Annotated in this window: 53 protein-coding genes, 2 rRNA genes and 2 pseudogenes (2 of these 57 only partly in view); 42 read left to right on the forward strand and 15 right to left on the reverse strand. The window is 64.3% G+C overall.

Going from position 1 to position 57,190, the window contains the following annotated elements:
- Window positions 1-2,876 (forward strand): 23S ribosomal RNA (locus IPN92_14085) (it extends 14 nt beyond the left edge of the window).
- 100 nt (window positions 2,877-2,976) lie between these two features.
- Window positions 2,977-3,092 (forward strand): 5S ribosomal RNA (gene rrf / locus IPN92_14090).
- A gap of 163 nt (window positions 3,093-3,255) precedes the next feature.
- Here rrf and lon read toward each other — a convergent pair.
- Window positions 3,256-5,685, reverse strand: coding sequence for an endopeptidase La (gene lon, locus IPN92_14095; protein ID MBK8639336.1), 2,430 nt, complete (start codon window positions 5,683-5,685; stop codon window positions 3,256-3,258).
- Entirely contained in the window at window positions 5,678-6,550 is an 873-nt protein-coding gene (rsmA, locus tag IPN92_14100) for a 16S rRNA (adenine(1518)-N(6)/adenine(1519)-N(6))-dimethyltransferase RsmA (protein ID MBK8639337.1), read from the reverse strand. Before rsmA ends, lon begins: the two co-directional genes overlap by 8 nt.
- Window positions 6,551-6,747: 197 nt before the next feature.
- Between rsmA and IPN92_14105 the strand changes: the two genes are divergently transcribed.
- Together IPN92_14105 and IPN92_14110 are read left to right on the forward strand one after the other, a co-directional pair.
- Complete coding sequence (locus IPN92_14105) at window positions 6,748-8,331, forward strand: CHAD domain-containing protein (GenBank protein MBK8639338.1); 1,584 nt, start codon at window positions 6,748-6,750, stop codon at window positions 8,329-8,331.
- On the forward strand, window positions 8,328-9,104 hold the full coding sequence (locus tag IPN92_14110; protein MBK8639339.1) for an AAA family ATPase: 777 nt from the start codon (window positions 8,328-8,330) through the stop codon (window positions 9,102-9,104). Before IPN92_14105 ends, IPN92_14110 begins: the two co-directional genes overlap by 4 nt.
- A gap of 39 nt (window positions 9,105-9,143) precedes the next feature.
- On the opposite strand, the gene IPN92_14115 is transcribed toward IPN92_14110, so the two are convergent.
- Both IPN92_14115 and IPN92_14120 read right to left on the reverse strand, forming a co-directional pair.
- Complete coding sequence (locus tag IPN92_14115; protein MBK8639340.1) at window positions 9,144-9,980, reverse strand: metallophosphoesterase family protein; 837 nt, start codon at window positions 9,978-9,980, stop codon at window positions 9,144-9,146.
- Entirely contained in the window at window positions 9,977-10,291 is a 315-nt protein-coding gene (locus tag IPN92_14120) for an MTH1187 family thiamine-binding protein (GenBank protein MBK8639341.1), read from the reverse strand. The genes IPN92_14115 and IPN92_14120 overlap by 4 nt, the downstream gene beginning before the upstream one ends.
- A gap of 112 nt (window positions 10,292-10,403) precedes the next feature.
- On the opposite strand from IPN92_14120, the gene IPN92_14125 reads away from it, so the two are divergent.
- Window positions 10,404-10,868, forward strand: coding sequence for a hypothetical protein (locus tag IPN92_14125; protein MBK8639342.1), 465 nt, complete (start codon window positions 10,404-10,406; stop codon window positions 10,866-10,868).
- A 97-nt stretch (window positions 10,869-10,965) separates the two neighbouring features.
- Window positions 10,966-11,220 carry a hypothetical protein gene (locus IPN92_14130; GenBank protein MBK8639343.1) on the forward strand — a complete coding sequence of 85 codons (255 nt, stop codon included), beginning with the start codon at window positions 10,966-10,968 and terminating at the stop codon, window positions 11,218-11,220.
- A gap of 21 nt (window positions 11,221-11,241) precedes the next feature.
- On the opposite strand, the gene IPN92_14135 is transcribed toward IPN92_14130, so the two are convergent.
- From IPN92_14135 to purM, 3 genes are read right to left on the reverse strand one after another with little or no spacing between them, the layout of a single operon-like run.
- Entirely contained in the window at window positions 11,242-11,478 is a 237-nt protein-coding gene (locus IPN92_14135) for a hypothetical protein (protein MBK8639344.1), read from the reverse strand.
- A gap of 44 nt (window positions 11,479-11,522) precedes the next feature.
- Window positions 11,523-12,188 (reverse strand): phosphoribosylglycinamide formyltransferase, encoded by a 666-nt coding sequence (gene purN / locus IPN92_14140; protein ID MBK8639345.1) that lies wholly within the window; start codon window positions 12,186-12,188, stop codon window positions 11,523-11,525.
- On the reverse strand, window positions 12,185-13,255 hold the full coding sequence (gene purM / locus IPN92_14145; protein ID MBK8639346.1) for a phosphoribosylformylglycinamidine cyclo-ligase: 1,071 nt from the start codon (window positions 13,253-13,255) through the stop codon (window positions 12,185-12,187). Before purM ends, purN begins: the two co-directional genes overlap by 4 nt.
- Before the next feature lie 127 nt (window positions 13,256-13,382).
- Between purM and IPN92_14150 the strand changes: the two genes are divergently transcribed.
- Window positions 13,383-13,943 (forward strand): CDP-alcohol phosphatidyltransferase family protein, encoded by a 561-nt coding sequence (locus IPN92_14150; GenBank protein ID MBK8639347.1) that lies wholly within the window; start codon window positions 13,383-13,385, stop codon window positions 13,941-13,943.
- Between the two features lie 22 nt (window positions 13,944-13,965).
- On the opposite strand, the gene IPN92_14155 is transcribed toward IPN92_14150, so the two are convergent.
- Window positions 13,966-15,018 (reverse strand): glycosyltransferase, encoded by a 1,053-nt coding sequence (locus tag IPN92_14155; protein ID MBK8639348.1) that lies wholly within the window; start codon window positions 15,016-15,018, stop codon window positions 13,966-13,968.
- 172 nt (window positions 15,019-15,190) lie between these two features.
- On the opposite strand from IPN92_14155, the gene IPN92_14160 reads away from it, so the two are divergent.
- The 14 genes and pseudogenes from IPN92_14160 to IPN92_14225 all read left to right on the forward strand — a co-directional run bounded on the left by IPN92_14160 (window position 15,191) and on the right by IPN92_14225 (window position 30,632).
- Complete coding sequence (locus IPN92_14160) at window positions 15,191-15,937, forward strand: (Fe-S)-binding protein (GenBank protein ID MBK8639349.1); 747 nt, start codon at window positions 15,191-15,193, stop codon at window positions 15,935-15,937.
- Window positions 15,927-17,339, forward strand: coding sequence for an iron-sulfur cluster-binding protein (locus IPN92_14165; GenBank protein MBK8639350.1), 1,413 nt, complete (start codon window positions 15,927-15,929; stop codon window positions 17,337-17,339). The genes IPN92_14160 and IPN92_14165 overlap by 11 nt, the downstream gene beginning before the upstream one ends.
- Before the next feature lie 125 nt (window positions 17,340-17,464).
- Entirely contained in the window at window positions 17,465-18,154 is a 690-nt protein-coding gene (locus tag IPN92_14170) for a lactate utilization protein (protein MBK8639351.1), read from the forward strand.
- 63 nt (window positions 18,155-18,217) lie between these two features.
- Entirely contained in the window at window positions 18,218-19,216 is a 999-nt protein-coding gene (gene lipA, locus IPN92_14175; protein MBK8639352.1) for a lipoyl synthase, read from the forward strand.
- A gap of 238 nt (window positions 19,217-19,454) precedes the next feature.
- Complete coding sequence (locus IPN92_14180; GenBank protein MBK8639353.1) at window positions 19,455-20,960, forward strand: cytochrome C552; 1,506 nt, start codon at window positions 19,455-19,457, stop codon at window positions 20,958-20,960.
- A gap of 86 nt (window positions 20,961-21,046) precedes the next feature.
- On the forward strand, window positions 21,047-21,469 hold the full coding sequence (locus IPN92_14185; GenBank protein ID MBK8639354.1) for a tetratricopeptide repeat protein: 423 nt from the start codon (window positions 21,047-21,049) through the stop codon (window positions 21,467-21,469).
- Between the two features lie 233 nt (window positions 21,470-21,702).
- A complete protein-coding gene (locus IPN92_14190) occupies window positions 21,703-24,774 on the forward strand; it encodes a DEAD/DEAH box helicase family protein (GenBank protein ID MBK8639355.1) in 3,072 nt (1,023 codons plus the stop codon).
- A gap of 64 nt (window positions 24,775-24,838) precedes the next feature.
- A pseudogene (locus IPN92_14195) lies at window positions 24,839-24,961 on the forward strand (VapC toxin family PIN domain ribonuclease).
- Window positions 24,962-25,009: 48 nt separating this feature from the next.
- The gene (locus IPN92_14200; protein ID MBK8639356.1) at window positions 25,010-28,108 is read left to right on the forward strand and encodes a site-specific DNA-methyltransferase; all 3,099 of its coding nucleotides are present in this window, start codon (window positions 25,010-25,012) and stop codon (window positions 28,106-28,108) included.
- A complete protein-coding gene (locus IPN92_14205) occupies window positions 28,105-28,473 on the forward strand; it encodes a hypothetical protein (GenBank protein MBK8639357.1) in 369 nt (122 codons plus the stop codon). Before IPN92_14200 ends, IPN92_14205 begins: the two co-directional genes overlap by 4 nt.
- Window positions 28,473-29,225 (forward strand): nucleotidyltransferase domain-containing protein, encoded by a 753-nt coding sequence (locus IPN92_14210; GenBank protein ID MBK8639358.1) that lies wholly within the window; start codon window positions 28,473-28,475, stop codon window positions 29,223-29,225. Before IPN92_14205 ends, IPN92_14210 begins: the two co-directional genes overlap by 1 nt.
- Before the next feature lie 310 nt (window positions 29,226-29,535).
- Window positions 29,536-29,955 (forward strand): hypothetical protein, encoded by a 420-nt coding sequence (locus IPN92_14215; GenBank protein MBK8639359.1) that lies wholly within the window; start codon window positions 29,536-29,538, stop codon window positions 29,953-29,955.
- A gap of 226 nt (window positions 29,956-30,181) precedes the next feature.
- Window positions 30,182-30,421 (forward strand): hypothetical protein, encoded by a 240-nt coding sequence (locus tag IPN92_14220; GenBank protein ID MBK8639360.1) that lies wholly within the window; start codon window positions 30,182-30,184, stop codon window positions 30,419-30,421.
- Window positions 30,405-30,632: a DUF2283 domain-containing protein gene (locus IPN92_14225; protein MBK8639361.1), complete on the forward strand. Its 228-nt coding sequence runs from the start codon at window positions 30,405-30,407 to the stop codon at window positions 30,630-30,632. The genes IPN92_14220 and IPN92_14225 overlap by 17 nt, the downstream gene beginning before the upstream one ends.
- A gap of 289 nt (window positions 30,633-30,921) precedes the next feature.
- Here the strand turns inward: IPN92_14225 and IPN92_14230 are convergent, their stop codons facing one another.
- The 5 genes from IPN92_14230 to cysC form a co-directional block, all read right to left on the reverse strand.
- A complete protein-coding gene (locus IPN92_14230; GenBank protein MBK8639362.1) occupies window positions 30,922-32,151 on the reverse strand; it encodes a hypothetical protein in 1,230 nt (409 codons plus the stop codon).
- A 126-nt stretch (window positions 32,152-32,277) separates the two neighbouring features.
- Entirely contained in the window at window positions 32,278-35,757 is a 3,480-nt protein-coding gene (locus tag IPN92_14235; protein ID MBK8639363.1) for a hypothetical protein, read from the reverse strand.
- Window positions 35,754-36,479, reverse strand: a complete 726-nt coding sequence (locus IPN92_14240; protein MBK8639364.1) for a DUF4194 domain-containing protein — start codon at window positions 36,477-36,479, stop codon at window positions 35,754-35,756. Before IPN92_14240 ends, IPN92_14235 begins: the two co-directional genes overlap by 4 nt.
- Complete coding sequence (locus IPN92_14245) at window positions 36,469-37,944, reverse strand: hypothetical protein (GenBank protein ID MBK8639365.1); 1,476 nt, start codon at window positions 37,942-37,944, stop codon at window positions 36,469-36,471. Before IPN92_14245 ends, IPN92_14240 begins: the two co-directional genes overlap by 11 nt.
- Window positions 37,945-37,983: 39 nt before the next feature.
- Window positions 37,984-38,649, reverse strand: coding sequence for an adenylyl-sulfate kinase (gene cysC, locus IPN92_14250; protein MBK8639366.1), 666 nt, complete (start codon window positions 38,647-38,649; stop codon window positions 37,984-37,986).
- Between the two features lie 345 nt (window positions 38,650-38,994).
- On the opposite strand from cysC, the gene IPN92_14255 reads away from it, so the two are divergent.
- The 10 genes from IPN92_14255 (at window position 38,995) to IPN92_14300 (ending at window position 46,803) form a co-directional block, all read left to right on the forward strand.
- A complete protein-coding gene (locus IPN92_14255; GenBank protein ID MBK8639367.1) occupies window positions 38,995-39,444 on the forward strand; it encodes an SUF system Fe-S cluster assembly regulator in 450 nt (149 codons plus the stop codon).
- 13 nt (window positions 39,445-39,457) lie between these two features.
- Window positions 39,458-40,897, forward strand: a complete 1,440-nt coding sequence (gene sufB / locus IPN92_14260) for a Fe-S cluster assembly protein SufB (GenBank protein MBK8639368.1) — start codon at window positions 39,458-39,460, stop codon at window positions 40,895-40,897.
- A gap of 20 nt (window positions 40,898-40,917) precedes the next feature.
- Window positions 40,918-41,688, forward strand: a complete 771-nt coding sequence (gene sufC / locus IPN92_14265) for a Fe-S cluster assembly ATPase SufC (GenBank protein MBK8639369.1) — start codon at window positions 40,918-40,920, stop codon at window positions 41,686-41,688.
- Complete coding sequence (gene sufD, locus IPN92_14270; protein ID MBK8639370.1) at window positions 41,685-42,953, forward strand: Fe-S cluster assembly protein SufD; 1,269 nt, start codon at window positions 41,685-41,687, stop codon at window positions 42,951-42,953. The genes sufC and sufD overlap by 4 nt, the downstream gene beginning before the upstream one ends.
- Window positions 42,950-43,441, forward strand: a complete 492-nt coding sequence (locus IPN92_14275; GenBank protein MBK8639371.1) for an SUF system NifU family Fe-S cluster assembly protein — start codon at window positions 42,950-42,952, stop codon at window positions 43,439-43,441. Before sufD ends, IPN92_14275 begins: the two co-directional genes overlap by 4 nt.
- On the forward strand, window positions 43,438-43,782 hold the full coding sequence (locus tag IPN92_14280) for an SUF system Fe-S cluster assembly protein (GenBank protein ID MBK8639372.1): 345 nt from the start codon (window positions 43,438-43,440) through the stop codon (window positions 43,780-43,782). The genes IPN92_14275 and IPN92_14280 overlap by 4 nt, the downstream gene beginning before the upstream one ends.
- The gene (locus IPN92_14285; protein MBK8639373.1) at window positions 43,779-44,099 is read left to right on the forward strand and encodes a non-heme iron oxygenase ferredoxin subunit; all 321 of its coding nucleotides are present in this window, start codon (window positions 43,779-43,781) and stop codon (window positions 44,097-44,099) included. The genes IPN92_14280 and IPN92_14285 overlap by 4 nt, the downstream gene beginning before the upstream one ends.
- A gap of 40 nt (window positions 44,100-44,139) precedes the next feature.
- Window positions 44,140-45,543 carry a class II fumarate hydratase gene (fumC, locus tag IPN92_14290; protein ID MBK8639374.1) on the forward strand — a complete coding sequence of 468 codons (1,404 nt, stop codon included), beginning with the start codon at window positions 44,140-44,142 and terminating at the stop codon, window positions 45,541-45,543.
- 436 nt (window positions 45,544-45,979) lie between these two features.
- Window positions 45,980-46,165: a hypothetical protein gene (locus IPN92_14295; GenBank protein MBK8639375.1), complete on the forward strand. Its 186-nt coding sequence runs from the start codon at window positions 45,980-45,982 to the stop codon at window positions 46,163-46,165.
- 11 nt (window positions 46,166-46,176) lie between these two features.
- Window positions 46,177-46,803 (forward strand): bifunctional (p)ppGpp synthetase/guanosine-3',5'-bis(diphosphate) 3'-pyrophosphohydrolase, encoded by a 627-nt coding sequence (locus IPN92_14300; GenBank protein MBK8639376.1) that lies wholly within the window; start codon window positions 46,177-46,179, stop codon window positions 46,801-46,803.
- A 98-nt stretch (window positions 46,804-46,901) separates the two neighbouring features.
- Here the strand turns inward: IPN92_14300 and IPN92_14305 are convergent, their stop codons facing one another.
- Window positions 46,902-47,417, reverse strand: coding sequence for a CIA30 family protein (locus IPN92_14305; GenBank protein MBK8639377.1), 516 nt, complete (start codon window positions 47,415-47,417; stop codon window positions 46,902-46,904).
- Between the two features lie 116 nt (window positions 47,418-47,533).
- The gene (locus tag IPN92_14310; protein ID MBK8639378.1) at window positions 47,534-48,112 is read right to left on the reverse strand and encodes an NnrU family protein; all 579 of its coding nucleotides are present in this window, start codon (window positions 48,110-48,112) and stop codon (window positions 47,534-47,536) included.
- A gap of 154 nt (window positions 48,113-48,266) precedes the next feature.
- On the opposite strand from IPN92_14310, the gene IPN92_14315 reads away from it, so the two are divergent.
- The 11 genes and pseudogenes from IPN92_14315 to IPN92_14365 form a co-directional block, all read left to right on the forward strand.
- The gene (locus IPN92_14315; protein ID MBK8639379.1) at window positions 48,267-49,148 is read left to right on the forward strand and encodes an ABC transporter ATP-binding protein; all 882 of its coding nucleotides are present in this window, start codon (window positions 48,267-48,269) and stop codon (window positions 49,146-49,148) included.
- A gap of 55 nt (window positions 49,149-49,203) precedes the next feature.
- Complete coding sequence (locus IPN92_14320; GenBank protein MBK8639380.1) at window positions 49,204-50,247, forward strand: ABC transporter permease; 1,044 nt, start codon at window positions 49,204-49,206, stop codon at window positions 50,245-50,247.
- Complete coding sequence (locus IPN92_14325) at window positions 50,244-50,738, forward strand: L,D-transpeptidase (GenBank protein MBK8639381.1); 495 nt, start codon at window positions 50,244-50,246, stop codon at window positions 50,736-50,738. Before IPN92_14320 ends, IPN92_14325 begins: the two co-directional genes overlap by 4 nt.
- Window positions 50,739-50,802: 64 nt before the next feature.
- Complete coding sequence (locus IPN92_14330; protein MBK8639382.1) at window positions 50,803-51,729, forward strand: ABC transporter permease; 927 nt, start codon at window positions 50,803-50,805, stop codon at window positions 51,727-51,729.
- A gap of 38 nt (window positions 51,730-51,767) precedes the next feature.
- On the forward strand, window positions 51,768-52,553 hold the full coding sequence (locus IPN92_14335) for an ABC transporter permease (GenBank protein ID MBK8639383.1): 786 nt from the start codon (window positions 51,768-51,770) through the stop codon (window positions 52,551-52,553).
- A 148-nt stretch (window positions 52,554-52,701) separates the two neighbouring features.
- Window positions 52,702-53,748: a beta-N-acetylhexosaminidase gene (gene nagZ / locus IPN92_14340; protein ID MBK8639384.1), complete on the forward strand. Its 1,047-nt coding sequence runs from the start codon at window positions 52,702-52,704 to the stop codon at window positions 53,746-53,748.
- A gap of 42 nt (window positions 53,749-53,790) precedes the next feature.
- Window positions 53,791-54,348: a hypoxanthine-guanine phosphoribosyltransferase gene (locus IPN92_14345; protein MBK8639385.1), complete on the forward strand. Its 558-nt coding sequence runs from the start codon at window positions 53,791-53,793 to the stop codon at window positions 54,346-54,348.
- A 229-nt stretch (window positions 54,349-54,577) separates the two neighbouring features.
- Window positions 54,578-55,021 carry a hemerythrin domain-containing protein gene (locus IPN92_14350; protein MBK8639386.1) on the forward strand — a complete coding sequence of 148 codons (444 nt, stop codon included), beginning with the start codon at window positions 54,578-54,580 and terminating at the stop codon, window positions 55,019-55,021.
- A 147-nt stretch (window positions 55,022-55,168) separates the two neighbouring features.
- Window positions 55,169-55,912, forward strand: coding sequence for an S-methyl-5'-thioinosine phosphorylase (locus IPN92_14355; protein MBK8639387.1), 744 nt, complete (start codon window positions 55,169-55,171; stop codon window positions 55,910-55,912).
- 84 nt (window positions 55,913-55,996) lie between these two features.
- Window positions 55,997-56,833 (forward strand): annotated as a pseudogene (locus tag IPN92_14360) (ATPase).
- Window positions 56,834-56,885: 52 nt separating this feature from the next.
- On the forward strand, window positions 56,886-57,190 hold the 5' end (the start) of the coding sequence (locus tag IPN92_14365; GenBank protein MBK8639388.1) for a homoserine O-succinyltransferase. It continues 769 nt past the right edge of the window; only the first 305 of its 1,074 coding nucleotides appear in the window; the start codon lies at window positions 56,886-56,888; its stop codon lies beyond the right edge, outside the window.

Here is a 57,190-nt window from a genome sequence, read left to right on the forward strand (position 1 = left end):
GCGCATACGGTGGATGCCTAGGCGGTAGGAGGCGATGAAGGACGTCGTAGCCTGCGAAAAGCCTCGGGGAGCTGGCAAACAAGCATTGATCCGAGGATGTCCGAATGGGAAACCCACCGGCCGCAAGGCCGGTATCGTTCGCTGAATCCATAGGCGAACGAAGCAAACCCGGGGAACTGAAACATCTAAGTACCCGGAGGAACAGAAATCAACCGAGATTCCCTGAGTAGCGGCGAGCGAAAGGGGACTAGCCCTTAAGCCCGATCACCCATAGCAGAAGCTTCTGGAAAGGAGCGCCATAGCGAGTGATAGCCTCGTACGCGACATGGCTGGTCAGGTGAAAACGAGTAGGGCGGGGCACGAGAAACCCTGTCTGAACATGGGGGGACCATCCTCCAAGGCTAAATACTCCCTACCGACCGATAGTGAACCAGTACCGTGAGGGAAAGGCGAAAAGAACCCCGTAGAGGGGAGTGAAATAGATCCTGAAACCGTATGCGTACAAGCAGTCGGAGCCCGTGAGGGTGACGGCGTACCTTTTGTATAATGGGTCAGCGACTTACATCTCAGCGGCAAGCTTAACCGAAGAGGGGAGGCGTAGCGAAAGCGAGTCTTAAATGGGCGTTTCAGTCGTTGGGAGTAGACCCGAAACCGGGCGATCTACCCATGGCCAGGGTGAAGGTGCGGTAACACGCGCTGGAGGCCCGAACCCACGTCTGTTGAAAAAGACGGGGATGAGCTGTGGGTCGGAGTGAAAGGCTAATCAAGCCCGGAGATAGCTGGTTCTCCCCGAAAGCTATTTAGGTAGCGCCTCATGTCTCACTCCTGGGGGTAGAGCACTGTTTCGGCTAGGGGGTCATCCCGACTTACCAAACCGATGCAAACTCCGAATACCGAGAAGTGCAATCGCGGGAGACAGACGGCGGGTGCTAACGTCCGTCGTCAAGAGGGAAACAACCCAGACCGCCAGCTAAGGTCCCTAAATCATGGCTCAGTGGGAAACGATGTGGGAAGGCCCAGACAGCCAGGAGGTTGGCTTAGAAGCAGCCACCCTTTAAAGAAAGCGTAATAGCTCACTGGTCGAGTCGGCCTGCGCGGAAGATTCAACGGGGCTTAAGCCATGTACCGAAGCTGCGGAAGCACGTTTACGTGCTTGGTAGGGGAGCGTTCCGTAAGCCTGTGAAGGTGTGCTGTAAGGCATGCTGGAGGTATCGGAAGTGCGAATGCTGACATGAGTAACGATCAAGGGGGGTGAGAGTCCCCCCTCGCCGAAAGTCCAAGGTTTCCTGCGTAAAGTTCATCGGCGCAGGGTTAGTCGGCCCCTAAGGCGAGGCCGAAAGGCGTAGTCGATGGGAAGCGGGTTAATATTCCCGCACCTGCTGTTACTGCGATGGGGGGACGGAGAAGGCTAGGTCATCCGGGCGACGGTAGTCCCGGTTCAAGCGTGTAGACAGGTGGCTCAGGCAAATCCGGGCCGCTAATGTCGAGGCGTGACGACGAGCCTCCACGGAGGCGAAGTGATTGATGCCCAGCTCCCAAGAAAAGCCTCTAAGCTTCAGGTAACAGGGGACCGTACCCCAAACCGACACAGGTGGGCAGGGTGAGAATCCCCAGGCGCTTGAGAGAACTCTGGTGAAGGAACTAGGCAAAATAGTACCGTAACTTCGGGAGAAGGTACGCCCCTAGTACGTGACGGCCCTGCGGCCGAAGCGGATGGGGGTTGCAGTGACCAGGTGGCTGCGACTGTTTACTAAAAACACAGCACTCTGCAAACGCGTAAGCGGACGTATAGGGTGTGACGCCTGCCCGGTGCCGGAAGGTTAAGTGATGGGGTTAGCCGCAAGGCGAAGCTCTTGATCGAAGCCCCGGTAAACGGCGGCCGTAACTATAACGGTCCTAAGGTAGCGAAATTCCTTGTCGGGTAAGTTCCGACCTGCACGAATGGCGTAACGATGGCCACGCTGTCTCCACCAGAGACTCAGTGAAATTGAAATCTCGGTTAAGATGCCGAGTACCCGCGGCTAGACGGAAAGACCCCGTGAACCTTTACTATAGCTTCACACGGGACTTTGAATCGACTTGTGTAGGATAGGTGGGAGGCTGTGAAGCCCGGACGCCAGTTCGGGTGGAGCCACCCTTGAAATACCACCCTGGTCGATTTGGAGTTCTAACCTCGGTCCGTGATCCGGATCAGGGACAGTGTGTGGTGGGTAGTTTGACTGGGGCGGTCTCCTCCCAAAGCGTAACGGAGGAGCACGAAGGTACCCTCAGCGCGGTCGGAAATCGCGCATTGAGTGCAAAGGCATAAGGGTGCTTGACTGCGAGACAGACACGTCGAGCAGGTACGAAAGTAGGTCTTAGTGATCCGGTGGTTCTGTATGGAAGGGCCATCGCTCAACGGATAAAAGGTACTCCGGGGATAACAGGCTGATACCGCCCAAGAGTTCATATCGACGGCGGTGTTTGGCACCTCGATGTCGGCTCATCACATCCTGGGGCTGAAGTCGGTCCCAAGGGTATGGCTGTTCGCCATTTAAAGTGGTACGCGAGCTGGGTTTAGAACGTCGTGAGACAGTTCGGTCCCTATCTGCCGTGGGCGTTGGAGATTTGCGGGAAGCTGCTCCTAGTACGAGAGGACCGGAGTGGACGTACCCCTGGTGTTCCGGTTGTCACGCCAGTGGCATTGCCGGGTAGCTATGTACGGACGGGATAACCGCTGAAAGCATCTAAGCGGGAAGCCCCTCCCAAGATGAGATCTCCCTGGACCCTTGAGGTCCCTAAAGGTCCGTCACAGACTATGACGTGGATAGGCGGGATGTGGAAGCGCGGTAACGCGTGCAGCTAACCCGTACTAATTGACCGTGCGGCTTGACCCTCTAACACCCAAGCGCTTTGCGCGGGGCTGGGTACGTGCCTGATACACCAACGATCTCTCTCACCCGGGGGCGGGCCGTCCGCCCGCCCCCGACCCTTTTCCCTGGCGGCCATGGAGCACTGGCACCACCTGATCCCATCCCGAACTCAGCAGTGAAACGGTGTATCGCCGATGATAGTGTGGGGTCTCCCCATGTGAAAGTAGGTCACCGCCAGGACCTTTTCTCAACCCCGCCTTGTTACTCAGGGCGGGGTTTTTCGTTGTAGGGGGTTGGGGGGGAAGGGAATTCAGCTTAAGTCTAGACTGCGAGATGTTCCAATTAACCAAAAGCAACCGCCCAGCCTGGTTCCTGTTGGCTGGGCCTGCTGCTTGGTTTAAATCTAAAACAGGAAGGGAACTACATCCTCGAAGCGGGTTGCGAAATGGATGGTCAGTCCCTGACGTACATATTCTGGCACTTCTTCGAACTCCCCTTGGTTATCGGCCGGCAGGATTATTTCCTTGATTCCGGCCCTGCGCGCGGCGATAAGCTTTTCGCGTATGCCTCCGACGGGGAAGACGGCGCCCGTTAGGGTTATCTCACCGGTCATGGCCAGGCGACGGATGGGTTTGTTTCGCGCCAAGGAAAGCAGTGCGCTGACTAAGGTGATCCCCGCCGAAGGGCCGTCTTTGGGTGTGGCGCCAGCGGGGACGTGAATGTGAATAAAAGCCTTCTCGAAATACGCCTGATCGATGCCAAATTGGACCGCATGGCTGACGAGGTATCCGTAGGCGATTTCGGCTGACTCCTTCATGACATCACCCAGTTGGCCCGTGAGTTTGAAACCTCGCGTAAAACCATGCGTCCTCACCGCCTCGATGGAGAGGGTGGCGCCGCCCATGGCTGTCCACGCCAGCCCCGTGACGACCCCAGGACCCATCAGTTTGCGCTCGTCGCGAAACATGGGGCTGCCCAGATATTCCTTGAGCCGATCCCGACCTATTTGGATGGGTTGTTCCACGCCTTCAAGCAACTTCACCGCGCACTTCCGCACGATTTTGCCGATCTGCTTGTCGAGGCGGCGTACACCCGCGTCTCGCGCGTAGCCCACGATCACCGCGCGCAGGGTGGCGGCATCGAGGCGTATCGACCGCACGGGTAGGCCAGCCTTATCGATCTGACGGGGAAGGAGGAATTTCTTGGCGATGGCCAGCTTTTCCTCAACGATGTAACCCGACAAGGGAATGATCTCCATGCGATCCGCCAGGGGCCCGGGGATGCTGTCCAACTGATTAGCGGTACATACGAATAGCACCTTGGAGAGGTCAAAGCGCAGATCCAGGTAGTGATCAAGAAAGTCCGAATTCTGCTCTGGATCGAGAACCTCAAGCAGAGCCGAGGCGGGATCGCCGTGATAGGAGGCGCCAATCTTGTCAATCTCGTCGAGCATGATGACGGGGTTAGCGGTGCCCGCATCCTTGATCGCCTGCAGGAATTTGCCCGGCATGGCGCCAATATAGGTACGGCGGTGGCCCTTGATCTCGGCCTCGTCGCGAATACCCCCGACGGAGAAGCGGTAGAAACGGCGGCCTAGGGCATCGGCGATGGAGCGTCCCACGGAGGTTTTGCCCACCCCGGGTGGGCCCACCAGCATAACGATGGAGCCAGCGATCTGGCCCTTGTGAATGCCAACCGCCAGAAATTCCAGGATGCGGGTCTTGACGTCCTCAAGACCGTAGTGATCCCGATCCAGGATGCGCCGTGCGCGTTTCAGGTCTAATTTATCCTTGGAATAGCAGCCCCAGGGCAGTGTCGTGATCCAATCCAGATAATTCCGGGTGACGGAATATTCCGGTGATCCCGTCTCAAGGATGGCCATCTTCTCCAGTTCCTCATCGACGCGCTTTTGGGCCTCATCGGTGAGGGTCAGGGACTTGAGGCGCTCCTTGAATTTGTCCAGTTCCGCCGTGCGGTCGTCCTTGGCTAGCCCCAGTTCCTTTTGAATGACCTTAAGTTGTTCCTTGAGAAAAAAATCGCGCTGCTGCTTCTGCATCCGCTCCTCGACCGATTCACGGATTTTTTGCTGGGCTCGGGCCAGGTCCAGTTCGTTATTGAGCAGGATCAGCACCTTTTCCATGCGTTTGAGCAGATCGACGGCTTCCAGGACCTCCTGAAGTTGTTCCTTGGTAGAGGTTGTCAGACTGGCGGCAAAGTCGGATAGATGGGAAGGGTCATCCGGTCCGAAGCGATCCAGGAAGACTCGCAACTCCTCGACATAAAGGGGGTTGAGGGGGAGCAGTTCCTTGATGGTATTGATAACGGCCATGGCATAGGCCTTGATCTCATCCTGACCGCGCGTGCTGGGCTCCGGCAAGTATTCGACGCGCGCGGAAAAAGGTGCCCGCCGGGAGATCCAGTTTTCGATACGGAAGCGATGAACGCACTCCACCAACACCTGGAGGTATCCATCCTGTTCATGAACCCGATGGACCCGGCAGGCCGTGCCGACGACATGAAACTGCTCGGTGGTGGCCTCCTCGGCCGTATCGTTGGTAACCAGGACCACGCCAAGGATCTTGTTATCCGAATCGACTACCGCACGAATGGTCTTGGCCCAATGCTTGCCAGACATGAGCAGGGGTACGGCCTGGCCCGGGAAGAAGGGGCGGGCCGCCACGGGCAATAGATGAATGATGCCGGGCAGAACATCCTTGACGCGGGCCGGCATGGTCGGCTCCCCCGCCGACGCATCGGTATCCTGCGGCGATATCTCGCTCGGCGCATCCTCGGCTGCCGTTAGGTAATCCTCTTGATCCGCTGGGTCACTCATCTTTTTCGCCTGATGAAATTTGATTCAAGATTTGGGTAAGGGCTGAAGAGCTGGAGTTTATAAGCGTACAATTTTCGGGCGAAGGCGCCCCTTTGCAAGTCAGATTGGCCAGGCAGGCAAAGGTGGAGACCGAGAGTTCCTCGGCGCGCTGACCGGGATCAATCCCCAGGGTCGCGAAATCCCCGGCCGTTGCCAAGCCTTTGAGGGTGTTGCGCAAGGTCTTGCGGCGCTGGGCAAAGGCCTGGGTCACCAGGCGCTGATGATGACCTGGATCCTGGAGTGGGAAGGGCGGGGGATCGAGTGGCGTCAGGCGCAGAAAGGCTGAATCGACCCTGGGCGCCGGGAAGAAGGCCTGGGGCGGAATTTCAAACAGGGCCTCGGCCCGGCACCAGGTCTGGATCATGACCGAGAGCCGGCCGTAGGTACGGGAGCCCGGAGGGGCGACAATGCGGTCCACCACCTCCTTCTGCAACATGACATGCATGTCCAGGATCCAGGCCTTTTGTTCCAGGAAGCGGAACAGGAGCGGAGTGGAAATGTTGTAGGGCAAATTGCCGGTCAGGCGCAGCTTGTCCCCAGGCGCTACCAATTGGCTCAGATCAAAGACCAGGGCGTCGGCCTGATGGATGGTCAGTTGCCCTAGGGGGGCACAGGTACGGGCCAGGGGCTCGATGAGGTCCCGATCCAGTTCCACCGCATCAAGTTGGCCGGCCGCGCCCAGCAAGGCCCGAGTGATGGCGCCGCGCCCTGGACCTATCTCCACCAGCCTCTCCCCGGGGCTGGGTGAGATGGCGGCGATGATGCGGTCGATGACGCCTTGATCCTGGAGAAAGTTCTGGCCGAATCTTTTGCGGGGGTGGGGCATGAGCGGCGTTGGGAACAGGGCTGGGATATCATCCAGTCTGCGCCTAAGTTCGACCGGGGGTCCAGTCGATTAGCTCCCGGGTGGCCTGGTCGTCCGCTGGTCGTGGCGGGAAAAGTCGCGTACTATCTGGATAATGAAAGTGATGCTTCATGGTATTCGATTCACTACAACAACAAACGAGGACGACATATCCATCGATGAATGAATTCGATCAGGCCTATCTGGTCCCGGACGGGACCGATCTTCAGGGGATCAAGGACGCCCTCGAGGCGAGATGCCGGATTGGCGAGGATGAACCCCGACACCTGCTGCGGCGTTTTCACGACACCTTCGACTGGAGTCTGTACCTGGCGGGCGGGGTTCTGGAGGAGCGGATCGACGGTCATCAACGCGTCATGATGTGGCGCGATCTCAATGACGAGGTCCCTATCTTGGCGTGCGAACTCGAGGGGGACTTGGGTTTCGCCGCTGATCTGCCGGCTGGCCCCGACACCGAGCGCTTGGGGCGACTCTTGGGCATTCGTCGCCTGCTGCCCCTCTTGGATGTCCATTCCCGCATACTGACCTGGCGCCTCCTTAACGAGGATGACAAGACCATCGCTCGTCTGGAACTCGAGCAGAATCGTTACGACGATAAGGCGCGGGAACGTCAGGGCCCCATCTCCACCCGCCTGCGGCTTCACGCCGTCAAGGGCTATGAGGCCGATTTTCGCGACACGGCGCTGATGCTCAACGAAGGGCTTGGCCTGTCCCTGGTCCGCACCGAGCTCCTGCTGGAGGCCCTGGCATCCGCGGGACGCAAGCCAGGTGACTACAGTTCCCAACTCAATTTTCGCCTCGATCCCGATCGTCGCGCGGACGATACGACCAAGGAAATCCTGCTCCATCTGCTCAATACCATCGAGGTCAATATACCTGGCACACGTGACAACCTGGACTCGGAATTTCTCCATGATTTCCGCGTGGCCGTGCGCCGCACCCGTTCAGCCCTCACCCAGATCAAGGATGTTTTTGCCCCGGATGTAGTCGAGCAATATAAGGATGTCTTCGGCTGGATTGGCGAGTTTACGGGCCCCGTGCGCGACCTGGACGTCTATCTGCTCGATTTCAACGCCTATCAGGTGTGCCTGCCGGAACCCCTGCGGCCCCATCTGGAACCCCTGCGCGACTTCATCCACGCCCATTATGGCGAGGAACAGAAGGCCTTGGTGGAGCACCTGGATTCCAAGCGTTTCCGGAATCTGCTGCGCGATTGGCGGGCCTTCCTGGAGGCCCCGGTCCCCGAAAGCTCCGTGGTGCCGAACGCCATGCGTCCGGTCTTGGCGGTAGCGAATGACCGCATCTGGACCATGTACCGGCGGGTACGCAAGGAGGGGCGGGCCATGACCCCCGCCTCCCCGGCGGAGGACATGCATGAGCTACGGAAAAGCTGCAAAAAGCTGCGCTACCTGATCGAGTTCTTCGACAGCCTCTATTCGAAACAGGAGGTGCGTCAACTGGTGAAACTCCTCAAGGTACTGCTGGATAATCTTGGCAAGTTCCAGGACCTGGCGGTCCAGGCCGACCACCTGCGCGAGATGGCCCAGCGCATGCGCGACGAGGATGGGGCCAGTACCGATACCCTGCTTACCATGGGCATCCTGGTGGGGGACTTGCTGGAACATCAGCACCGGGCTCGGGAGGATTTTGCCCAGATCTTCGCCAGTTTCGATAGCGAAGACCACCAGGGTCTGTTTAAGTCCCTGTTTGAGGACCAGAAGCGGCAGGGGAAGGGCGCATGAAGATCATCGCTTCATACAATATCAAGGGGGGTGTTGGCAAGACGGCGACGGCGGTCAATCTGGCCTATCTGTCGGCCAGGGAGGGTTATCGCACCCTGATCTGGGACCTGGACCCCCAGGGGGCCGCCACCTATTACTTTCGTGTCAAGCCCAAGGTCAAGGGCGGTACCAAGGCCCTGGTGAGCGGCCACCAGGATCTTGACGACCTGGTGAAGGGCACGGATTTCGAGCGACTGGACCTCTTGCCCGCGGATTTCTCTTACCGCAACATGGACTTGTTGCTGGAAGACAATAAGCGTCCGACCAAGCAGTTACAAAAATTACTCGCCCCCATGGCGATCGCCTACGACTATGTCTTCCTGGATTGTCCGCCGAGCATCTCGCTGGTCTCTGAGAATGTCTTTCGCGCCAGTCACGCCCTTTTGGTGCCCATGATCCCCACCACTTTGTCGGCACGCACCCTGGCGCAATTGCAGGACTTCCTGGAGGGTCACGATGGCCTTGGCAAGACTAACCTTATGCCTTTTTTCTCCATGGTGGATCGGCGCAAGCATTTGCATTTACACCTGATGGAGAGCCTGCCTCAAAGCTTCCCCAGCTTCCTCAAGACGAGCATTCCCTATGCCACCGAGGTGGAGCGCATGGGCATCACCCGCATGCCTCTGCCGGCCTATGCCCCGTCGACCAATCCCGTAACCCGGGCTTACGAGGCCCTGTGGCAGGAGGTGAAGGCGGGGATCAAGGGCTCGGCGATTTGGGCAACGGCAGGCTAGGGCGCGAGGCCCTAACCGGCACCGATGGCACCCAAGCCATCAACTCAGGGACCCTAAATACTCGTCCACCGCGTGGTCGGGACAGATCTGGCCTTGGCGCACGGCCTCCCCGTAGCGCTGATGCCAGCCGTTGATCAGGGGCCTGGCCCTCAGCCATTCGGCGTGGACGATGCGGGCCAGGGGGCCGCCCTGGTCAAGGAAGCCGCTGTCCGCGAAGGCTCGCCCGGCGGCGGCGCGATCATAGTCCAGGCGGATGATGCGGGTATGCCAACGGCCATGGCGCCATTCCAGTTGGCCATAGCTTGCCCGCGGGTCGCCGTCGAAGGGAGAGCCGACGGAGCCCACGTTGAGGATGTCGATACCCTGAAATTGGCGGGTCAAGGGCCTGTGGGTGTGGCCCGTCACGAAGAGGTTCACGTCAAGGGGCACCTTGGCCGGGAGATCGGCGTCCTGGGTTCGCGCCGAGATGCCGTCGCGGTTACCGAGGAGGGTGCCGTGGGTGACATGGACCCAGCCCCGCCCCGGTTCGGCTTCGAAGCAGAGATGGTCTGGCCAATCGGCCAGCCAATGCTCGGTTCCCGCGATCTGGGTACAGGTGAAATCGGCCAGGGCACGCAGGCGGGCGTCGAGGGCGTCTAGGGGTGGTTCGCGTCCACAGCGCAAGACCCAGACCTCGTGGTTACCCAGAATTGGTAGCCAGCCCTGATCCTGACGCAATTCCTGGAAGCGCCTCAGGCAGGTGTCGCTGGTCGGGCCGCGATTGATGAGATCACCGGCCATGACGACCAGGTCCGGATTCCAGCCCTGGATATGGGCGACACAGGTCTCCAGGGCTGGGAGGTTGGCCTGAACGTCGGAAAATACCGCGACCCTCATGAGGTTAGGTCCCCCATGAGGGCGTTAACCCGCGCCACCTTGGCGTCGAGCCGCCCCAAGGGGCCTTCCCGCATATCCAGCTTGGCCGTGGCATAGACCCGCCTGCAGCCTTGTGCCGCCAATACCTGGTGGGCGCGGGCGATCAGGACCAAGGCGGACTCCAGATCCTCGGTCTCGACGAGGGTGCCCATGGCGCCGAGCTGGTAGGGGTGACCGCTAGCCCGGATCATGGCGACCACGGGGGCGACGAAGGCCCCGACGCTTGCGCCCTGGTCCATGGGGAAGATGCCGAGGTCGAGAAGGACCGACATGGGTTTTACCTCTGGAGACGGATGGTTCATCATTAGTCGTGGGCAATGGCGGTAATCCCGCCGGTCCTTTTCACGCGCCCCTAGAGGCCCCATTTCATTGCCGAGTTCCTGGATGCTGCAAGAACAAGAAGTTACCGAGCCGGACTGGGAAAGCCCGCTAACCCTCAAGCTGACCCCGGCCCTGCTGATGCATTCTCTCATGGCCACCGCCACCGCCGTCCACACGGGTTATGCGAGTTGCGTTGACGACAAGCTGGTAGTCAATGACCTGGTGTCCCTGGATGGTGCCGTAGGCAACTATGTGCGCCTGGTTGAGCAGGATTTCTACGAGGACGAGGACCCGGATACCGTCTGGCACGACTGGACCCTGGAAATTTCCATAGGCAAGATCCTGACCACGGCCCATTGGCAGATCCCCACCAATGCCTCCCCCATGGAGTGGGAGTGGACCGCCCGTGAGGCGGAGAAGGCCTTCGGCAGCGCCTGTATCCTCATCGGGCGGCGGGTCCGGCAGGGCCTGGTGGTCGATGAACCCGTTCCTATCGAACAACCTCATCCGCGCATGAGCCGACATTGAGCCCTGCGCTGGCTTTCCCTCTGTTAACCCGCTTGTGGTTGGTTTCGACCTCAGGCTAGCGAGTTCCCCTCTTCTCAATCTCAGCGAGGCCCAGCCCATGAACTTCAAGATCGATATCGACATGACCCCGGAAGAGATGCGCAAGCTGCTCGGTCTGCCCGATGTGGAGGCCTTTCAGCGGCAGATACTGGATGACATCCGCCAGCGCATGGTAGAGGGCGTCGAGGGCTATGATCCCCTTAAGCTCTTCCAGCCCTACGTGGCCGGGTCCATGGCCTCTTGGGACATGATGCAAAAGATGTTCTCGGCGGCGGTTGGCTCAAGCCAGATCGGCGGTAAGACCGCGGATTAGGTTGTTCCCGACGGGCACTGCTCAGCCCAGCCGTTCCAGTTCCCGCTTAGCCTGGGCTCGGATGCTCTCCAGTTCCGCGATCAGCCGATTGATCGTGTTATCGATATCGGCCTCGCTGTGCATCATGGGGCCGACGATGATGGAGCCGTCGATGGCATAGCCGTGCTGGCCGAGACGGATGCCCACCCCGGGCTCCGCCAGAATGTCGAACAGGGCCCAGCCGGTATTGGGGAGATGGAGTTGGAAGACATGTGGCATGGGTTTGTCCGTGCGTCTGGTTCTGGCCGGGAGCCTTAGGTCGTCTATTCAGTCGTCAGGTTGTCGAGGCGTAAGGGTTGTTGAAGGGGTTCGCCGTCCAGGCGGGGTAAGCCGTCCGCGCCCAGCAGCAAACGGCCCTGGGCGAACCATCGCACCACTTGCGGATAGATGCGGTGCTCCTGAATCAGCACCCGGGCCGCCAACCGGGTGGCATCATCGTCGGGCTCCACCTTGACCACCGCCTGAAGCACCGCCGGGCCGCCATCCAGCTCCTCCGTGACAAAGTGCACCGTCGCCCCGTGTTCGCGTTCACCGACCTCCAGGGCCCGTTCGTGGGTGTGCAGGCCGCGAAACTTGGGCAGTAGGGAGGGGTGGATGTTGAGCATCCGGCCTCGGTAATGGGTCACGAAGCCCGGGGTCAGGATGCGCATGAAACCGGCCAGGGCTACCAGCCCGGGCTGAAAGCCGTCGATGAGGTCCATGAGGGCCGCGTCGAAGGCGGGGCGGTCGGGGTAATCCCGATGGCTCAGCACCCGCCCCTCGATAGCGGCCTGCCGCGCCCGTTCCAGCCCGAAGGCATCCGCCTCGTTGGCAATGACGGCGCGGAGGTGAATGGGCAGTGTCCCGTTCTGGACCGCATCAATCAGGGCCTGCAGGTTGCTCCCGCTGCCCGAGATCAGCACTACCACGGACAGGGGGCTACTGCTCACGCCGCCGCCCTCTGGGCGAAAATCACTGCGGGCGGTCCCGAGCAGGCCTCGATACGGCCTAGAATCCAGGCGGACTCACCCAATTCCCCCAGCCGCTGGCAGGCCAGCTCGGCCATGGCCACCGGGACGCAGAGCACGAGGCCGACGCCACAGTTGAAGGTGCGCCGCATCTCCGCCTCCGCGACCCCGCCCTGGGCTTGCAGCCAGGCGAAGACGGGCGGCAGTCCCCAGGAGTCCAGGTCGATGACCGCCTGGGTACCTTTGGGCAGGACGCGCGGCAGATTCTCCGGCAGGCCGCCGCCGGTGATGTGGGCCATGGCATGGACCGGCACTTCCTTCATCAATTCCAGCACCGGTTTGACATAGATGCGGGTAGGGGCCAGCAGGCGCTCCCCCAGGGTCATGCCCTCCAGATCCTGCTGGAGTTGGGCGCCACTGACCTCGAGGATCTTGCGGATTAGCGAATAGCCGTTTGAATGGGGGCCGGAGGAGGCTAGGCCGACCAGGACGTCCCCGGGCTGGACGCGATCGGGCGTCAGGAGTTGGTCCTTCTCGGCGATGCCAACGCAAAAGCCCGCCAGGTCGTAGTCACCGGGGGCGTACAGCCCCGGCATCTCCGCCGTCTCACCGCCGGTGAGGGCGCAGCCCGCCAGTTCGCAGCCCTTGGCAATACCTGCCACCACGGCGGTGGCGACCTCGAGGTCGAGCCGTCCGGTGGCGTAGTAGTCAAGAAAAAAGAGGGGCTCGGCCCCGGCCACCAGGATGTCGTTGGCGCACATGGCCACCAGGTCGATCCCAATGGTGTCGTGGCGACCCAGTTCCAGGGCCAATTTTAGCTTGGTGCCCACCCCATCCGTGCCCGATACCAGCACCGGCTGGCGGTATTTATCCAGGGGTAATTCGAAGAGGGCGCCAAAGCCCCCCAACCCCGTCATGACGCCGGGCCGGGAGGTGGCGGCGGCCAAGGGCTTGATACGCTCCACCAATGCATTGCCAGCGTCGATATCGACCCCGGCGTCGCGGTAACTCAGCCCGGGTTTGTTAGGGGTAGGGAGGTCCTGGGGCATGACGGGCTCCAATAATGAATCAGTCCGTATTCTAGCAGTTGGCCCTGACCGCCGGTACTTGGACAAAGCCGGGTCCGGGGGAATAAAATCCTCGCCACTGCTCGTTTACCCAGGGGATGTCACGGCCTTGAAACTCAGGGATCTGCCCAACATCATCAGCTTTCTACGCTTGCTGGCGGTGATGCCCGTGGTGCTACTCCTCCTGGAGGGGGCCTTTGGCTGGGCGCTCCTGCTGTTCGTCTTGGCAGGCCTGTCCGATGGACTCGATGGCTTTCTCGCCAAGCAATTCCACTGGCAGAGCCAGTTGGGCGGCATCCTGGACCCCTTAGCCGATAAGACCCTGCTGGTCGCCTGCTTTCTGGTCCTGGGGGCCCTTAAGCTGATCCCCATCTGGCTCGTGGTGGCCGCCATCAGTCGCGACCTTATCATTGTCGGTGGCGCTACCCTCTATCACTTCCGGGTCGCGGAAATCCGGCCGGCGCCAACCTGGGCGAGTAAGCTCAATACCCTGCTGCAGATCGCCCTGGTGGTGGCCGTCATCGCCAATGCCGGCCCCTTGCCCCTGCCTGCCCTCCTGGTGGCGGCCCTGACCTGGGCCTGTCTCGCCACCATCCTCATCAGCGGTCTTCAGTATGTCTGGGTCTGGTCGCGCAAGGCGCGGGCCATGGGCCTGCACGAGGATTCATGAGCCACCCCGGTTGTCCCGGGCATCAGCTAACCGGGTTCTGTTCCAACTCCTCCAGGTAGTGGCGGGCGCTGCGCCCCTGGTCATAGTCCGCCACCGCCGCCTTCAGGACCTCGCGGGGCGGCGGCCGATCCAGGGTCGCGCGCATGGCCTCGGCCAGGGCCGCTATATCTCCGACCGGCACCAGGGGGCCAAGGCGCCCGGCGTCCAGCACCTCCGCCGGGCCGCTGGGACAATCCGTCGCGACCACTGGCGTGCCCAGGGCCATGGCCTCGGTCAGGACGTTGGGCGAGCCCTCCCAGGCGGAGGAGAGGACGAAGAGGTCGGCCGCGGCCAGGAAGGGCAGGGGATTGGCCTGGAAACCGGGGAGATCCACCTGGTGTTGAATACCCAGTTGCCTGACCAGGTCTGTCAGGGCCTGGCGGTCACTGCCCTCGCCGATGATGACCAGCCGGCAGGGGCGGTCCTGGCTCACCCGCGCGAAGGCGCGGATCAGGGTGGGGAAGTCTTTCTGACGTTGCAGCCGGCCGGCCCCCAGGATGACCGGCGGCCCCTCCTTCTGGAACCAGGGATGGGGACAGGGCTCCGCGGCCAGCAGTCCCTGATCGGGGGTGATGACCGGATTGCGGATGACGCGGATAGACTCCAGCGGCAGCCGGGCCAGGGCAGCGGTGTCCGCCGCCACGCCCTGGGAGACCGCCACGATGCGATCCATGCGCGGATACAGCCAGCGCAGGGGCCAGGCGCGCCACTGGCGCGCCAGGGCCGAGCGTCCGGCCAGGGCGGCGGATAGGTTAGTCCCCAGCCGCAGCACCAGGCGGGTGTCGGTACCCGCCAGCCCCCGCGCCAGCACCGCCGCCCGCCCCGCCCGCTCCTTGACCACCAGCAGCGCCGGGGGCCGTTGCCGCCGCAGATAGCGCGCCAGGGCCGGAATGGCCAGCAGACTATGGTCGGTGCCGAGCGGCAGGCGATTGATCTCCGCCGGCAGCTCACGCAGATGGGGGCTCTGATCGCGAATCAGCAGCAGATCGACCCGCCGGCCCGCCGCCACGAAGCCGCCCAGCAGATTGACCAGCATGCGCTCCACCCCGCCGCTTCCGGAAAAGGAGGCCAGGACGGCGAGGGGGGGACGGTCGGACGGGGCGGGGTGATCAGGCATGGGGCGGCTCGCGGCAGGGACGGGTGGGCATCGGGCTATGCTATATTCCAATCCTATTCACGGTTGCCAACAAGCGCGCTTTTCAACCCCCATGCCCAAACCTGACAGCGTTTACTTCTTTGGCACCTGCCTCATCGACCTGGTCATGCCCCTGGCCGGCCTGGCGGCCATGCGGCTGCTCCAGCGGGAGGGCATTGAAGTCATCTATCCCCAGGGCCAGACCTGTTGCGGCCAACCGGCCTACAACTCGGGTTACGACGCCGAGGCCCGGGCGGTGGCGCGCTGTCAGCTCGATGCCTTGAGTCGCGATATTCCGGTGGTGGTGCCTTCCGCCTCCTGCGCCGGCATGCTGAAGGTCCAGTATCCCAAGCTGTTCGCGGGCACCCCGGACCAGGCGCGTGCCGAGCGGCTGGCGGCGCGGGTTTATGAGCTGACGGATTTCCTGGCGCGGGTGCTGGATTGGCGACCGGTCGACCGGGGCGAGCCCCTCAAGGTCGTGCTGCACCATTCCTGCTCGGCGCGCCGCGAGATGGGGGTAGCCGAAGCCGCGACCGACCTGCTGTCGCGGCTGGCCCACCTGGAGACAGTGGAACCCGATCACGCCCACGAATGCTGTGGCTTCGGCGGCACCTTCGCCGTGAAGCAGCCGGAGATCTCGGCGGCCATGGCGGCGGACAAGGCCGACGCCCTCGCGGCCACGGGTGCCCAGGTCCTGGTCAGCCAGGATTGCGGCTGTCTGCTCAATTTGGGCGGCACCCTGGCGCGCCGGTTCCCGGACGCGGGGCCCCGCGTCCAGCACATCGCCGAATTGCTGTGGGAGCGCACCCATGAGTCCTGAGTTTCCCGTCCGCGTCAGCCAGGCCCTCGGCAATGACCGGGTGCGCCGCAATATCCGGCGCACCATGGATGGGCTGGTCCTCAAACGCCACAAGGCCTTTCCCGATGAGCATGAACTGGCGGTTCTGCGTCGGCGCGGCAAACTGATCCGCGGCCATGCCCTGGCCCATCTGCCGGATCTGCTGGAGGAACTGGAGCGCAATTGCCAGCGCAACGGCATCCAGGTGCATTGGGCAGAGACCGCGGCGGAGGGTAATGCCCTGGTCCGCGACATCCTGCGCCGGCATGGAGCCGATCGGGTCATCAAGGGCAAGTCCATGGTCTCGGAGGAGATGGGCCTCAACCACTATCTGGAGGCCCAGGGCATCCGCGCCGTGGAGACGGACCTGGGGGAGTTCATCCTCCAGTTGGGGGACGAAAGGCCCTCCCACATCATCGCCCCGGCGATCCACAAGGACCGGGTGGAGATCGCCCAACGCTTTGCCGCTCACTTTCCCGAGTACCCCTACACCGAGGATATCGAGGGTCTGACCGCCATCGCCCGCCGCATCATGCGGGAGCACTTTGGCCAGGCCATCGCCGGCCTCTCCGGGGTCAATTTTGCCGTCGCCGAGACCGGCACCCTCTGCCTGGTCGAGAACGAGGGCAATGGTCGCCTCTGCACCACCGCGCCCCAGGTGCATATCGCGGTCTGTGGCATCGAGAAGGTCATCGCCCGCCTGGATCAATTACCGCCCCTCCTGACCCTGCTGACGCGCTCCGCCACCGGCCAACCCATCACTACCTACGTCAATATGATCAGCGGTCCCCGGCGGGAAGGCGAGCTAGACGGTCCCCGCGAGGTCCATCTGGTCCTGCTGGACAATGGCCGTTCCCGCATCCATGGCGACCCCCAACTGAGTTCCACCCTGCGGTGTATTCGCTGCGGCGCCTGCATGAACCACTGCCCGGTCTATTCCCGCCTGGGCGGCCATGCCTATGGCACCGTCTATCCCGGCCCCATTGGCAGCGTCCTCGAACCCCAACTCCAGGGCCTCGATCGTCTGGGCGAGTTGGCGGATGCCTCCAGTCTCTGCGGCGCCTGTGGCGAGGTCTGCCCGGTGCGCATCCCCCTGCCGGCCCTGCTGCGCCGCTTGCGCGCCGAGGGAGTGCGCGGTCGCAAGGGCTCCCAGGTGGTAGGTCGGGGCAGCCGCCGCAAGCCCCTGCACCGGCTGATCTGGACCCTATGGCGCTGGGTCAACGCCTCCCCGACCCTCTATCGAGGTCTGACGGGTCTGGGCACCCGGCTGCGCTGGCTGGTGCCCAAGCACTTGGGTCCTTGGACCCGGACCCGGTCCGCGCCCGCCATTGCCCCCCGGAGTCTCCATGAGTTGGCACGGCTGGAGGGCTTTCAGGGTGAATGAATGCGAAATGGCGGCTAATGATCGCGGGCTCGGCACCCTGTTCCCTCCTGGTCCCTACCAACTGCTGGCATCCGACCCGGGCCATCGGGCTCTGACACCCATATTGCTGGCTGCTGATTCTCGCCATGAGTGACCCCCGCATCGCCATCCTGTCTCGTTTGCGCGCCCGGCACCCGGCCGCGCGCCCCCTGCCCGAAAATCCGGTGCGCCGCTTCGATTGGTCCCCCCAGGAGCGGCTGAGCCGCTTCCGGGAGGCCCTGGAGGCGGTGCGCGGCGAGGTGGTCCTGGTCGGCGCGGACTGGCCGCTCCGCCTGTTCGCCTGGCTGCGCGCCAGGGACGCCAGCAATCTGCGCTATGCCCCCGCGACCGAGCTGGGCCAGGCACTGGAGAAGGGTTGGCCGGACGGCGAGGCCATTCGCCTGATTCCTCATCGCGAGCCGGTGGAGACCTGCCGACAGGATCTCTTTGCCAACACGGATGCGGGTCTGACCGGCTGCTTCGGTGGCATCGCCGAGACGGGCTCCCTGGTCCTCTGGCCCAGCATCCAGGAGCCCCGGCTGCTGTCGCTGGTGCCGCCTATCCATGTCGTGGTGCTGGACGCCCGCCGCATCCGCTCGACCTTTCATGAATTCCTGGTGGAGGAGGACTGGGTGGGGCAGGGCCTGCCCACCAACGCCCTGCTGATCAGCGGCCCCTCCAAGTCGGCGGATATCGAGCAGACCCTGGCCTATGGGGTGCATGGGCCCAAGGAACTGCTGGTTTTGGTGCGGGAGGATCCAGACCCTGCGGGCGACCCCTCGGCGGCGGCATCGTAGGAGCCGAGCCCCCTGCGCGACCCCTCGTTCACCCCCGCCCCCTCACTCCCCCGGAATAACCCCATGACCGACACCCCGTCCCTCGCTGCCCCGTCCCGCGCCACCCCCGAGACCCACCAACGGGGCTTGGATAAGGTGGCGCGCATCCCGGTCAAGGTGGAGCCGGTCGGCGAACCCCTGCGTAAGCCCGCCTGGATTCGCGCCCGCGCGCCTATCGGGCCGGGGGTGACCCGCATCAAGCGTTTGCTGCGCGAGGCCAAGCTGACGACCGTCTGCGAGGAGGCACAGTGTCCTAATCTCGGCGAATGCTTTAATCACGGCACCGCCACCTTCATGATCCTGGGGGATGTCTGCACCCGCCGCTGCCCCTTCTGTGACGTGGCCCATGGTCGCCCAGTCGCCCCCGATCCGGATGAGCCGGAGCACCTGGCCCAGTCCATCGCCGTCCTGGGCCTGGGTTATGTGGTCATCACCTCCGTCGATCGCGACGACCTGCGGGATGGTGGCGCCGGCCACTTCGCTGCCTGTCTGCGCGCCATCCGCCACCGCGCCCCGCGGACGCGCCTGGAGATCCTGGTGCCGGACTTCCGCGGCCGGGAGTCCCTGGCCCTCGATCAATTCATGGGCGATGGTCTGCCGGACCTTTTCAATCACAATCTGGAGACGGTGCCCCGCCTCTACCCCCGGGCCCGCCCCGGTGCCGAATATGCCGGCTCCCTGGCCTTGCTCGGCGCCTTCAAGGCGCGCCACCCCGCTATTCCCACCAAGTCCGGCCTCATGCTCGGCCTGGGCGAGGAGGAGGGCGAGGTGCTGGCGGTCATGGCCGACCTGCGCGCCCAGGGCTGCGATATGCTCACCCTGGGCCAGTACCTGGCCCCCAGCCGCTCCCACCTGCCGGTGGTCCGCTACTGGACCCCGGATGAATTCGCGGGCCTGCGCCGCGCGGGCGAGGCCCTGGGTTTTGTCAATGTCGCCAGCGGCGCCATGGTGCGCTCGTCCTACCATGCGGATCGCCAGGCCACCGAGGCCCTGGCGGAGTTCAACACCGCGTCCGCGGCCTGATCCTGGGCAAATTTGATCTGGATCAAGGCGAGTTCCCCGGGTCTGTATAAATTTCCGCCTGGGGAAGTGCGAAGCGCGCCAGAAGAAAAACACAGCGATAGGGGCGCAGGGGACAGGGAGCGGTAAATCAAGGATGTGAACAGCGGGTGCCGCCGTGCTTTCCCAAGGGTCCGAGTATCGCATCTAACCCGGTTCGAACCGGCCGGGAGAGCCTGTTCCACCTCAAAGGAGAGCATCAATGAAAATCAGCCGCCAAGGCCGCAAGGTCGCTTGGCTTTCCAGTAGCCTGGCCGGCATGGCCCTGCTGTTGGCTTACGGGCCTGCCCAAGCGGAACGTCCGCCCGGCCAGGTCGGAGTCGATTGGGGTACGCCCGCGGGCCAGGAGTGCGTCGATTGCCACATGACCGAGAACCCTGGCCTCTACTGGGAATGGAACAAAAGCCAGCATGGCCAGAATGGCGTCAACTGCCTGGATTGTCATGAGGCCAAGGAGGGGGATAAGGATGCCTTCAGCCACGAGGGCGCCCTTATCTCCATCGTGGTGACCCCCAAGGATTGCTCGAAATGCCATGCCGGTGAGTACGAGCAGATGGAGGGTTCCCATCACTCCAAGGCCGGCGATATCCTCGCCTCCCTGGACAACCTGATGGGCGAGGTGGTCGGCGGACCCGCCGCGGTCAACGCCGGTTGCCGCCAGTGTCATGGCGGTCTCCTTGAGTTCGAAACCGAGGGCAAGAACAAGGGTCGGCCCCTCCCGGGTAGTTGGCCCAACACCGGCATAGGCCGCTTGAACCCGGACGGCTCCAAGGGCTCCTGCACCGCCTGCCATGGTCGCCATCGCTTCTCCCGCGAACAGGCCCGTACCCCGGATACCTGCGGCAAATGCCATGTGGGACCCGATCATCCCCAGATCGAGGTCTATAACGAGTCCAAGCACGGCATTATCTACCGGGCTCAGATTGATGAGATGAATCTCAAGTCCGACAAGTGGATCGCCGGAGTGGATTACTCCGCCGCCCCCACCTGCGCCACCTGCCACATGAGCGCCGGCCTCAATCAGCCCAAGACTCACAATGTCGGCGAGCGTATCTCCTGGACCCTGAGGCCCCCCATCTCCACCAAGATGAATCTGGTGAAGCTGGAGGATGGCAATGAGTTCGACGTCCCCGAGGGTAAGGAACTGCCCAAGGTCGGCGACGAGGCCAAGGGTTCCAAGGTGGTCGAGGTCATCACTTGGAAGGACCGCCGCGCCAAGATGGAGAGCGTCTGCTTCGGTTGCCACTCCACCAGCGTGGTCGAGGGCCACTACAAGCAGTTTGACGACGTGGTCGAACTTTATAACGAGAAGTTCGCCAAGCCAATCGCCGCCGTCATGGCCGAACTCAAGGAGAAGGGCTACATCACCCCCGCCCCCTTCGACGAGAACATCGAGTGGACCTGGTGGGAGATCTGGCACCACGAGGGCCGTCGCGCCCGCCATGGCGCCGCCATGATGGGCCCGGACTACACCTGGTGGCACGGCATCTACGAGGTGGCCAAGCACACCTATTTCGAGTGGATCCCCGAACTCAAGGAAGTGGTTCGCGCCAAGGATAAGAACGATAAGGCCGCCGTGGCCCTGCTGGAGAAGCACTTCAAGCCCATCGAGGGCCATGACTGGTACTTCAACGGCATGAACAAGGAATCGCTGGAAAAGGTGCGGGCTGGTTTCGAGGCTCGTTACGGCAAGGGGTCGCTGAAATAGACCGGTCCTAGATCACGACCCAACGAGATCCCGCGCGGGGCCTGGTGCCCCCCGCGGGATTTTTCATTTCTGGAGGAGATAGTGTCATGAAAATCCGTTTATTACTCGCTGCGGTGTTTCTATGCTTGGCCCTGCCCCTGGCCGCCGAGGAGCCCAGCCTGCTCCAGCAAGGCGAAACCCTGCTCAACGAAGGCAAGCTCCCGGAGGCCCTCGCCGCCCTGCAACAGGCAGTGGTTGCCGAGCCGAATTCCTCCCGGGCCTTCCAACGCCTGGGCGGCGCCCAACTCATGAGTCAGGACTATGCCGGCAGCATCCAGAGCTTCCAGCGCGCCATCAGCCTGGATGCCAATAATGCCGACGCCTTCGTCGGCATGGCTATGGCCTATATTCACGGGGGCCGTTATGGCCAGGCCCGCTCCGCCCTGGAAGAGGCCAAGCGCATCGCCCCGGCCAAAGGGCCCAAGATCGACGAGGTCATCTCCTGGATTGATCAGCGGCCCGCCCTGTAAGAGCGAATGTAGTCCACCAGGCAATTGGGATCGGAGTAGCGGCCAGCGTCGAAGGGACTGGTTCTCAAGCTCATTGGTTTGTCATGCCCGCCCGGATGCTCTAGCCTTATGGCCTCCTGAGCCATCCAGGAAGCGCATTGGCGGGAATGGTAGGGTGCGGGACCAAGGTGGCGATTGGCTCGCGGTACCGCCGATCGCTGCCGTGTCCCAGATCCGATTGTCAGGAGACATCCGTGGGCAACCCCTTCTTTGACAGACCGATTCTCAATTCCCCCTATGCCTGTCCCAAGCGGCATTGGGAACTGGACGCCACCGGTCAACCGACTCAAAAAATTCTTGAAACCCGGCGTCGCGCGGAGTTCATCACCCCGATCCCCAAGCCCAAGAAACAAAGCGGCCCTGGTAAGCAGAGCGAGATAGCGTTCGATGAAGGCATGGGGCTGAGTACCGAGGATCAGCGCTACGACCACACCGCCATCATCAACGCCCTTCGTCAGGAGGTGGATCGTTGGCGCCAGGACCCCGACCCGAATCATTGGCGGGTCACCCCCGAGACGGCCCGTCTCCTCCAGCATTGGCGCCATCACCCCTTCAGCGGCATCCGCCCTTTCTTTTGCCAGGTCGAGGCCGTCGAGACCGCCATCTGGCTGACCGAGGTCGCGCCTCAGATCGGCAAGGCCGGCGAACGCTTCCTGAGGCATCTGACCGACGCGAACCACGACGCCAATCCGGAGCTGATGCGCCTGGCCCTCAAGCTCGCCACCGGGGCTGGCAAGACCACCGTCATGGCTATGCTGATCGCCTGGCAGACCGTCAATGCCGTTCGCCGCCGGGGCACCAAGAAGTTTACGCGCGGCTTTCTCGTCGTCACCCCCGGGATCACCATCCGGGACCGCCTGCGGGTCCTCCAACCCAGCGACCCCGACAGCTATTTCGCCAGCCGCGAGCTGGTCCCCAGCGACCTGCTCGATGAGGTCAAGCGCGCCAAGATCGTCATCACCAACTACCACGCCTTCCGGCGACGCGAGCGCCTGGAAATCTCCAAGGGCGGTCGCCTCCTGCTGCAAGGCCGAAGCGGCGAGGCCCTGGACACCCAGGAGACCGAGGGCCAAATGCTCCAGCGTGTCATGCCCGACCTGATGGGCCTGAAGAACATCCTGGCCATCAACGACGAGGCCCACCACTGCTACCGCGAGAAGCCGAATCAGGGTCAGGAGGTCAATTTGACGGGAGACGAGAAGAAGGAGGCCGAGAAAAATAGCGCCGCCGCCCGACTCTGGATCTCCGGCCTGGAGGCCGTCAATCGCCACCAGGGCCTGGCTCGCGTCTTCGATCTTTCCGCCACCCCTTTCTTCCTGCGCGGTTCCGGTTATGCCGAGGGCACCCTCTTTCCTTGGACCCTGAGCGACTTCTCGCTGATGGATGCCATCGAGAGCGGCATCGTTAAGTTGCCGCGGGTGCCCATCGCCGACAACATCCCTGGCGGCGAAATGCCCATGTTCCGCAACCTCTGGGAGCATATCGGCAAGAAAATGCCCAAAAAGGGCCGGGGCAAGGCGGCGTCACTGAATCCGCTCGATCTGCCGCCCCCGCTTCAGACGGCCCTGGAGGCCCTGTACGGCCACTACGAGAAGACTCACCTCCTGTGGAATCAGGCGGGAGTACCGGTCCCGCCCTGTTTCATCGTCGTCTGCAATAACACCGCCACCTCCAAGTTGGTTTACGACTACATCTCCGGCTTCCAGCGCCACCAGGACGACGGCACCCGCAAACTGGAGGCCGGCCGCCTGCCCCTGTTCCGCAACCACAACGAGGATGGCGATCCCCTGCCACGCCCCCGGACCCTCCTGATCGATAGCGAACAACTGGAATCCGGCGAGGCCCTGGACGAGAACTTCCGAGCCATAGCCGCCGATGAAATCGAACGCTTCCGGCGCGAGATCATCGAGCGTACCGGCGACCCGCGCCAGGCCGAAAACCTCACCGATCAAGACCTCCTGCGCGAAGTTATGAACACGGTTGGCAAGCCTGGCCGGCTCGGGGCCGACATTCGCTGCGTGGTCTCGGTCTCCATGCTCACCGAGGGCTGGGATGCCAATACCGTTACCCACGTCCTGGGTGTCCGCGCCTTCGGCACCCAGCTCCTGTGCGAGCGGGTTATCGGCCGGGCGCTGCGCCGCCAGTCCTATGACCTCAACGAAGAGGGGCTCTTTAACGTCGAATATGCCGATGTCCTGGGTATCCCTTTCGACTTCAATGCCACCCCCACGGTGGCACCGCCGCAGCCCCCGCGACAGGCCATTCAGGTCAAGGCGGTCCGCCCCGAGCGCGATGCCCTGGAGATCCGCTTTCCCCGCGTGGCGGGCTATCGCACCGAACTGCCCGAGGATCGGCTGGCGTCCCAATTCGACGCGGACTCGGTCCTGGAATTGACGCCGGACCTGGTCGGTGCCGCTGAAACGCTCAATGCCGGCATCATCGGCGCGACCGTGGATCTCAACCTTGTCCATACGGGGGAAGTGCGCCAGGCTCAGGTGCTCTACGAACTGACATCCCACCTCTTGCTCAGCCGCTACCGCGATGCCAACGGTGAGCCCCAGCTCCATCTCTTCGGCCAACTCAAGCGCATTACCCGCCAGTGGCTCGATGGCTATCTCCACTGCCAGGGCGGTGTTTACCCGGCGCAACTCAAATACAAGACCCTGGCGGATATGGCCTGTGAGCGAATTAACGCCGGCATCACCCGCGCCTTCATCGGCCAGCGCCCCGTCAAGGCCCTGCTCGACCCCTACAACCCGGTCGGCTCCACCGTTCATGTCAACTTCACGACCTCCAAGATCGACCGCTGGGAGACGTCCGCCGACCGCTGTCACCTCAACTGGGCCATCCTCGATAGCGACTGGGAGGCGGAGTTCTGCCGCGTGGTGGAGGCCCATCCCCAGGTGTGCGCCTATGTGAAGAACCACAATCTGGGCTTCGAGGTGCCTTACCGGTACGGTTCCGAGATGCGCCGCTACCTGCCCGACTTCATCGTCCTGGTGGATGATGGCCATGGCGACGACGACCCTCTGCACCTCATTGTCGAGATCAAGGGCTTTCGGGGCGAGGATGCCAAGGACAAGAAGGCCACGATGGACAGCTACTGGGTCCCCGGCGTGAACAACCTCGGCACCTACGGCCGCTGGGCCTTCGCCGAATTCGGCGATGTCTACCAGATCGAATCCGCCTTCAAGGTCAAGGTCGAAGGGGAGTTCAACAAGATGATCGGTGCCGTCGTCGCGGCACCAACGGCCGTGGAGGCCTAGCCTTCTCGTTCCCATATGACTAAAGAAATCACGAATGAGCGGTAATTTTCTCGACTCCAATTGCTACCGGCGCGGCATCGCGGTTCAGGGACGTTATGGCTTCCATTTCTATGACTCCCTGATTGTGGCGGCTGCCCTGGAGGCCGGTTGCACGCGGCTGTTGAGTGAAGACCTGCAACACGGCTAAAGGATCGAGACTCTGACCGTGGAAAACCCCTTCCTGTAAGGTACAACGATGCCCCCAAAGCAAAAAGGCCCCGCGGTCACGGTCGCCACACTGACCCACGGCGACGCCACCCGCAAGAACATCCCGACGGCCGAATACCAGCCGGTGATGCAGAAGGCCGAGCAGGACCCGGTGCCCGTAACCTATGAGCGCGGCGGGGCCGGATGCGATAAGGAAAAGGACCAGCGCAACCGCGATCTCGATCCCCAACTCGTCTGGCGCGGCAAGGACCAGCAGGACTGGAGCGATCTCGTCGTAAATGCTCCGCCCCTTTACATCCAGGAGAAGGTCCACCCCAAGGTCCTGATCGACGACCTGCTGCGCCAATCCCAGAACCCCTTGCTCCGCGAGAGAGGGGCCGGGGGTGAGGGTGAGCAGATCGACATGTTCTCCGATTTCAACGGCCTCCCCAAGGACGCCGACAAGACCGAGTTCTACCGCCACGACCAAAACTGGTCCAACCGCATGATCCTCGGCGACTCTCTGCAAGTCATGGCCAGCCTGGCCGAACGCGAGGGGCTGCGCGGCAAGGTGCAGTGCATCTACCTCGATCCGCCTTACGGCATCAAGTTCAACAGCAACTTTCAGTGGTCCACCACCAGCCGCGACGTGAAGGATGGCAACGCCGCCCACATCACCCGCGAGCCCGAGCAGGTCAAAGCCTTCCGCGACACCTGGCGCGACGGCATCCACAGCTACCTCACCTACCTGCGGGATCGGCTCACCGTCGCCCGCGATCTGCTCACCGACTCTGGCTCCATCTTCGTGCAAATCGGCGATGAAAATGTCCACCGCGTCCGGGCGTTGCTCGATGAAGTGTTCGGCCCTGAAAACTGCGTCAGCTCCATCGTCTTCGTCAAAACATCAAGCTCGACTAGTGACTTCCTCGGTCCGACGTTTGATACGCTGCTCTGGTATGCAAAAAGGAAAGAGGCTGTGAAATACCGTAAGTCTTTGCTGAAGAAAGCCCCCGGTCAAAAGGGAGGAACTGGCTACAAGAGCGTCCAACTTGCGAATCTGGAGCGAAGGACGCTAACCAAGGCTGAGATTGATGAACCTGGCTCGCTACCGAGCGGATCGAAGATTTACTTTCGCGACAATCTCACGAGTCAAAGTGTAGGCCGGGACAAAGGTGAGGGAGCAGCTTCTTGGTTCGGCGTAAACTTCGAGGGCCAAGTGATCAAACCGTCGCTCTCAGTCCGATGGAAAACCAATGAGCTAGGATTTGATCGGCTCATTAAAGGAAGCCGAGTGGAGGCCAGTTCCGGGAATAATCTCGGCTACATTCGGCTGCTGGATGACTACCCAGTTTATGAGCTAACAGACGTTTGGACGGATACACTCGGGCAGAACCAATTTGGAGGCTCGAAAACCTATGTTGTCCAAACCGCGCTCACTGCCGTCGAACGCTGCCTCCTGATGACCACCGACCCCGGCGACCTCGTGCTCGACCCAACCTGCGGGTCCGGCACCACTGTGACTGTCGCCGAGCAATGGGGACGTCGCTGGATCACGATTGACACCTCGCGCGTGGCGCTGGCACTGGCCCGCGCCCGCGTCATGGGCGCGCGTTACCCCTTTTACCTGCTGGCCGATTCCCGCGAAGGCCAGGTCAAGGAAGCCGAAGTCACCCGCACCACGCCGAGTTCGCGGCCCGTCCACGGCAACATCCGCCACGGCTTCGTCTATGAGCGCGTGCCGCACATCACCCTCAAGTCGATCGCTAATAACACCGAGATCGACGTCATCTGGGAGAAGTGGCAGGCGACATTAGAGCCGCTGAGCGAGGGCCTGAATGCCGCGATGGGGCAGCAGTGGCAGGAATGGGAGATGCCTCGCGCGGCCGAAGACCCCTGGCCGACCGAGCCCCGGCGGCAATTCGATGCATTGAAGGCCGAGCAAGCCAAAAGCGCGAACGCCAGACAGAGCAAGATCGAAGACAGCCTGCTCGCGCTCAACAAGGCCCTCAAGCGGGATTACACCCTGGAGACCCTGCCGGACCGCCCCGTCGATCCCTGGCCTGAACCGGTTAGCAAGCTGCATGGGGATTGGTGGCAGGCCCGCATCGCCCGCCAGCGGGAGATCGACGCCTCCATCGCCGCTAAGGCTGATTTCGAGTACCTCTACGACAGGCCCTATGTCGACAGGAAGACGGTCCGTGTCGCTGGCCCCTTCACCGTGGAGAGCCTGTCCCCCCACCGGGTGCTGGGCGTTGACGAGAACGATGAACTGATCGACCCGACGGATCGCATTGCCCATCCCGATGCCGGCTACGGGGAGAAGCAGACCTTCCCCCAGATGATCCTGGAGAACCTGAAGGTGGCCGGGGTACAGCAGGCCCACAAGGAGGGCCGGATCAGCTTCACCTCCCTGCTACCCTGGCCTGGCGATCTGGTCTGCGCGATCGGCCGCTATCGCGAAGGTGACCCGGAAACCGGGACCGAAAAGCGCGCCGCCATCTTCATCGGCCCCGAGTTCGGTACCGTCAGCCGCCCCGATCTGGTCAGTGCCGCCCGCGAGGCCGGCGATGCCGATTTCGATGTCCTGATCGCCTGCGCCTTCAACTACGAGGCCCATGCCACCGACTTCAATAAGCTTGGCCGCATCCCGGTGCTCAAGGCGCGGATGAACGCCGACCTGCACATGGCCCAGGACCTGAAAATCACCAGCAAGGGCAACCTGTTCGTGATCTTCGGCGAGCCGGACATCGAGATTCTGCCCGCCGGGAATGGCCAGATGCGGATCAAGATCAAGGGCGTGGACGTCTTCCACCCCAGTACCGGGGAGGTCCGCAGCGACGGGGCTGCGGGCATCGCCTGCTGGTTCATCGACACCGATTACAACGAGGAGAGTTTCTTCGTCCGCCATGCCTACTTCCTGGGCGCCGAGGACCCTTACAAGGCGCTGAAGACGACCCTCAAGGCCGAGATCAACGAGGAAGCCTGGGCCTCCTTGCATAGCGATACCTCCCGCCCCTTCCTCAAACCCGCCTCCGGACGCATTGCCGTCAAGGTTATCAATCATCTGGGGGACGAGGTGATGAAGGTCTTCAGAGTGCCTCAGGCTCTCAACGGCCAGTTGAAAACCGGCGAGCAGGCTCTTGGGTGAACGACCCTGCCGAAAGCGGACGAGGCGACTGGCAGCCACCTGCCTTGGAGTTGCCTGGCGCCATCGGCTGGCGTGCGCAGTACACGGAGATCATCTTCGCAGATCCTCCCTATCTGGTGCTGCAGGCAACCCCGGTTTTTCCCGGTGGCCAGGGGCGGTTAGCGGCCCGAGGCATAGTCTGGGATCCCTTGGCCCTGTCGGAATCCATCGTCAGACCTGGGGCTCACTACTTGTTGACGTCCGATTGCGGCTACGCGCCGGATGCAGGGATTGAAGAGGCGGTCTTGGTTAGCCATCCCGACGCCCTGACCGTTGTGGCGGCGGATTTGGACGGCAGCGTCAGCGCCAACCCGGGGGGCGGCTGATGGATACCCTGATCGCGCACCCCGTCGACCCCTGGTTTCGCTCCGAGATCGATCGGCACCTGGCGATGATCGAGGCAGACCACGGCGTTCGGGTGCTGTTCGCCTGCGAGTCGGGCAGCCGGGGCTGGGGTTTTGCCTCGCCGGACAGCGACTACGACGTGCGCTTTATTTACGTCCACCCGCTCGACTGGTACCTGCGGGTCAGTCCGCAACGGGACGTGATAGAAGTACCCATCTCCGGGGACTTGGACATCAACGGCTGGGAGTTGCGCAAGGCCTTGGGGTTGTTGAAAAAGGGCAATGCTACCCTGATCGAATGGCTGGATTCTCCGATCGTCTATCGCGCCGAAGCCGCATTCCTCGACGCTCTACGCCGCGCTGTCCAGCTCACGCACTGGCCGGAGCGGTCTTTCTATCACTACATCCACATGGCGCGGGGGCATCACCGGCAATATCTCGGGGGCGAGCAGGTGCGCCTGAAGAAGTACCTGTACGTCCTGCGCCCCGTGCTGGTCGCCACCTGGATCGAGCAGGGCCGGGGCCTTGTCCCAATGCGATTTCAGGACCTCGTTGACGCCTTGATCGAAGAGCCGGGGCTGCGTATCGCCATTGCCGACCTGTTGGCCTGGAAACGCAGCGCGTTGGAGTTGGCGTATGGCCCCCGGATCCAAGTCATCGACGACTACTTGACCTCTGAGCTGTCGCGGCTCGAACGCGCCTCGATCCCGCCGGCGCACGACATCGACTTCTAGGTACTTGACCGGCTGCTGTTCGACACCGTGACTCAGCGGGACAGGACAGACTGATGAAGTTCCGCATCGCCGGACTTAAATTGAGGCGGCGGGCCGAAGGGCCGCAGATTGGGATTTTCTGGGTGGCCCAAATCATAATTGTTATCGTAGTTGTGGCTCGGCCAGTCCCCGCTTCAACCAAAACCGATCCAGGTACCGGGTGTCCGAGCTTGGGAGGCGCCAAGCAGGCCGTTACCTCCAATCAACAACCACGGGAGATTTTCCGATGCGCATGACAACCGCGCCAACTTGCCATCGACCGAAGCCTTTTGTGCAAAAAATAATCCTGACGCTCTTGCCCCTATTACTGCTGCCAGGCTGCGCCACGCAGGATGAAGCGGGCACCGTGCTGGGCAGCGCCGCCGTGGGGGCGGCTATCGGCGCCCTAGGCGGAGCGGCCTTGGGTTCCACCTCTCACCGTGGCTATTACTACGGGTATCCCAGCCGTTCGGATATGGCCGCCAGTGGCGCTCTGGCGGGAGCGGCGGTAGGTGGAGCCATTGGCGTGGCCAACGTCGCCCAGCAACGGGAATACCAACGCCGGGAGGACTATTACCGAGCCCAGGAGGCCGCCAGGCAATACGGCGATACCCAATGCACCAGTACCCGGACGGTGGATGACTATGGCCATGTCCGGACCACGGAAACCTGCACCTCGAATGTCCAACGACCTGGCTATCAAAGTTACTGAATGGGGTAAATGGGGTAGTCACGTTTTCGGGACAATATTTATTTTTCCCCGGGCAGGGGTTTTGATTCATGATGCAGTCCCCGTAATCAGGTGGTCCGAGCGACCACGAGGTATTGCTCCGCGTGGCGTTCGGGAGATATCCGAGATCGTGTTGCCTGACGGGCGGGGGTCTGTGGGGCTAATCGGTATCCCATCGAAAAGGTGACGGGTTAGGAAGGAGTTTTCAATGGAAATAAGGTTTTCAAGACACGCGAGGCGACGTGCGAAGCTTTACGGCATTCCTGAATCTACTGTCGAACAAACAATAGCGAATGCGAATCTTACCGATGGCGAGAACAAGATAATAGAGCTTGCTCCAGGCTTTAAGTTTCCACTGAAAATCATTGCGGTTCTTGAAGGCCAAATTGTTACGGTAATCAAGACCTACCCACTCAAGAAAGGGCTTCGATATGAAAGTTCACTATGACGATGAAGTAGATGCCTTATATTTGGGTCTTGGTGACCAGGAACCGGACGGGGTAATCGAAATCGCGGAGGGCGTCAACCTCGACACGACAGAAGATGGAAAAATAACAGGAATAGAAATACTTAGGGCTTCAGACAGGCTTAATATTGATACTATCTTGTCTTATACCCTTGATCTAGATAAAAGTATAATTAAAAAGAAGGCAGCCTAACCATCATGCTGTGCTTGATCCCACACCCAAACCACGACTTCGCGACCTGCAAGCTGAGTCCGAGGCGAGGAGGGGCTATGCGTTCCTTGGCGACGCGTTATGGGCAGGTCAAGCGCCCCCCTAAAAACGCTCCAGCGGACATCCTGGAAAGCCGCGCAGGTTGGTGAATTCAGTCGTTAGAAAATAGGAGTCATCTTGGTATCCCCACGATTGGTCGCGAAAATTGAAGCCGAAGAGCCAACTCTTCGTTTAGCGGTTCTCATTGACGACGACAATGCACAAGGGGCTGTCATTGATGGGCTTCTGGCTCCTCGGGTTGCTCCCGGCTCGGGGGGCATTCCGGATCCATGGCCTCTTGCTCCAGCTTGGCCAGATTCCTCTGGACCCACTCCGCGGCCAGACCTCCCACCGAACCGCCCTTGGCGATGATTTGTGCCAGGGCGCGGCCTTCCTCCCGGGTCCAGCGGCTGGGGCCTGAAACGGGCCCCGGGTCCGGGACGCACATGAGGTGGGGCGAAACCTCGTGCCGGGGACAGGCCGCCACCACCCTGGCCAGGATGCGCAGGCCGCCAATGTCCCGATCACCCCAGTGATAAAAGGGGCGGTCGGCTGGCAGGCACTGGTCCAATTGTCCCAGCACCCGCACCAGGGCCGGGGCGGGATAGCCGGCGGTATAGAGGACGACAGCGGCGTCCTGAATCTCCCGGACCTGGCGCTGGAAGCTGGCCAGGTTCTCGATGGTCAGCAGATAGGGGACGGGGGCGCTGGTCTGGATCTGGGTGACGGCATCCGGCGACAGGCCGACAAAGGGCCGCAGGGGCGTCAGGTCCCAGTCCGTGCCGCCATAGTCCAGGACCAGGGGCCCCTTGATGAAGAGGGCCGGCGGAAATTTCTCCAGTCCCAGCGCCCGGAAGAGGTCGGCGTCCTCTGACCAGGGGGCCCAGTCGGGATTGCGGCGCAGTAGTCCGCCCAGCCGGCCCAGCAGGGACTCGATGGCCTTGGAATCGCCCAGCAGGCGGACGCTGAAGCGGCGCAGATCCAGCCCCTCCTGTTCCCCCGCCGCGACGGCGCGGGCGATCCGAAACAGCCTGATGGCGGCGGTGGTTTCGGCGGGCGGGATGCGAAAGGGGCTATGGCCCAGCCGCCATTGGGTCAGGGCCTCGGCAAAGACGTCCCGGAGCCAGCCGGGGGCAGTGGCCATATCTTCGGTCAGTCCTTGCGAGATGGTTCGTGCCTGGACGGCGGTCCGGGAGACGCCCAGCCAGGCCGCCAGCAGATCCGGGTCCTTGATGCGGATGCGTCGCAGATCCTGGGCGGCGGTGCGGCGGCCCCATTCCAGGGTCACGCCGCCGGCGGCCTCGGCATTGCCCAGGTAGGCATGGAGGGCGTCGCGCTCCTCCAGATCGGTGACCTCGAAGTAGGCGTGGGCGGAGCGGTCGCCAATGGGGACCGAGTCACGCCCACCCCGGTCCACCTGGGCCAGCAGCTTGAGCAGGAGGGCACGGGCGACCTGACTCATGGGTAAAACAATTCCTTGAAGCCCCCTGTCCCGACTGGGAAGGGGGGATGAGGGTAGATATGATCCCGATGGGTACGGGCTAAAGGTGCTGTCTGGCTCATGAGGATGGGGGGCGGAATGAGCAGCTTAGAGGGAGGCTTGCGCGCCTAGATCCAACTCCGGGCCCAGCGTCGGGTTGTCGGCGGCCAGGGCGCGGCGGGCCTCGGGTTGGATGTACTCGGCGTCGATGTGGACGCTGCCGCCGTCCCGATAGACGTTGACGATGGTGTCCACGTGCTCGGCGATCTGGCCGTATTTCTCGTCGGGGGCGGCCAGCAGCACCTGGAGCCCCAGTTCGTCGAGGAAACCGAGGGCGCTGACCGTATTCTGCAGGTCCAGCTTGGAGAAGGCCTCGTCGAAGACGGCCAGGGCCATGCCGCCGCGCAATTGGCCCTCCTGATCGCGCTCGATGCGATAGGCGGCGGCCAGGGCGGCGCCGATGGCCACGTAGAAGGGCGACTGGTGCTCGCCCCCGGAGCCCTTGCCGAGGCGCCGGGAGAGGAGTTCGGGATTGCCGCCGCCCTCCCGGTCGTCGCTCATGCGCACGTCGAAGTGGTAGTACTGGCGGTAGTCCGCCAGGCGCTCGTCCCAGCCCCCGGTATGACCCTCGCCCCCCGCGGCCTCCATGAGCAGGTTGCGGACCCGGGCGATGGCCGCGCGATGGGGGTGGTTGGGGTCGGCGGCGGCGTCGAATAGGCCGCCGACGTCACCGCCCTGTTCGGGGGTCCAGGCCAGCACCCAGTCCAGGATCTCCTTGAGGTCCGGCTCGGGCTGCTTGATAAAGCTGTAATACTGGCCGTGAAAGGGGCGGCTGCGCAGGCTGCGGTTGAGCTCCTTGCGGCTCTCTTCCAGCAATTGCAGGTTTTCCTGGAGCTTGCCGACGAAATCGCTGCGGAAGGCGTGCTCGGCCTCGCGCAAGGCGTTGTCGGCCTCCGTAACGTAGCGGGCCAATTGGGTCTCGCGTACCTGGGTCAACTCGCGCGCCACCCAGGCGGCCAGGGTCTGGGGGTCGTCGGCGGCGCCGCTGGCGGGTTTGTGGTCGGGTGACCAGGCGGCCCAGTAACTCGTCAGGCCCTCCCGGGCATTGGCCCGCTGCTTGATCGCCGTCTTTTCCTGGCCAAGGGCCCGGCGTTCCGCCTCCGTGGCCAGGGCCCGCCAGGCCGCGGGGTTCTCCTCGGCGCAGGGCTCCTGGGACTGGAGCTCGTCGAGGCGCTCGGACGCCAGGGCGGCATCGAAGCCGGCGGTCTGCTGGAGGTTGCGGCGGCGTTCGGCGACGGTCTGGGATGCCCGTTCCAGGGTGGTGAGGCTGGCCTCTTCCACCTGGCGCCTCAGTATCCGGTCCCCCTGGTCCCGGGTCGTCTGCTCCCGGGCGACCGCCAGGGCATCGCGCTCGGCGGCCCACCGCTTGACCTCCTCCTGGAGCCGCTGGAAATGAGTGTCATCCCGGAGGGCCCGTTCCTGGGTTTGGAGACGATCAAGTTCGGCCTGGGTCTCCCGCCGGGTGGCCGTCAGTCCCACCAGGTCAGGGAAGCTCCGCAGGCGGTCGTTGAGCGGCATGAGTTGCCGCTCGCGCAGGTCCTGGATGGCCTGCTTCTCGGCCTGTTTGCGGTAATGGTCCGCCTGGTCCCGGTCGAACTGGGCCTTCAGCGCTTGTAATCGCAGTCGGCGGGCCTCTCGCCCCAGCATGGGCTCCACCGGGGCCAGGCGGACCACGGCGCCCCCCGAGGCGAGCATGCCGTCGGCGGTGATGGCCCGATCGTGGCGCAGCAGCTCATCCTCGGTTTCCACCCGCTGGAGGTTGCCGGCGCGATGGATGAGATAGGCCCTGGCGTGGGGGTCGTCGCTGATCGCCATTTCCGCCAGGCTGCCGGGGCTGGCTGGGCCCCGCCACTGGGCGGTCTTGAGGGTGTTGATCACCCGGCTACCGTGAATAGCGAGCCGCTTGCCCTCGCGGCGATAGATGCCGATGGCCTCGCGCACTTGGGCTGGCTCTACCAGCAGGGCCTCGCGATGGCCACCCAGGAAGGCCTCCAGGGCCTCGCGCCAGGCCTCGTCCGCCAGGTCCACCCGGTCGCAGAGAGGCACGGCGGGGATGCCGTGATCCGCGAGCAGGGCGATGAGGCGCCGGGTGGCGGGCTTGAGGTCGCTCTCGCCCTGTTCCAGGCGGGCGATGCGTTCGCGCAAGGCCTGGAGGGCCCGGGCCATTTCGCCTTCCTCGCGGACCAGTTGTTCAAAGCGCCCCAGCATGCGCTCCACCGCTGCCGCGACTTGCGGGGCGATGCGGTCCACCGCCGTCATGATCTCCCCCGGGGCCTGGGGCCAGGTCGCGGCCAGCAGGCCCTCGTCCCGGTGCAGCAAGGGCGGCAGGCCTTGCAGGGCCTGGATCAGGGTGGGGTCGTCGAGTTGATCGGCGTTGTCGAGCAGCCGGTGCACGGCCCCCAGGCCTAGCCGCGCCTGGTCGATGCCTAGGCTGGCCTCGTCCAGGGTCTTGCGGGCCGCCCGCATCTCGGCCTGGAGGCGCTCGCGCTGCTGTTCCAGGTCGGTGGCGGCCAGGCGGCGGTTGGCCTCGGTCAGGGCGGCGTCGGCGCCCTGCCATTGCTGGTCCAGGTCCGCGATCCGTGAACCGAGCTGGGCGATCTCGGCGGCGAGGCGCTCCAGGGTCAGGCGCAGGGGCTCCTGCTCCGCCTCCAGGGCGTTGAAGGCCGCCTCCTGCTCCACCCAGCGCCAGGCCAGGCCCAGCCGGTCGGCCCCCTCGGCGCGCTGGTAGCCGCGATCGATGAGGGCCAGGGCCTCCTCGCGCTGGCGGGCCTCGCGGGTGCGGGTCTGGATGTCCCGGTAGTGGTGCAGGGCCTGCTGCAGGGAGCGCACCTGGATGGACCTTGCCTCCAGGATGTGGCCGCGCACGAAGTCCGAGACATTGCGAATGGGGGCGAAGGTGATGGCGTTGCGGAAGGCGCGCAGGAAATGGGGCGCGTCCAGGGGGCGCCGGGCATCGGCGAGCAGGAAGCAGAGGTGGCGCTGGTACTCGCCCACCAGGGCGTGGACCCGGAAGGGCTCGCCGAGGCGCCTGCGCAATTCCTCCCGCAGCCGCTTCCAGGGCTTGGGTACGGGGCCCGCGGGGGTCCGGTCCACCAGGTCCGACAGCACCAGATCCAGGCCGGGGGCGATGAAGCGCCCGTCGATCACCTCTTGGGGCTCGTCCAGCCGGGCGTGCAGCGCCAGGCCGATGCTGGTGGTATCACCCGTCTGATCGTCGCGGAACACCAGGGCCAGGTAGCTGATGGCCTGGTCCCGGGGGCGGAACTCCTGGGACAGGTCCGGATTGCTGGGATCGCGCACCACGCCGAGGCAGTAGTCGCGCAGGCTGCGGGTGCTCTTTTCCCCGGCGCTGGCGTTGGGGTTCCACCAGCGCTTGTCGCCGCCCACCAGCACCGCCTGGATGGCATCCAGCAGGGACGACTTGCCCGAGGCATTGGGGCCTATGACCGCCGTGTGGCCGACGATGTCGATGCGCGCCTGCTCCAGGCGATACCAATTGATCATGAGGAGGCGGACCAGGCGCTTCATGGGGTGGGCTCCCCGGTGGCCCCGCCATCCGGGGTCTCTTCGCGGCCGGCCCACGCCTGGCCCGCGGCGTTCAGCCTCTCATCGGTTTCCGGGTCCTCGCCGTCCGTCGCGAGGTCACCCCCGTCCGGGATGTCTGGGGCCTCGTCGAGGGCGCCGATGAAGGCCGCGAGGCGCGTCTGGACCTGGTCGCCGGTCACCAGGCGAATGGTGGGCAGGATGCGGATGACGGGCAGGCCGTCCTCGGCCTCTTCCCGGGTCTCGATCAGGGAATAACGGCGCAGCCGGCGCAGGATGTCCCGAAAATCCGAGAGGAGGGGCCGCTTGCGCTTGAGCAGGGTCTCGTAACGGCCGAGCAGGGCCTCCGCGGGGGCGTAAACGCTGCCCTCCCGGGCCTCGAAGCGCGCCATCCCTTCCTCGTAGAGCAGCCGCAGACAGAGCAGCATCAGGCTGTCCACCAGGCGGAGGTGCTTGAAGCCCTCCGCGTCTCCGGGCAGGAGGCCGATGATGCCAAAGGTATCGTCGCGGTGCAGGGTCCAGCCCAGGGCATCGAAGAGATTGCCGAAGTAATCGAAGTGGTTGACGAGGAGCCGGTAGGCGTCCCGGTCCACCGGCCGCTCCAGGAGCAGGAACTGGCGCTTGAGCACGGCCCCGGCGGCGGTGCGGAAGTCATGGGGCTCGGCGCCCCCGGCATGTTCGCAGACCTGGCGCAAGTCACGCAGCATGGGTGTCTCCCCTGGTCAGGGCCGCGGCGGGGGCCTGGCGACGCCAGACGGCGAAGTCGGGACAGCGCAGCCAATCGTTAATGATGAGGCCCTCGCGGGTCTCGATTCGGTAGGCCTGCCGCAGGCGCCCGGCCCCGGGGAGGTAATTCAGATGGCGCGCATGGGTGAAGGCGATGAAGTCCTCCACGCTGGCGATGGTCATGGCGGCCCCCTCGATCTGCCCCCGGCCCGCCAACTGGCGCTCCAGATAAAGGGCGATGCGTTTGGGGTCGATGCGGCGGCGATCCAGGTAGGCGCGCAGGGCCTGTTGCCGGGCCTGCGCGGCGGGGTCCACGGCGCGATTGACGAGAAGACGGGGCTCCGGCGGGCGACGGTGACGGGGAGCCTCCTTCAAACTCCGGGGTCCCACCGGGAACGCGTCGATGAGGGGTAGGGGCAAGGGGCTGACCGCCTCGTCCTCCCAACCCGCCAGGCGGGGGCCCAGATCCCGGAGGAGGGCGGCGATGCGGGCCGCCATGCCGGGCTGGGTGCGATCCAGGTAACGGACCGTGTCGGCGACGCGCCGCTCCACCCGGGCGCGAAAATGGTCCACCCGCTCCAGGTGGCCATCCAGCCGTTCGAAGACCTCGCGCAGTTGGCGGATATCGTCGTTGATGGCCCGCCCGGCGGAGGCGGCATCGGCCTCCCCGGTCTGCTCCAGATAGCCCGCCACCAGGGCCTGTTGCCGTTCCAGGTCATATTCCAGCTCCCGCACCCGTTGCAGGATGTGCTGGCGGTAGCGGAAGGGATTATTGCGGGTCTTGAGACGCTTGTAATCCTGGACCAGGATGCGCTCCACGAAGTCCTCGAAGAAGCGGCTCAGGATGCGGCGATGGTCGTCACAGTCGCTGATGTCCCCCAACAGCCCCTTGAGCCCGTAGATCATGGTGTTCAGGTGCTGGATAAAGCGGCGCGCCTCCCGGGCCGCCTGGCGCAGGGCCAGCACCTGGGCCTGGGGTTCTTCCCAGGCCTTTTGCACATTATTGAAGATGGACAGGACCATGCCGCCGTAGAAGACCCGGTCCGGGCGCGCCACCTCCATCAGGCTGGCCCAGAGGGTCCCCACCGCCGGGGGCACCGTGACCCGCACCCGATAGCCCTCCCGCTCTTCCTCGATCCAGCCGGAGGCCAGCAGGCGGCGATAGGCCAGGGCCGCCGGGGTGACCTCATGCTCGCTAGCGGGGGTCGGGGTCGCGGGCAGGGCCTCCGCGTCCGGGTCCTGCTCCTCCTGCCAGGCCACCGCCATGACCGCCAGCCGTTCCTCGATCTCGTGGCGCACCGTCTCCCGGGAGGGGAAGACGTCCGCGTGGATCTGATCGAAGAACAGCGGGTAAAGGTCCAGCAGCAGGGCCCCATAGGTCCGCCGGTTTGCGCTGGCCAGGGGCGAGAAGAGCCGATCGGGGACGCGGTCGAAGAGTTGGGTCATGAGGCATCCCCGACCAGGTCAGGCGCACGGGCCTGACGCTCAGGCGCTCCGCGGCGGAATGATTTCCTTGAGGATGAGGTGATCGATGACGATCTCGGCGAGCTGGTCCGGGGTCTGTTCGCCACCGGCCAGCACCAGCTCGGGGGCTTGCGGGGCCTCGTAAGGGTCATCGATGCCGGTGAAACCCTTTAGCTCGCCGGCCCGGGCCTTTTTGTAGAGCCCCTTGGGGTCGCGCTGTTCGCAGATCTCGATAGGGGTATCGACAAAGATCTCGATAAATTCACCCGGGCGCAGGGTGCCGCGAATGCGGTCGCGATCGATGCGGTAGGGGCTGATGAAGGCGGTCAGGGCGATCAGCCCGGCCTCGCAGAAGAGTTGCGCCACGGCGCCGATGCGGCGGATGTTCTCCTCGCGGTCGATGGCGGAAAAGCCGAGGCCGAAGCGACCGGCGAAATCCGGGCCATGGGTGTCGCGCAGCATGGACGGCCCGGCGTTGAGCCCGTGGCGCACATTGTCGCCATCCAGGACGGCGCTGTGCAGACCCAGGCCATGGAGGCGGTGATCCAGGGTGTTGGCGATGGTGCTCTTGCCCGAGCCGCTCAGGCCCGTGAACCAGATGACACAGCCGCGGTGCCCGTGCAGGGCCTCGCGGCGTTCGCGCGTAACCTGATGTTCATGCCAGGTCACGTTGGTTTCGTTCGACATGGTGGTGAGGTATTCCTAAGGTTGGGGGTTAAAACAGGGACCGCATCATGGCGTGAAAGGGGCTTTCCTTGCAACCCTGCGGGCGCCGCCCCAGCAATTCCAAACTGTCAGCAGGGCAAGCATGGAATGGACGATTCGGACTTATTTAGGCTTCACTTGGCGACGCCCAACCTTGCATGTCATGGATGCCTGCCATCTTGGCTTGCGTCCTTGGCTGTCAACCAAGCCGACTGCCTTCAGGCGCCCCGGCGCGGGTTCAGGATCTGATCATTCTCTCCTACATACCGCTTCAGACTTGAACTAAACAGGATTGATACTGTCCTATTTAGCGAATACGGAGGGATCATGTTACGCATCGCCAAGCTTACTGATTACGCCATCGGCCTGATGGCCCACATGGCCCGTTCGCCCGGCCGCCAGGTCAGCGCCCAGCAGTTTTCCCTGGAGACCGAACTGCCGGTCCCAACCGTGGCCAACCTGCTCAAGCGGCTGTCCCGCGCCGGGCTGGTCTACAGCACGCGCGGCGTGGCGGGCGGCTATTGTCTGGCGAAAAACCCCAAGGACATCACGATGGTGGATGTCATCACCGCCATTGAGGGCCCGGTGGCCTTGACCGAATGCGCCCTGGGCGCTGGCAATTGCAGCCTGGAGGCCGGCTGTACCACTCGCGCCCATTGGCGCCTGATCAACCAGGCCGTGCGCGTGGCCCTGGAATCCGTGAGCCTGGCCGTCTTGGCGTCGCCCGCAGCACGGACACGCGAAACTGGCATCAGGTTGCCGCGCAAACAGGCATAAGGAGGAGAAAAACATGGAAAACCTGGAATTGCAACGCCACCTGGATACGGACTATCGGTGGGGCTTCGTCACCGACATCGAGCAGGACACCCTGCCCATGGGCCTGGACGAGGATGTCGTCCGCCTGATCTCGGCGAAGAAGGGCGAGCCCGCCTTCATGCTCGACTGGCGGCTCAAGGCCTACCGGCACTGGCTGACCATGACCGAACCGAAATGGTCCAGCGTGCGCTACCCGGCCATCGACTACCAGACCCTGCACTACTACTCCGCGCCCAAAACCAGGGACGGTCCCAAGAGCCTGGCCGAGGTCGATCCCGAACTGCTGCGCACCTACGAGAAGCTGGGCATCCCCCTGGCCGAGCGCGGTGCCCTGGCCGGCGTAGCGGTCGACGCGGTGTTCGACTCGGTGTCCGTGGCGACCACCTTCAAAGACAAGCTGGAACAGCTCGGCATCCTCTTTTGCCCCTTCTCCGAAGCGGTTATCAAATACCCCGAACTCGTGCAACAGTACCTCGGTTCGGTGGTCCCCTACACCGACAACTTCTTCGCCAGCCTGAACTCGGCAGTGTTCTCGGACGGTTCCTTTGTTTACGTGCCCAAGGGGGTGCGCTGCCCGATGGAACTGTCGACCTATTTCCGCATCAACGCCCGCAACACCGGCCAGTTCGAGCGCACCCTGATCATCGCCGACGAGGGCTGCTATGTGAGCTACCTGGAGGGCTGCACGGCGCCCACCCGAGACGAGAATCAGCTCCATGCCGCAGTGGTCGAACTGGTCGCACTGAAGGACGCCCGGATCAAGTATTCCACGGTCCAGAACTGGTACCCCGGTGACGCCGAGGGACGCGGTGGCATCTACAACTTCGTCACCAAGCGGGGTGACTGCCGGGGCGAGCGTGCCCACATCTCGTGGACCCAGGTCGAGACCGGCTCGGCCATCACCTGGAAATACCCGAGCTGCATCCTGCGCGGCGACCACTCGGTGGGTGAGTTCTACTCCGTGGCCCTGACCAACCACTACCAGCAGGCCGACACCGGCACCAAGATGATCCACATCGGCCGCGACACCCGCAGTACCATCGTGTCAAAGGGCATCGCGGCCGGCCACGGCAGCAACGCCTATCGGGGCTTGGTCAAGGTCCTGGCTACGGCCGAGGGCGCCCGCAACCACACCCAATGCGACTCGCTCCTGATGAGCCCGACCAGCGCTGCCCACACCTTCCCCTACATCGAGGTCAGGAATCCAGGCGCGACCGTGGAGCACGAGGCCACTACAAGCCGGATCGGCGACGACCAGTTGTTCTACCTGAGGAGCCGGGGCCTTGACGAGGAAGAGGCGGTCAACCTGATCGTCAATGGTTTCTGCAAGGAAGTCTTCAAGGAACTGCCCATGGAGTTCGCGGTGGAGGCCCAAAAACTGCTCGCCGTCAGCCTCGAAGGCGCGGTCGGCTAAACCGGAACAAGGAGATAGCGATGCTCGAAATCAAGGATCTGCATGTATCGGTCGACGACAAGGCCATCCTCAAGGGCATTGACCTCACCGTTAAGCCCGGCGAGGTCCACGCCATCATGGGTCCGAACGGCTCGGGCAAGAGCACCCTGGCCCAGGTCCTGGCTGGACGCGAGGGCTACCGGGTGACCCAGGGCAGCGTGCGCTACCTGGACCGCGACCTGCTAACCCTCAGCCCCGAGGCGCGTGCCCGCGCCGGCATCTTCCTGGCCTTCCAGTACCCGATCGAGATTCCCGGCGTGGCGAACGCCCAGTTCCTGCGCAGCGCGCTCAACAGTCAGCGCGGCTACCGGGGCGAACCCGAGTTGGATGCCTTCGATTTCCTGGAATTCGTGAAGGGGCGCCTGGCCATGCTTCAGATCGACGACAGCTTCCTGTACCGATCGCTTAACGAAGGCTTCTCCGGGGGCGAGAAGAAGCGCAACGAGATCCTCCAGATGGCGGTGCTGGAACCGCGCCTGGCCATCCTGGACGAAACCGATTCCGGCCTCGACATCGACGCCCTCAAGGTGGTCGCGCACGGCGTCAACGCCCTGCACGCTCCCGATCGCGCCATCATCCTGGTCACCCACTACCAGCGCCTGCTCGAATACATCGTCCCGGACCGGGTCCACGTCCTGGCCGAAGGCCGCATCGTCCGCTCCGGCGACCGCAACCTGGCCCTGGAACTGGAGGCCAAGGGCTACAGTTGGCTGAACATCCGGGACAACTTCGAGGAGACCTCCATACCATGACCGCCAACACGCCCTTCATCGAGGCCCTGCGCCGGATCGAGGTGCCGGGCTGGCTGGCCGGCGAGCGTGGCGCGGCCCTGGACCGTTTCCTGGCGACCGGCATGCCGAGCGCCCGCCTGGAGGCCTGGAAGCACACCTCGCTGGCCGCGCTGGAACGCAGGGTTTTGCATTCGCCCTCCTCGGTGGCGGGCGAAGCGGTGTGCTCGGACATCGCGTCCTATCCGGGCCACGCCCTGGTGTTCCAGAACGGCCAGCTGCGCTGCCGCGGCACCTATCTGGCCAACCAGATCGCCGGTACCCTGCTTGACCTGGTCAACACCCAGGCCGTGCACCCGTACCTGGGCCAGGTGGCCGACGACACCGCCCTGGCCAACCTCAACCTGGCGCTCTGGCAGGATGGTGCCCTTGTCCACGTGCCCGCCGACGTCCATCTCAGCCTGCCGATTTTCACCCTCTACGGCGCCGCCGAGGCCGAGGCGATGCTCTATCCGCACACCCTGGCGGTATTGGAACAGGGCGCCGAGGCCATCCTGGTCGAACACTTCCTTGGCCAGACCGATCAACCCTACTGGCAGAATGCCGTTACCGAAATTGTCCTGGAAGACAGCGCCCGCCTCACCCACATCAAGGTGGTCGAGGAAGGCGCGGCCGCGACCCACACCAGCCTGACCGCGGTTCGCCTGGGCCGGGACAGCGAATACCGCGCCCTGCACATCGGCTTGGATGGCGCCCTGGCACGGCACGAGATCACGGTCCACATGGCCGGCTCGGGCGCCACGACCCGGATCGACGCCTTCGACCTGGCCGACGGCCACCGCCATGCCGACCTGCATCTGCGCATCAACCATCTTGCGCCCTCGGGTACTAGTCGGGTCACCTACCGGGGCCTGGCCGAAGGCCGCGGCCGCGCCGTGTTCGACGGCCATGTCGTGGTCGACCGCACCGCCCGGAAGACCGACGCCCGGCAATCCTGCCGGGGCCTGCTGCTCTCGCCTCAGGCCGAGATCGACGCCATGCCCAGGCTGGAGATTTATGCCGACGACGTGAAGTGCGGCCATGGCGCCAGCATCGGCAACCTGGACCGGGACGCTCTGTTCTACCTACAAAGCCGTGGCATCGATCCCGCGCTGGCGCGCCAAATGCTCATGCAGGGCTTCGCCACCGAGGCCCTCGGGCTGCTCGACCACACCCACCTGCGCGACTGGCTGATGCCCCGCCTGATTGCGGCCATGGCCCGGCGCACTCTGATGGAGCCAACGCCATGACCGGCGACCTGCGTGAACTCTACGAAGAAGTGATCCTGGAACATAATCGCCACCCCCGGCATTTCCCCGAGAACCCGCCTGGCAGCAACCATCACGCCCACGGCTTCAACCCCCTTTGCGACGACGAGATCGCGGTCCACCTCAAGGTGGCAGACGGCCATATCGCCGAAGCCGGCTTCGAGGGCGCCGGTTGTGCAGTGGCCATGGCCTCCGCGTCCATGATGACCGAGGCGATCCAGGGCAAGACCCTTGCCGAGGTCGACCGTCTGTTCACTCGGGTGCACGCCATGCTGGCCGAGGACGGCCCGGCCGATGCGGTCGGCAAATTGAAGGTGCTGTCGGGGGTCAGGGAATTCCCCATGCGGGTGAAATGCGCCACCCTGGCCTGGCACACCCTGCGGGCAGCACTGGACAATCGCAACGAGACCGTGACCACCGAGGAAGCCGTGCCTGCGTGCCCGCAACCCGAACCCAGGACGATGCCATGAACCCGGCGCCCCCGCTCCGCGAGCCTCCCCCCGAGGGCGACCTGCGCAGTCATGTGATCGCGGCCCTGCGCCGGATTCGCGACCCCGAGATCCCAGTCAACATCTACGACCTCGGCCTGGTATACGACCTGGAAATCGACAACCTCAACCGGGTCACCATTCGCATGACTCTGACCGCGCCCGCCTGCCCGGTGGCCCAGTCCTTTCCGGCCCTTGTGGAGGACGCGGTTGAAGCAGTGGACGGCGTAAGCCGCGCGAACGTGGAACTGGTCTGGGAGCCGCCCTGGGACACCAGCCGGATGGACGAGGCGGCCCGGTTGCAACTGGGACTATATCGATGAACGACTGGATTGAAGTGGCCCGCATCGACGACTTCCCCATCGGCGCGTGCCGGGTAGTCCACGCGAACGGGGTCCGGATCGCCGTATTTCGGCTCGAATCCGGCTTTTACGCCATTGAGGACGTCTGCACCCATGATGGCGGCGAACTGGCCAGCGGCACCCTGAATGGCCGCGAGATCACCTGCCCCCGCCATGGCGCCCGCTTCGACATCACCACCGGCGAGGTCACCGCGCCGCCGGCCTACGAAGCGGTCGCCGTGCTGCCCGTGCGGATCACGGCTGGCCTGGTCGTTGTTCGCGACGACCGCTGGGATTGAACGCCGTGCCCTGCGTGGGCAAGGTACAACGGAGGGCGTCATGAGCGACACTCGTAGCGAGCGCGACAGCCTGGGCACTGTACAGGTCCCGGCCGACCGACTTTGGGGTGCCCAGACCCAGCGCGCCCTAGAGAACTTCCGGATCTCCTCGGAAACCATGCCGGGTCCGCTGATTCTGGCCCTGGCCGAAGTCAAGAGGGCCTGTGCCCAGGTCAACCAGGACCTCGGCTGGCTCGACCCGGCCCCGGGCCAAGCCATCGTCGCGGCCGCCGACGAGGTGCTGACGGGTCGGCATGACCGGGAATTTCCCCTGATGGTCTGGCAGAGCGGCTCGGGCACCCAGACCCACATGAACCTGAACGAGGTCCTGGCCAACCGGGCCTCGGAACTGCTTGGCGGCAGCCGCGGCGAGGCGCGCCGGGTGCATCCCAACGACCAGGTCAACCTCGGCCAGTCCAGCAACGACGTCATCCCAACCGCAATGCACGTGGCCGCGTGCCTGGAATTGACGCACCGGCTGCTGCCCGCCCTGGATACACTAGGCGCAACACTGGACGGCAAGGCGCGCGAATTTGCCGATATCGTCAAGATCGGCCGAACTCACCTCCAGGATGCCGTACCCCTGACCCTGGGCCAGGAGTTCTCCGGCTACGTTGCCCAACTGGATCATGCCCACCAGATCATCGCCGCGACCCTGCCGGCCTTGCTGGACCTGGCCATCGGCGGCACGGCGGTGGGCACCGGGTTGAACAGTCCTGCCGGGTTTGGCGACCGGGTCGCGGCAGAACTGTCGGCGCGCCTCGGACTGCCCTTCCGGAGCGCCGTGAACAAGTTCGCCGCCCTGGCCGCCCACGACGCACTGGTCGCGGCCCATGGCGCCCTCAGAACCCTGGCCGCCGCCCTCACCAAGATCGCCAACGATGTCCGCTGGCTGGCCTCGGGGCCGCGCGCGGGCCTGGGCGAGTTGCGCCTGCCCGCGAATGAGCCCGGCAGTTCCATCATGCCGGGCAAGGTCAACCCGACCCAATGCGAGGTCTTAGCCATGCTCTGTTGCCAGGTGTTCGGCAACGATGTGGCGATCACCTACGCCGGCGCTTCAGGCAATTTCGAATTGAACGCATACAAGCCGCTAATCGCCCATGCCTTTCTGCAAAGCGTGCGCTTGTTGGCCGACGGCATGGCCAGTTTCGAGGCCCACTGCGTGCGCGGCATCACGGCCGAACGCGGCCATATGGCCGACCTGCTGGAGCGCTCATTGATGCTGGTCACCGCCTTGACGCCTCATATCGGCTACGACCGCGCCGCCGCCATCGCCTCCCGGGCGGACCGGGAAGGCATCAGCCTGCGCGAGGCCACCCTGGCCTCGGGCCAGGTTACGGCGGAAGAATACGACTGCTGGGTCCAGCCGGCACGCATGGCACGGCCACACCCGGACGAAGCTTGAGGAAGGTCAGGAACCCTTGACGATCAGGGGGATGGCCTCCCCGGCGTGCTTCTCGACCATCTTGGCCACCCTTGGGTTCCAGTAGCTGTCCCAGCCACTTGGCTTCATGCAGGGCTCGCACCGGTTCGGGCGGCGCCCAGTTAGGCAAGCAGGTGCTGGTACTTGCCAAAGCAGCCGGCGTTAATCACCTCCAGGCGGGTAGCGAAATGCTCTGTCCCGAGTCGCAGGCGCCGCCGTTTGGGGTCACGGCTGTTTGCCATGGCGGTTATACCAGGCCATCCTATTTCAACGAGCCTGGGTGCAGGGTCACTTGGTCCCTGATCATGGGGGGCCGCTGGTGGCTGAATCACGCCGGGGACCTGGCGTCGGGCCCCGCGTCCCCCAGCCAGGCCGTGCAGCAGTCAACCATTCAACCTGGCGATCACTGGAGAGCAACATGGAAAACCCTCATGCGGGCGAAGTCACTGTGGTGGATATCAAAATGCCCTTTTGGTCCATCGTGGTGTTTATGGTTAAGGCCTCGATTGCCGCCATCCCGGCGGTCATTATCCTGACCCTGGTGGGATCGCTGGTGATGCACATCCTCGGCGCCCTCTTCGGCGTGCCGGTCCGTCACCTTTAGGGATCTGGCCATTGGAAACCCTATCGGAACGCTTCAACGCCGCCCTGACCCTGGCCGCCATTGCCCACCAGGGGCAAATCCGCAAGGGCACCGAAAACGCGGCGGGCCTGCCGCTGCCCTACATCACCCACCCGGTGGCCGTGGCCGCCTTGGTCCAGCGTTATGGCGGCTCCGAGGCCCAGATCCTCGCGGCCCTGCTTCATGATGTCCTGGAGGATGCCGGGCCTGCTTGGGCACAACCCATTCAGGACAGTTTTGGACCCGAGGTGCTCGAACTGGTGGAGTTCTGTACCGATGGCCTGCCGGGTGCGGCGGGCCTCAAGCCGCCCTGGCGACCCCGCAAGGAGGCCTATCTCGCCCACCTGCGGGCGGCCGTCGGCCCCGGCATCCTGGTGTCCGCTTGCGACAAACTGGCCAATCTGCAGGCTATCTTGCTGGACCTGACGGAGACCGGCGAGGGCGTCTGGGACCGCTTTACGGGCGGCAAGGCGGGCTCGCTCTGGTACTACCAGGAACTGGTTGCCGCCTTTTCGGGGCGGGTACCGGAGCTGCTGGCGGGGGCCCTGGGGCGCGATTTGGCGGGGTTGCTGGCGTTGACGAGCGCCGGTGGCCCGGGCCTTCACGCCCTCTCGCGCTAGCGCTGTGTCGTAGCTCGCCTGACCGCGCAGCCACCAACGCTTGCCGGAGGCTCGCCCGCAACTGACGACCGGACACGAGGGCTAGGGCGGGCCGGAGCTCAGAACCGCGCCTGTAGGGATTCCACCAGGAGCCGGAAGGGTCCGGCCTGGCGATCGGCGATGAGGAGGCCGAAGACCCTGATTCGCGCTGGGTCCAGGGGCGGGGCCGGCACTGGGCGGCCCCGAAAACTGGGCTGGAAGGCGTATAGCGGCAAGGGTACCTCCAGCCACTCCCCGGCCTCGGTTGTCACCCGCGCCTGGTATTGCACCCCGTCAAAGGCATCGTCGGTGCGAATCCCGAATTTATAGGTCTGGCCATCGCCCTGGACCCGCAGCATGAGGGCGGTGGCCCCCGCCAGATCATAGTCCCGGGGCAGGGCGCGGATGGAGGCGAAGCCGCCGTTGTTGGCCAGGGACACCTCGCCGCTGAAGACCAGCCCCGCGGGCGTCGCCCTGACCTGGCTGGCGGAGACACCGCCCATCACCTGATCATCGACCGAGGTCCATCCTTGGGCCTGGGCGGGGTCGCGAAAGTCGATGACCAGGCGGGTAGGGATGGGTAACTCATCACTCATTGATGTCTCCACGACCAGCAGTACGCATATCAGGGCCGCGCCGATCAGGGCTGCGTCGAGCCCTTGGGGGGGTAATCCTGGCCAGGACCAGGGCCCAGGGCAGCCCCTTGGGCGGGTCATGCCACGCCCAGGGGCGAGACCCCGAACAGCCACTTGTGGGCCCATAGCAGGAAGATGACATAGAGGGCGAGCCCGGCGCCGATGGCGATCAGGTCATTGGCCTGGCGGCGGGGCGCGCCCTGGACCACGGGGGCCTTGCGGGTGAGGAGGGAGATGCGGTCCGTCAGGGCCCAGGCCAGGAACCCCCCGAAGAGCAGCAGGTCCGCCAGGGTACCGTTGGCGGTCAGGTGGGCCAGGGCCCAGATGATCACCGCGGTCAGCATGGGGTGGACGACCGCGGCCTGGATGCGGCCGGGCAGATAGGTGGCCAGGAGCAGGGGGAAGACCGGCAGCATGATCAAGAGGCTCAGGTGGCGGGTCCAGATCGGCGGAGAGTAGATATAGAGGGGCTCGGCCCGGGCCAGGCCATAGCCCCAGACGATCAGGATAAAACCGACCAGGCCGACCAGGCCGGCGATGCCCTGCCAGCGGGTCTGGCCGAGGCGCGCCACCAGGCGCCCACGCCAGGCGGGGGCGAGAAAGCCCAGGGAGTGCATGCCGAGGAAGAGACAAAGGCCAAGTATGAGGATGGTCACGAGGGGTCTCCGGTGGGGTGAGTCAGGATGGGGTCGCGGGGGTAAGGGCGGGAAATGGTTGCTGGCGGTCCGCGCCCGGGCTTGGGACAATACTACCGGAAGCCAGCCGCCCCTGTCCCCGCCCTTGTCCACCCTCACCTCAAAGTCATTATCCTTGGATAGCCTGATCGAAGCCCGTAACCTGGTCCGAACCTACCCTGGCGTGCGCGCCGTGGATGAGGTGAGCTTTGCCGTGGCCCTGGGCGGCTGTTTCGGGCTCCTGGGTCCCAACGGGGCCGGCAAGACCACGACCCTGGAGATGCTGGAGGGTATCCAGACGCCGACCGCCGGCGAGGTTCGCTACCGGGGCCGGCCCCTGGACGCGGCCTATCGCGAGGCCGTCGGCATCCAGTTTCAGGCCACCGCCCTCCAGGACTTTCAGACCGTGGCCGAGTCCCTGGACATGTTCGCCGCCCTTTATCGCCGCACCGCCGACCGCGAGGAACTGGTCCGGCTCTGCAACCTGGGCGAGATCCTGGACCGGGACACCCGCAAGCTCTCCGGGGGCCAGCGCCAACGCCTGCTGCTGGCCATTGCCCTGGTGAACGAGCCGGAACTGGTCTTTCTAGACGAGCCCACCACGGGGCTCGATCCCCAGGCCCGGCGCAACTTCTGGGGCCTGATCGAGACGGTGCGGGCGCGCGGGACCACGGTGGTGCTCACCACCCATTACATGGAAGAGGCCGAGCGCCTCTGCGATGAGATCGCCATCGTCGATCGGGGACGGATCATCGCCCGGGGCAACCCGGCCCAACTGGTGCGGGAGCACTTCCCGGCCACCGTCATCCGGCTGCCCGCCGCCGGCTGGCCCCCCCAGACGCCCCTGCCGGCGGGTGCCGTGAGCCGCAATGGCGAAATTGAGCTGTTCGCCGAGGCAGTGCCGCCGGTCCTCAAGGAGCTTGAGGCGGTCGGGGCGGATTTGTGTGCTCTGCGGGTCGCGACCCCCAATCTGGAGGACCTGTTTATTAAGCTCACGGGGCACGACCTGCGGACATGACTGGCAGACCCCCATCCTCTAACCCCCTGCACTCGGGAACTTGGGAGTAGCCAAGATGTGGCGTCGTATCCTTGCCGTCCTCGTCGCCCGCAACCGGGAGTTTTACCGGGACCGCGCGGGTCTGGGCTGGAACATCTTCATGCCGATCCTGATGGTCTTGGCCTTCGCCGTTATCTTCAGCGGCGACCCCGAGGCCCCCTTCAAGGTCGGGGTGGTGACGGTGGACGGGGCCCTGCCGCCCACCACGACCGGATTCCTGGCCCTCGATCATATCCAGTTCGTCCCCGTGACGGATCTGGAGGGCGCCATCACTCAGGTGGATCGTCACCAGCTCGACCTCTTGCTGGACCCCCGCGCCCAGCCCCCCGCCTATTGGGTCAATCTGGAGTCCCCGCGCGGCTATCTGGCGGAGCGCCTCCTGCTCGGGGCCGAGGCCGGGGTGGGCGGACCCGCCCCGGGTGAAGCGGTGGGACCAGAGCGGCGGACCCGTAGTGGCGCCGCCCTGCGCTACGCGGACTGGGTGCTGCCCGGCATTCTGGCCATGAATGTGATGTTCTCCAGTCTTTGGGGGGTGGGCTGGGTGATCGTGCGGTACCGCAAGAACGGTGTCCTGCGCCGGCTCAAGGCGACGCCCCTGACGCCCTTCGAGTTTCTCACCGCCCAGGTCCTCTCCCGTCTGCTGGTGGTGATGGCCGCGAGTCTCTTAGTCTATGTGGGTGTCGATCTGCTGCTCGATTTCCCCATGCGCGGCTCCTATGCCGCCCTGGTCCTCATCTACGCCGCCGGCGCCCTCTGCCTCATCAGCCTCGGGCTCATCGTCGCCTCCCGGTGGCGCACGGAGGAATTGGCGAATGGTGTCCTCAACCTCATCTCCTGGCCCCTGCTCCTGCTTTCCGGGGTCTGGTACTCCATGGAAGGCACCAGCGGGATCGCCCGCTTCCTGTCCCAACTCTCGCCTCTGACGCATCTGGTGGATGCCGCCCGCAGGGTCATGATCGACGGCGCCCAGGTGGTGGATGTCCTGCCCCAGGTCGCCCTCCTCGCGGCCCTGGCTCTGGTCTTTATCGGCATCGCCGCCTGGCTGTTTCGGTGGGAATAGCCGGGCGGACCCTCCGCCGCCGGGTCCTGGTCGATCTGGCCCGTCAGCGCCTGCGGCTGTTCGAGGAAGACGCCTTGTTGTTGGAGGCCAACGTCTCCACGGGCCGCAATGGCCCCGGCGAGTGGCGTGACAGCGGCTGTACGCCACGGGGCCTGCATCGGGTGCGCATCCGCATCGGTGCCGGCTGTCCAACCGGTACCGTCTTCGTCGGCCGTCGGCCCACCGGCGAGGTCCACGGCCCCGAGCTGGCGGCCTTCTTCCCGGAACGGGACTGGATACTCACCCGCATCCTCTGGCTGACCGGCCTGGAGCCCGGCCGCAATCGCGGTGGGCGGGTCGATACCTTGCGGCGTTATATCTATATCCACGGCTGTCCGGAGACGGCGCCCATGGGGGTGCCCCTGTCACACGGCTGTATTCGCATGCGCGACGCGGACCTGCTGCGACTCTTCGACCTGGCCCCCGCGGGAACCCTGGTGGAGATCCAGTGACCGGCCTGCGTTTAGGCTCCCACGCGACGGGGCCTTAGCCCGACCTGAGTCTGGAGACTGTACTTTGTTTTCGCTCCTGCTTTCCCGCCTCGGCTCGGCCCTGCTGGTGGTCCTGGGGGTTTGTACCCTGGTCTTTCTGCTCATCCATCTGGTGCCGGGTGATCCCGTGGAGGCAATGCTGGGCGAGAGCGCCCAGCCGGCGGACCGGGAGGCCCTGCGGGCCGCCCTGGGCCTCGACCGGCCCTTGATCGACCAGTACCTGGACTATCTGGGGCGCCTGGTCCGCCTCGATCTGGGTGAGTCCTTCCAGGATCGCCGTCCGGTAGGGAGCATTCTGGGTGAACGCCTTCCGGCGACCCTGGAGCTGACCGCCGCTGCCTTGGGCCTGGCCCTGGTTCTGGCCCTGCCGCTGGGGGTGCTGGCGGCGCGCCATCGCGGCAGTCGCCTGGATGCCGGCGCCATGGGGCTGTCCCTGGTGGGTGTCTCCATCCCCAACTTCTGGCTCGGCCCCCTCCTGATCCTGACCTTTTCCCTCTGGCTCGGCTGGACGCCGGTGAGCGGCCGCGAGGGCCTGGCGAGCCTCATCCTGCCGGCCATTACCCTGGGCACCGGGATGGCGGCGATCCTGGCGCGCATGGTGCGCGGTAGTGTCCTGGAGGTGTTGGGGGAGGATTATGTGCGCACCGCCCGCGCCAAGGGTCTGTCCGAGGGCCGGGTCCTCTGGGGCCATGCCCTGCGCAACGCCTGGCTGCCGATCCTGACCCTCATCGGGATGCAACTGGGCGGCCTGCTGGGCGGTGCCGTCATCACCGAGACCGTCTTCGCCTGGCCCGGGGTCGGGAGTCTGCTGGTGGAGGCGATCCAGAGTCGTGACTATCCCGTGGTCCAGGCCTGCGTCCTGCTCGTCAGCCTGACCTATGTCCTGGTCAATACCCTCACCGACCTGGTCTATACCTGGGTCGATCCGCGCATCCATTGGGGGGCCTCATGACGTCCCGGGCAGGCTATTGGCCGCGTGGAGTGGGCTGGATGCCGCCGACGGCCTTTCTGCTGCTCTGGATCGTCGTGGCCCTGGCCGGGCCCTGGCTGCCCCTGACACCGAACGCGGTGGATCTGCCGGCGATCTTGGCGGGACCCGGACCGGGCGCGCTGCTCGGCAGTGATGACCTGGGCCGTCCCGTCCTGGACCGGCTCTTGGTGGGGGCCCGCATCGCCTTCCTGGTGGGGTTCGGCGTCGTCGCCCTCTCGGCCCTGGTCGGCGTCCTGGTGGGTGGTATCAGTGCCTTCGCCGGGGGCTGGGTTGACCTGGTGTTGGTGCGGTTGATCGATGTCTTCCTCGCCTTTCCCGGCATTCTCCTGGCCATTGCCCTGGCGGGGATCCTGGGGCCGGGCATCGATAATCTGATCATCGCCCTGTCGGTGACCGGCTGGGTCGGCTACGCCCGCCTGACCCGGGCCCAGATCCTGGCCCTCAAGGAACGCGACCACGTAATTGCGGCGCGCGCCCTGGGCGTCGGTCCCGGGCGCATCCTGTTGCGCCACCTCTTGCCTCTGGCCCTGGCGCCGCTGATCGTGGAGGCGACCTTCGGTATCGCCGGGGTGGTGGTCGCCGAGGCCGGCCTGTCCTTTCTGGGCCTGGGCGTCCAGCCGCCCCAGTCCTCCTGGGGCAGTATGATCCGCGATGGCGTGAGCTACATGCTGGTGGCGCCCCATCTGGTGATAGCCCCGGGCATCGCCATCGCCTGGGTGGTCTTTTCCGTGAATCTCCTGGGGGACCGGCTGCGCGATTGGCTGGATGTGCGTCATCCGGGCTGAGGGTCCGGGTCGGTCGGAGATCCCCGTCCACCCGCGGCTCATCCGGCCCGGGATGCCGTCCGTTGGGGCCGATTCTGGCCGCCAGCGCCCAGGCCGGCTATGCTGATACCCCGATCGTCATTTCCAACCCGCTGGAGGTTCTCACACCGTGTCCCTGGGTCCCGTCATACTCGATCTTGAAGGGCTTGAACTCACCGCCGAGGAGCGCGACCTGCTGCGCCACCCGGCGGTCGGTGGCGTCATCCTCTTTTCCCGTAATTATCGCGATCCAGACCAACTGGCGGCCCTGACGATGGCGATCCACGCCCTGCGGGAGCCGCGTCTCCTCATCAGCGTGGACCAGGAGGGGGGGCGGGTGCAGCGCTGTCGCGAGGGTTTGACCCGGCTGCCGCCGGCGGCCCGTTTTGGCCAACTGGCCCGGCGCCATCCCCAACATGCTCGGCAGGCGGCGGAGGCGGTGGGTTGGCTGATGGCCGCGGAACTGCGGGCTCTGGGCGTGGATTTCAGTTTTGCCCCGGTCCTGGACCTGGATCGCGGCGTCAGCGGGGTCATCGGCGACCGGGCCTTCGCGGACACTATCAATGGGGTCTCCGACCTCGCCCGGGCCTGGTGCGAAGGGGTGCGGGCCGCGGGTATGGCCTCGGTCGGCAAACACTTTCCCGGTCACGGCGGGGTAGCCGCGGACTCCCACGCCGAGTTGCCCATCGATGACCGCCGGTTCGCGGAGATCGAGATGGAGGATCTGGTGCCCTTTGATCGCCTCATTCGGCATGGCCTGGAGGCGGTCATGCCGGCCCATGTTCTCTACCCCCATGTCGATGCCCGGCCGGCGGGCTTTTCGCCCTTCTGGCTGAAGGAGATTTTGCGTGGGCAACTGGCCTTCCAGGGCGTTATCTTCAGCGACGATCTCAACATGGGCGCGGCGGCGGCGGGCGGCGGTTACGGCGATCGTGCCCGCGCCGCCCTGGATGCCGGCTGCGATATCCTCCTGATCTGCAACAACCGCCCGGCGACCCTGGAGATGGTGGATGCCCTGCGCCATTACGACGACCCCACCATTCATTTGCGCTGTCTGCGCATGCATGGGCGCGGCAGTCTGGATCGGGCCCATCTGCACCTGGATCCCCGCTGGCAAAAGGGCGTGCGCGAGGTTGGGGCTCTGGAAGAGGCGGTCTCCCTTGATCTTGGCCTCTGAACCCCTGAACCGCCGCTACGGATGAACCGAGGAGCTACCCCTATGCGTCTGACTCCGGAAGACTATGCCGCCGTGGCGGCCCGGGCCGCCTTGATCGTCCCTGGCGAGGAGCTGGAGCTGGCGCTGGACCGGATGGCGAGGGCGATAACCCAGGACCTGGCGGGGAGCGACCCCCTGGTGCTGTGCGTCATGACGGGTGCCGTGATCGTGGCGGGTCGCCTGCTGCCGCGCCTGGATTTTCAGCTCCAGTTGGGTTATCTGCACGCGACGCGCTATCGGGGGGCGACCCGGGGCGGTGAATTGGCCTGGCTGCACCGTCCCAGCGCCGCCATTCAGGGGCGCCATGTCTTGCTGGTGGACGACATTCTGGACGAGGGGCTGACCTTGGAGGCGGCCATCCGGGCCTGCCGGGAAGATGGCGCGGTCAGCGTGCGCACCGCGGTCCTGGTCGCCAAGGATCGAGCGCGCGCTGCGGAGATCGAGGTGGACTATGTCGGCGTCCGGACCCCGGATCTCTACCTGTATGGCTACGGGCTCGACTACAAGGACTATTTCCGCAATGCCGCCGGCATCTACGCCGTGGCGGCCGATGATGTCTGAGGTGATGGATATTGGCCAGGGCGCCGGTCCCGTCCCTCCTATGTGAAGAAGATGGGAAATTAAGAAAAAGCTAATGGAAATATATGGTTGTTGACATTGTTGGGATTTTCAATTATAGAAGTGGCGTGCGGCCCCTCGCCTCCGGTCAATGTCGTGCATGGCGCGGATGGGTCAGAGTGATCCGCGCACACCACCCATACAATAACTACGAGACCATGAGGAGGGTCCCATGCTTGATCTGGCCCATTACCGTAATCGCCATACGGACCTGCTGCAAATGATCGAGGACTTGCGGCAATTGTTAACCCCCGAGATGCTGCAAATTCGCCCTAACGCCAGGACGGCCTACCTGCTGCTGTGCGAATTGGGTAGTAAGGTCAAGGAGCATCTGAGCGAGGAGGATCGTGGCGTCTATCCCTCCCTGCTCATTAACGATGATCCCCGGGTCAAGTCCATCGCCTGGGGTTTCATCAGCGGGGAGAGACCTCTGCGGCAGACTTTCGATGAATATCACCGCAAGTGGCTCAAGAACTGCGACTTCAACTTCACCGAGGACTTTCTGCGCGAGAGCCAGGCGGTCTTTGGCATGGTCGCCGAGCGTATCGATCGCGAGAATCGGGTGCTGTTTCCCAAGTTGGTGGAGATCGGACTCTTTAAGGAGATCCGGGCCTAGCTGGGCGTCCCCGCGGCCCTTGGCCGCGTGCCCCAGCCCTCGATCCGTTCCCCGTTCTTCCCCAACCGGCGTCGGGCTAACCACGCCGGTTTTTTTCGCCTGGCCTTGGCTAAACTCCCTGGCCTCTGTATACGAGATCCGTCAGCCATGAGCCATATCGCCGTCATCGGGGGATCGGGCTTTGCCAGCCTGCCCGGAATGGAGTTCCTGGGAGAGGTTTGCCCCGAGACCCCCTATGGCCAGCCCTCCGCCCCTATCCAGCAGGGCCGTCTCGCGGGCGGGGACTTCCTGTTTCTGTCCCGTCATGGCTCGCGGCACCGGATCCCGCCCCACGCGGTCAACTACCGCGCCAACCTCTGGGCACTCAAGTCCCTGGGGGCCGAGCGGGTGGTGGGGCTGGCGGCCGTGGGTGGTATCCATGCCGCCTATGGCCCCCGGTTACTGGCGGCCCCGGATCACCTCATCGACTATACCCATGGCCGTGACCAGACATTCCACGAGGGCGGCGAGGCGGGGGTGGTCCATATCGACTTCACCCGGCCCTATTGCGAGGCCCTGCGCGCCGATCTGCTCCGGCTGGCGCGGGCGGCCGGCATCGCCATGGTGGACGGTGGCACCCATGGCGTGACTCAGGGTCCGCGCCTGGAGACCGCCGCCGAGATCCGCCGCATGGAGCGCGATGGCTGCGACCTCGTCGGCATGACCGGTATGCCCGAGGCGGCCCTGGCCCGGGAACTGGGGCTCTGCTACGCCTGCCTGGCCTTTGTCGTCAACTGGGCGGCCGGCAAGGCGGAAGGGGAGATCGCCTTTTCCGAACTCGAGGCCAACATGGCGGCCTGCGGCGATCCCATCCAGCGGATACTGACCGCCCTGGTCGGCGTGGCGGCCTAGCGCGGGCCCGTATCGATCCCCTGGGGGCATGGCGTAAAATCCTGTCCCTCGCCCCCATTTTCCGCCGGCCAAGGAGCCATTGCCGTGAAGTTGACCGTCGAAGCCTTTCGCGCCTGGGACAACAAGTGCATCACCTTGCTGGGGATGTCCGGGGTTGGCAAGACCCACCTCTCGGGCATCCTGCGCCGGCAGGACTGGTTTCACTATTCCGGGGATTACCGCATCGGCACCCGCTACCTGGATGAGCATATCCTGGACCTCATCAAGGGGCAGGCCATGCAGGTGCCCTTCCTGCGGGACCTGCTGCGTCAGGATTGGATCTTCATCCGTAACAACATCAAGGTCGATGATCTGGGGCCGGTGCTGGGCTTTGTCGGCAAGCTGGGCGATCCCGAACTGGGGGGGCTGGGGCTGGAGGAGTTCAACCGCCGCCAGGCCCTGTACCGCCAGGCGGAGATCGCGGCCATGATGGACGTGCCCGACTTCAAATGTAAGGCGCGGGAGATCTATGGCTACCGCCACCTGGTCAACGACGTGGGCGGTTCCCTCTGCGAACTGGACGAGCCCCGGGTGATCGACCTGCTGGCGGACGAGAGCCTCATCCTCTACATCCAGGTCCCGGAGGAGGACGAAATCAAGCTCATCGAGCGCGCTCAGGCCGATCCCAAGCCACTCTATTACCGCCCTCAATTCCTCGCCGCCGCCGTGAGCGACTACCTGGCCGAGTACCAGCTGGACTATGTGGCGGAGATCGACCCGAACGACTTCACGCGCTGGGTCTTTCCGCGCCTCTTCCATTCCCGCGTGCCGCGTTACGAGGCCATCGCCGCGCCCCACGGCTACACCGTGGCCTCCCCCGAGGTGGCCCGGGTCCGCGACGAGCGCGATTTTCTTGAACTTATCGAGCAGGCCATCGCCCGCAAGGGCTGTGGGTCATCGCCGAGACCCGCCCCGCCATCCCGAGATTCATCAGATGCCTATCGTCGCCCATAACGACCTGCCGACCTTCGAGCGCCTGCGCGCGGAGGGACAGAACATCCTGGACCCGGCCCGCGCCCACCAGCAGGACATTCGCGAACTGCACATCGGCCTCTGCAACATGATGCCGGACTCGGCCCTGGCGGCGACCGAGCGACAGTTTTTCCGTCTCATCGGCCAAAGCAATCAGATCGCCCAATTCTACGTTCACCCCTTCAGTCTCGAGGCCCTGCCCCGCAAGGCCGAGGCCCGGGCCCACATCCAGCGGTATTACCAGCCCTTCGAGCGCATCCGCGAGGA

The sequence above is a fragment of the Chromatiaceae bacterium genome, from assembly GCA_016714645.1.
GTDB lineage: Bacteria > Pseudomonadota > Gammaproteobacteria > Chromatiales > Chromatiaceae > M0108.

Coding starts and splice junctions, on each gene's coding strand:
- IPN92_14135 (MBK8639344.1), bottom strand. CDS start 11,478: ATGCCACATGTCTTCCAACTCCATCTCCCCAATACCGGCTGGGCCCTG.
- IPN92_14210 (MBK8639358.1), top strand. CDS start 28,473: ATGGATACCCTGATCGCGCACCCCGTCGACCCCTGGTTTCGCTCCGAG.
- IPN92_14165 (MBK8639350.1), top strand. CDS start 15,927: ATGAGTCCTGAGTTTCCCGTCCGCGTCAGCCAGGCCCTCGGCAATGAC.
- IPN92_14160 (MBK8639349.1), top strand. CDS start 15,191: ATGCCCAAACCTGACAGCGTTTACTTCTTTGGCACCTGCCTCATCGAC.
- IPN92_14320 (MBK8639380.1), top strand. CDS start 49,204: ATGTGGCGTCGTATCCTTGCCGTCCTCGTCGCCCGCAACCGGGAGTTT.
- cysC (MBK8639366.1), bottom strand. CDS start 38,649: ATGTCGAACGAAACCAACGTGACCTGGCATGAACATCAGGTTACGCGC.
- IPN92_14285 (MBK8639373.1), top strand. CDS start 43,779: ATGAACGACTGGATTGAAGTGGCCCGCATCGACGACTTCCCCATCGGC.
- lipA (MBK8639352.1), top strand. CDS start 18,218: ATGACCGACACCCCGTCCCTCGCTGCCCCGTCCCGCGCCACCCCCGAG.
- IPN92_14170 (MBK8639351.1), top strand. CDS start 17,465: ATGAGTGACCCCCGCATCGCCATCCTGTCTCGTTTGCGCGCCCGGCAC.
- IPN92_14220 (MBK8639360.1), top strand. CDS start 30,182: ATGGAAATAAGGTTTTCAAGACACGCGAGGCGACGTGCGAAGCTTTAC.
- IPN92_14345 (MBK8639385.1), top strand. CDS start 53,791: ATGCGTCTGACTCCGGAAGACTATGCCGCCGTGGCGGCCCGGGCCGCC.
- IPN92_14120 (MBK8639341.1), bottom strand. CDS start 10,291: ATGTCGGTCCTTCTCGACCTCGGCATCTTCCCCATGGACCAGGGCGCA.
- sufB (MBK8639368.1), top strand. CDS start 39,458: ATGGAAAACCTGGAATTGCAACGCCACCTGGATACGGACTATCGGTGG.
- IPN92_14200 (MBK8639356.1), top strand. CDS start 25,010: ATGCCCCCAAAGCAAAAAGGCCCCGCGGTCACGGTCGCCACACTGACC.
- IPN92_14110 (MBK8639339.1), top strand. CDS start 8,328: ATGAAGATCATCGCTTCATACAATATCAAGGGGGGTGTTGGCAAGACG.
- IPN92_14355 (MBK8639387.1), top strand. CDS start 55,169: ATGAGCCATATCGCCGTCATCGGGGGATCGGGCTTTGCCAGCCTGCCC.
- IPN92_14245 (MBK8639365.1), bottom strand. CDS start 37,944: ATGACCCAACTCTTCGACCGCGTCCCCGATCGGCTCTTCTCGCCCCTG.
- IPN92_14185 (MBK8639354.1), top strand. CDS start 21,047: ATGAAAATCCGTTTATTACTCGCTGCGGTGTTTCTATGCTTGGCCCTG.
- IPN92_14240 (MBK8639364.1), bottom strand. CDS start 36,479: ATGCTGCGTGACTTGCGCCAGGTCTGCGAACATGCCGGGGGCGCCGAG.
- rsmA (MBK8639337.1), bottom strand. CDS start 6,550: ATGCCCCACCCCCGCAAAAGATTCGGCCAGAACTTTCTCCAGGATCAA.
- IPN92_14235 (MBK8639363.1), bottom strand. CDS start 35,757: ATGAAGCGCCTGGTCCGCCTCCTCATGATCAATTGGTATCGCCTGGAG.
- IPN92_14130 (MBK8639343.1), top strand. CDS start 10,966: ATGAACTTCAAGATCGATATCGACATGACCCCGGAAGAGATGCGCAAG.
- IPN92_14335 (MBK8639383.1), top strand. CDS start 51,768: ATGCCGCCGACGGCCTTTCTGCTGCTCTGGATCGTCGTGGCCCTGGCC.
- IPN92_14225 (MBK8639361.1), top strand. CDS start 30,405: ATGAAAGTTCACTATGACGATGAAGTAGATGCCTTATATTTGGGTCTT.
- sufC (MBK8639369.1), top strand. CDS start 40,918: ATGCTCGAAATCAAGGATCTGCATGTATCGGTCGACGACAAGGCCATC.
- IPN92_14230 (MBK8639362.1), bottom strand. CDS start 32,151: ATGAGTCAGGTCGCCCGTGCCCTCCTGCTCAAGCTGCTGGCCCAGGTG.
- IPN92_14350 (MBK8639386.1), top strand. CDS start 54,578: ATGCTTGATCTGGCCCATTACCGTAATCGCCATACGGACCTGCTGCAA.
- IPN92_14295 (MBK8639375.1), top strand. CDS start 45,980: ATGGAAAACCCTCATGCGGGCGAAGTCACTGTGGTGGATATCAAAATG.
- IPN92_14125 (MBK8639342.1), top strand. CDS start 10,404: ATGCTGCAAGAACAAGAAGTTACCGAGCCGGACTGGGAAAGCCCGCTA.
- IPN92_14180 (MBK8639353.1), top strand. CDS start 19,455: ATGAAAATCAGCCGCCAAGGCCGCAAGGTCGCTTGGCTTTCCAGTAGC.
- IPN92_14280 (MBK8639372.1), top strand. CDS start 43,438: ATGAACCCGGCGCCCCCGCTCCGCGAGCCTCCCCCCGAGGGCGACCTG.
- IPN92_14155 (MBK8639348.1), bottom strand. CDS start 15,018: ATGCTGGTCAATCTGCTGGGCGGCTTCGTGGCGGCGGGCCGGCGGGTC.
- IPN92_14275 (MBK8639371.1), top strand. CDS start 42,950: ATGACCGGCGACCTGCGTGAACTCTACGAAGAAGTGATCCTGGAACAT.
- fumC (MBK8639374.1), top strand. CDS start 44,140: ATGAGCGACACTCGTAGCGAGCGCGACAGCCTGGGCACTGTACAGGTC.
- sufD (MBK8639370.1), top strand. CDS start 41,685: ATGACCGCCAACACGCCCTTCATCGAGGCCCTGCGCCGGATCGAGGTG.
- IPN92_14255 (MBK8639367.1), top strand. CDS start 38,995: ATGTTACGCATCGCCAAGCTTACTGATTACGCCATCGGCCTGATGGCC.
- purM (MBK8639346.1), bottom strand. CDS start 13,255: ATGCCCCAGGACCTCCCTACCCCTAACAAACCCGGGCTGAGTTACCGC.
- IPN92_14105 (MBK8639338.1), top strand. CDS start 6,748: ATGAATGAATTCGATCAGGCCTATCTGGTCCCGGACGGGACCGATCTT.
- lon (MBK8639336.1), bottom strand. CDS start 5,685: ATGAGTGACCCAGCGGATCAAGAGGATTACCTAACGGCAGCCGAGGAT.
- IPN92_14115 (MBK8639340.1), bottom strand. CDS start 9,980: ATGAGGGTCGCGGTATTTTCCGACGTTCAGGCCAACCTCCCAGCCCTG.
- IPN92_14305 (MBK8639377.1), bottom strand. CDS start 47,417: ATGAGTGATGAGTTACCCATCCCTACCCGCCTGGTCATCGACTTTCGC.